Origin of the sequence: Cohnella rhizoplanae (genome assembly GCF_948329515.1) — a bacterium.
Taxonomy (GTDB): Bacteria; Bacillota; Bacilli; order Paenibacillales; family Paenibacillaceae; genus Cohnella; species Cohnella rhizoplanae.
In genome coordinates this window covers 115,343-173,013 of record NZ_CAOJCN010000007.1, presented here as the reverse complement: position 1 = coordinate 173,013, position 57,671 = coordinate 115,343, and the positions used below count along the sequence as shown (strand labels likewise).

The 57,671-nt window shown below is 61.2% G+C and carries 51 protein-coding genes (2 of these 51 running past the window's edge); 40 read left to right on the top strand and 11 right to left on the bottom strand.

The annotated features are described in order from the left end of the window. The 4 genes in view from PQG80_RS13440 to mnmL are tightly spaced (at most 18 nt apart) and all read right to left on the bottom strand, a layout consistent with a single transcriptional unit that may run on beyond the window. Positions 1-75 carry the 5' portion of a type I phosphomannose isomerase catalytic subunit gene (locus PQG80_RS13440; RefSeq protein WP_271751875.1) on the bottom strand. 903 nt of this gene lie to the left of the window's left edge, so the window shows 75 of its 978 coding nt (coding positions 1-75); its start codon is at positions 73-75; its stop codon lies beyond the left edge, outside the window. Continuing rightward, complete coding sequence (locus PQG80_RS13435; protein ID WP_271751874.1) at positions 72-476, bottom strand: VOC family protein; 405 nt, start codon at positions 474-476, stop codon at positions 72-74. The genes PQG80_RS13440 and PQG80_RS13435 overlap by 4 nt, the downstream gene beginning before the upstream one ends. Positions 477-494: 18 nt before the next feature. Beyond that, positions 495-1,115 carry a tRNA 5-(aminomethyl)-2-thiouridylate-methyltransferase MnmM gene (gene mnmM / locus PQG80_RS13430; RefSeq protein WP_271751873.1) on the bottom strand — a complete coding sequence of 207 codons (621 nt, stop codon included), beginning with the start codon at positions 1,113-1,115 and terminating at the stop codon, positions 495-497. Positions 1,116-1,119: 4 nt separating this feature from the next. Next, complete coding sequence (mnmL, locus tag PQG80_RS13425; RefSeq protein WP_271751872.1) at positions 1,120-2,088, bottom strand: tRNA modification radical SAM protein MnmL/YtqA; 969 nt, start codon at positions 2,086-2,088, stop codon at positions 1,120-1,122. Between the two features lie 319 nt (positions 2,089-2,407). Here mnmL and PQG80_RS13420 point away from each other — a divergent pair, with 319 nt between their 5' ends. The 3 genes from PQG80_RS13420 to trmB all read left to right on the top strand — a co-directional run bounded on the left by PQG80_RS13420 (position 2,408) and on the right by trmB (position 4,497). Further along, positions 2,408-2,596: a hypothetical protein gene (locus PQG80_RS13420; RefSeq protein WP_271751935.1), complete on the top strand. Its 189-nt coding sequence runs from the start codon at positions 2,408-2,410 to the stop codon at positions 2,594-2,596. 159 nt (positions 2,597-2,755) lie between these two features. Then, a complete protein-coding gene (locus PQG80_RS13415) occupies positions 2,756-3,586 on the top strand; it encodes an MBL fold metallo-hydrolase (RefSeq protein ID WP_271751871.1) in 831 nt (276 codons plus the stop codon). A 116-nt stretch (positions 3,587-3,702) separates the two neighbouring features. Next, complete coding sequence (trmB, locus tag PQG80_RS13410) at positions 3,703-4,497, top strand: tRNA (guanosine(46)-N7)-methyltransferase TrmB (RefSeq protein ID WP_271751870.1); 795 nt, start codon at positions 3,703-3,705, stop codon at positions 4,495-4,497. 85 nt (positions 4,498-4,582) lie between these two features. On the opposite strand, the gene PQG80_RS13405 is transcribed toward trmB, so the two are convergent. Then, positions 4,583-6,334, bottom strand: a complete 1,752-nt coding sequence (locus PQG80_RS13405) for a methyl-accepting chemotaxis protein (protein WP_271751869.1) — start codon at positions 6,332-6,334, stop codon at positions 4,583-4,585. A 579-nt stretch (positions 6,335-6,913) separates the two neighbouring features. Here PQG80_RS13405 and PQG80_RS13400 point away from each other — a divergent pair. The 5 genes from PQG80_RS13400 (at position 6,914) to PQG80_RS13380 (ending at position 10,080) form a co-directional block, all read left to right on the top strand. Further along, complete coding sequence (locus tag PQG80_RS13400; protein ID WP_271751868.1) at positions 6,914-8,152, top strand: glycosyltransferase family 2 protein; 1,239 nt, start codon at positions 6,914-6,916, stop codon at positions 8,150-8,152. A 331-nt stretch (positions 8,153-8,483) separates the two neighbouring features. After that, complete coding sequence (gene infC / locus PQG80_RS13395; protein ID WP_110468919.1) at positions 8,484-8,987, top strand: translation initiation factor IF-3; 504 nt, start codon at positions 8,484-8,486, stop codon at positions 8,985-8,987. Between the two features lie 18 nt (positions 8,988-9,005). Then, entirely contained in the window at positions 9,006-9,206 is a 201-nt protein-coding gene (rpmI, locus tag PQG80_RS13390) for a 50S ribosomal protein L35 (protein ID WP_090114073.1), read from the top strand. A gap of 60 nt (positions 9,207-9,266) precedes the next feature. After that, a complete protein-coding gene (rplT, locus tag PQG80_RS13385) occupies positions 9,267-9,626 on the top strand; it encodes a 50S ribosomal protein L20 (protein WP_271751867.1) in 360 nt (119 codons plus the stop codon). A 145-nt stretch (positions 9,627-9,771) separates the two neighbouring features. Beyond that, positions 9,772-10,080, top strand: a complete 309-nt coding sequence (locus PQG80_RS13380; RefSeq protein ID WP_271751866.1) for a hypothetical protein — start codon at positions 9,772-9,774, stop codon at positions 10,078-10,080. A gap of 195 nt (positions 10,081-10,275) precedes the next feature. On the opposite strand, the gene PQG80_RS13375 is transcribed toward PQG80_RS13380, so the two are convergent. Next, positions 10,276-14,469 (bottom strand): glycoside hydrolase family 9 protein, encoded by a 4,194-nt coding sequence (locus PQG80_RS13375; RefSeq protein WP_271751865.1) that lies wholly within the window; start codon positions 14,467-14,469, stop codon positions 10,276-10,278. Between the two features lie 262 nt (positions 14,470-14,731). Here PQG80_RS13375 and PQG80_RS13370 point away from each other — a divergent pair, with 262 nt between their 5' ends. From PQG80_RS13370 to PQG80_RS13340, 7 genes are all read left to right on the top strand, one after another. Beyond that, positions 14,732-16,363: a response regulator gene (locus tag PQG80_RS13370; RefSeq protein ID WP_271751864.1), complete on the top strand. Its 1,632-nt coding sequence runs from the start codon at positions 14,732-14,734 to the stop codon at positions 16,361-16,363. 95 nt (positions 16,364-16,458) lie between these two features. Beyond that, positions 16,459-18,096 carry a sensor histidine kinase gene (locus PQG80_RS13365; protein WP_271751863.1) on the top strand — a complete coding sequence of 546 codons (1,638 nt, stop codon included), beginning with the start codon at positions 16,459-16,461 and terminating at the stop codon, positions 18,094-18,096. Positions 18,097-18,315: 219 nt separating this feature from the next. Beyond that, entirely contained in the window at positions 18,316-19,242 is a 927-nt protein-coding gene (locus PQG80_RS13360; RefSeq protein WP_432432751.1) for an ABC transporter permease, read from the top strand. A 24-nt stretch (positions 19,243-19,266) separates the two neighbouring features. After that, positions 19,267-20,178: a carbohydrate ABC transporter permease gene (locus PQG80_RS13355; protein WP_271751861.1), complete on the top strand. Its 912-nt coding sequence runs from the start codon at positions 19,267-19,269 to the stop codon at positions 20,176-20,178. A gap of 101 nt (positions 20,179-20,279) precedes the next feature. Then, positions 20,280-21,884, top strand: a complete 1,605-nt coding sequence (locus PQG80_RS13350; protein ID WP_271751860.1) for an ABC transporter substrate-binding protein — start codon at positions 20,280-20,282, stop codon at positions 21,882-21,884. Positions 21,885-21,979: 95 nt separating this feature from the next. Next, entirely contained in the window at positions 21,980-23,359 is a 1,380-nt protein-coding gene (locus PQG80_RS13345) for a hypothetical protein (protein WP_271751859.1), read from the top strand. An 87-nt stretch (positions 23,360-23,446) separates the two neighbouring features. Beyond that, on the top strand, positions 23,447-23,719 hold the full coding sequence (locus PQG80_RS13340) for a hypothetical protein (RefSeq protein ID WP_271751858.1): 273 nt from the start codon (positions 23,447-23,449) through the stop codon (positions 23,717-23,719). Positions 23,720-23,995: 276 nt separating this feature from the next. On the opposite strand, the gene PQG80_RS13335 is transcribed toward PQG80_RS13340, so the two are convergent. Beyond that, on the bottom strand, positions 23,996-24,919 hold the full coding sequence (locus tag PQG80_RS13335; protein WP_271751857.1) for a proline dehydrogenase family protein: 924 nt from the start codon (positions 24,917-24,919) through the stop codon (positions 23,996-23,998). 87 nt (positions 24,920-25,006) lie between these two features. Between PQG80_RS13335 and pruA the strand changes: the two genes are divergently transcribed. The 7 genes from pruA to PQG80_RS13300 all read left to right on the top strand — a co-directional run bounded on the left by pruA (position 25,007) and on the right by PQG80_RS13300 (position 31,645). Next, entirely contained in the window at positions 25,007-26,572 is a 1,566-nt protein-coding gene (pruA, locus tag PQG80_RS13330; protein WP_271751856.1) for an L-glutamate gamma-semialdehyde dehydrogenase, read from the top strand. Between the two features lie 205 nt (positions 26,573-26,777). Further along, a complete protein-coding gene (locus PQG80_RS13325; RefSeq protein WP_271751855.1) occupies positions 26,778-28,097 on the top strand; it encodes a sensor histidine kinase in 1,320 nt (439 codons plus the stop codon). Between the two features lie 16 nt (positions 28,098-28,113). After that, positions 28,114-28,746, top strand: coding sequence for a response regulator transcription factor (locus tag PQG80_RS13320; RefSeq protein WP_271751854.1), 633 nt, complete (start codon positions 28,114-28,116; stop codon positions 28,744-28,746). A 61-nt stretch (positions 28,747-28,807) separates the two neighbouring features. Beyond that, positions 28,808-29,263 carry a GNAT family N-acetyltransferase gene (locus tag PQG80_RS13315; protein ID WP_271751853.1) on the top strand — a complete coding sequence of 152 codons (456 nt, stop codon included), beginning with the start codon at positions 28,808-28,810 and terminating at the stop codon, positions 29,261-29,263. A gap of 143 nt (positions 29,264-29,406) precedes the next feature. After that, positions 29,407-30,000: a thiol-disulfide oxidoreductase DCC family protein gene (locus tag PQG80_RS13310; RefSeq protein WP_271751852.1), complete on the top strand. Its 594-nt coding sequence runs from the start codon at positions 29,407-29,409 to the stop codon at positions 29,998-30,000. Next, entirely contained in the window at positions 29,997-30,968 is a 972-nt protein-coding gene (locus PQG80_RS13305; protein WP_271751851.1) for a DoxX-like family protein, read from the top strand. Before PQG80_RS13310 ends, PQG80_RS13305 begins: the two co-directional genes overlap by 4 nt. After that, on the top strand, positions 30,965-31,645 hold the full coding sequence (locus tag PQG80_RS13300) for a DUF4166 domain-containing protein (protein ID WP_271751850.1): 681 nt from the start codon (positions 30,965-30,967) through the stop codon (positions 31,643-31,645). Before PQG80_RS13305 ends, PQG80_RS13300 begins: the two co-directional genes overlap by 4 nt. Before the next feature lie 9 nt (positions 31,646-31,654). Here PQG80_RS13300 and PQG80_RS13295 read toward each other — a convergent pair whose 3' ends face one another. After that, entirely contained in the window at positions 31,655-32,095 is a 441-nt protein-coding gene (locus PQG80_RS13295) for a GNAT family N-acetyltransferase (RefSeq protein ID WP_271751849.1), read from the bottom strand. Positions 32,096-32,633: 538 nt separating this feature from the next. Here PQG80_RS13295 and ilvB point away from each other — a divergent pair. The 13 genes from ilvB (at position 32,634) to PQG80_RS13230 (ending at position 47,458) form a co-directional block, all read left to right on the top strand. After that, positions 32,634-34,379 (top strand): biosynthetic-type acetolactate synthase large subunit, encoded by a 1,746-nt coding sequence (gene ilvB / locus PQG80_RS13290; RefSeq protein ID WP_271751848.1) that lies wholly within the window; start codon positions 32,634-32,636, stop codon positions 34,377-34,379. Beyond that, complete coding sequence (ilvN, locus tag PQG80_RS13285; RefSeq protein ID WP_271751847.1) at positions 34,376-34,864, top strand: acetolactate synthase small subunit; 489 nt, start codon at positions 34,376-34,378, stop codon at positions 34,862-34,864. The genes ilvB and ilvN overlap by 4 nt, the downstream gene beginning before the upstream one ends. Positions 34,865-35,115: 251 nt before the next feature. Next, positions 35,116-36,108, top strand: a complete 993-nt coding sequence (ilvC, locus tag PQG80_RS13280) for a ketol-acid reductoisomerase (RefSeq protein WP_271751846.1) — start codon at positions 35,116-35,118, stop codon at positions 36,106-36,108. 103 nt (positions 36,109-36,211) lie between these two features. Further along, positions 36,212-37,768 (top strand): 2-isopropylmalate synthase, encoded by a 1,557-nt coding sequence (locus tag PQG80_RS13275; RefSeq protein WP_271751845.1) that lies wholly within the window; start codon positions 36,212-36,214, stop codon positions 37,766-37,768. Between the two features lie 79 nt (positions 37,769-37,847). Continuing rightward, on the top strand, positions 37,848-39,047 hold the full coding sequence (locus PQG80_RS13270; RefSeq protein ID WP_271751844.1) for an aminotransferase-like domain-containing protein: 1,200 nt from the start codon (positions 37,848-37,850) through the stop codon (positions 39,045-39,047). A 446-nt stretch (positions 39,048-39,493) separates the two neighbouring features. After that, positions 39,494-40,756, top strand: coding sequence for a molybdopterin molybdotransferase MoeA (locus PQG80_RS13265; RefSeq protein WP_271751843.1), 1,263 nt, complete (start codon positions 39,494-39,496; stop codon positions 40,754-40,756). Further along, positions 40,744-41,379 carry a molybdenum cofactor guanylyltransferase gene (gene mobA, locus PQG80_RS13260; RefSeq protein ID WP_271751842.1) on the top strand — a complete coding sequence of 212 codons (636 nt, stop codon included), beginning with the start codon at positions 40,744-40,746 and terminating at the stop codon, positions 41,377-41,379. The genes PQG80_RS13265 and mobA overlap by 13 nt, the downstream gene beginning before the upstream one ends. Then, the gene (gene mobB / locus PQG80_RS13255) at positions 41,376-41,903 is read left to right on the top strand and encodes a molybdopterin-guanine dinucleotide biosynthesis protein B (RefSeq protein WP_271751841.1); all 528 of its coding nucleotides are present in this window, start codon (positions 41,376-41,378) and stop codon (positions 41,901-41,903) included. Before mobA ends, mobB begins: the two co-directional genes overlap by 4 nt. Positions 41,904-42,033: 130 nt before the next feature. Continuing rightward, positions 42,034-43,113 carry a 3-isopropylmalate dehydrogenase gene (gene leuB, locus PQG80_RS13250; protein ID WP_271751840.1) on the top strand — a complete coding sequence of 360 codons (1,080 nt, stop codon included), beginning with the start codon at positions 42,034-42,036 and terminating at the stop codon, positions 43,111-43,113. Between the two features lie 182 nt (positions 43,114-43,295). Next, complete coding sequence (locus tag PQG80_RS13245; protein WP_271751839.1) at positions 43,296-43,844, top strand: peroxiredoxin; 549 nt, start codon at positions 43,296-43,298, stop codon at positions 43,842-43,844. Positions 43,845-44,037: 193 nt separating this feature from the next. Beyond that, positions 44,038-44,463 carry a hypothetical protein gene (locus tag PQG80_RS13240; protein ID WP_271751838.1) on the top strand — a complete coding sequence of 142 codons (426 nt, stop codon included), beginning with the start codon at positions 44,038-44,040 and terminating at the stop codon, positions 44,461-44,463. A gap of 174 nt (positions 44,464-44,637) precedes the next feature. After that, on the top strand, positions 44,638-46,017 hold the full coding sequence (locus PQG80_RS13235; protein ID WP_271751837.1) for a two-component system sensor histidine kinase NtrB: 1,380 nt from the start codon (positions 44,638-44,640) through the stop codon (positions 46,015-46,017). Between the two features lie 121 nt (positions 46,018-46,138). Then, on the top strand, positions 46,139-47,458 hold the full coding sequence (locus PQG80_RS13230) for an MFS transporter (protein WP_271751836.1): 1,320 nt from the start codon (positions 46,139-46,141) through the stop codon (positions 47,456-47,458). Between the two features lie 80 nt (positions 47,459-47,538). Here the strand turns inward: PQG80_RS13230 and PQG80_RS13225 are convergent, their stop codons facing one another. The 3 genes from PQG80_RS13225 to PQG80_RS13215 all read right to left on the bottom strand — a co-directional run bounded on the left by PQG80_RS13225 (position 47,539) and on the right by PQG80_RS13215 (position 50,717). Next, on the bottom strand, positions 47,539-47,643 hold the full coding sequence (locus PQG80_RS13225; RefSeq protein ID WP_271751835.1) for a YjcZ family sporulation protein: 105 nt from the start codon (positions 47,641-47,643) through the stop codon (positions 47,539-47,541). Between the two features lie 142 nt (positions 47,644-47,785). Then, positions 47,786-49,333 (bottom strand): N-acetylmuramoyl-L-alanine amidase, encoded by a 1,548-nt coding sequence (locus PQG80_RS13220; protein ID WP_271751834.1) that lies wholly within the window; start codon positions 49,331-49,333, stop codon positions 47,786-47,788. A gap of 250 nt (positions 49,334-49,583) precedes the next feature. After that, positions 49,584-50,717 carry an IS1595 family transposase gene (locus tag PQG80_RS13215; protein ID WP_271751833.1) on the bottom strand — a complete coding sequence of 378 codons (1,134 nt, stop codon included), beginning with the start codon at positions 50,715-50,717 and terminating at the stop codon, positions 49,584-49,586. Between the two features lie 75 nt (positions 50,718-50,792). Here PQG80_RS13215 and PQG80_RS13210 point away from each other — a divergent pair, with 75 nt between their 5' ends. The 5 genes from PQG80_RS13210 to PQG80_RS13190 form a co-directional block, all read left to right on the top strand. Further along, positions 50,793-52,811 carry a beta-galactosidase gene (locus PQG80_RS13210; protein ID WP_271751832.1) on the top strand — a complete coding sequence of 673 codons (2,019 nt, stop codon included), beginning with the start codon at positions 50,793-50,795 and terminating at the stop codon, positions 52,809-52,811. A gap of 227 nt (positions 52,812-53,038) precedes the next feature. After that, a complete protein-coding gene (locus tag PQG80_RS13205; protein ID WP_271751831.1) occupies positions 53,039-53,932 on the top strand; it encodes an ABC transporter permease in 894 nt (297 codons plus the stop codon). A 33-nt stretch (positions 53,933-53,965) separates the two neighbouring features. Continuing rightward, positions 53,966-54,847, top strand: a complete 882-nt coding sequence (locus PQG80_RS13200; RefSeq protein WP_271751830.1) for a carbohydrate ABC transporter permease — start codon at positions 53,966-53,968, stop codon at positions 54,845-54,847. Between the two features lie 65 nt (positions 54,848-54,912). Next, positions 54,913-56,655, top strand: a complete 1,743-nt coding sequence (locus PQG80_RS13195; RefSeq protein ID WP_271751829.1) for an extracellular solute-binding protein — start codon at positions 54,913-54,915, stop codon at positions 56,653-56,655. A 140-nt stretch (positions 56,656-56,795) separates the two neighbouring features. After that, positions 56,796-57,671, top strand: partial view of a sensor histidine kinase gene (locus PQG80_RS13190; RefSeq protein WP_271751828.1) — the start only. It continues 906 nt past the right edge of the window; 876 of the gene's 1,782 nt are visible here — the first part of the coding sequence; its start codon is at positions 56,796-56,798; its stop codon lies off the right edge, out of view.

The following is a 57,671-nucleotide window of genomic DNA, read 5'->3' as shown; positions in this document are numbered from 1 at the left end:
GGCGCGGCCGCCCCATACGCGTTCTTTGAACTCGGGCTTGAAGTGCAGCGGATAAGGTCTAATCGGTTGGGTCATGCTTGGTTGCCTCCTCTGGTCGATTGGAAAAATTCAAGCGATTCGCCGTCGGGTCCGCGGAAGAAAAAGTAGCGGCTTCCGTTGGGCAGCGTCGTTATCTCGGCATCAAGCCCGTCGACATCCAGCATCGAGACGCGAGAGTACTCGGCTTCGATGTCTTCGACATTGAAGGCGACATGGTGTACGCGTCCCTCGGGGGCAAGCGTCCCGTCGTAGCCTTCGATGAGCTCGAGCTCCGTCTCGCCGGCGCCCGGGAACGACAGGAACGCGAGGCGGATAACGCCGTTGGTATGGGGCAGCGTCTCCGTATGTACGAGTCCGACGGTCTGGGCGTAGAAAGCGATAGAACGCTCCAGGTTGCGGGTCATGATGCCGACGTGCTCGATTTTTCTGACAGCCATAATAGATACAGCCTCCTTTTATTTTTTCTCCAGGGCATACAAATAGGGCGATCCCGGCCGCTTGGGAAAGCGGTACAGCAGCGCCTGGACGGTCTCGTCGGGCAGCGCGGAGATCCAATCGTCCACGGCGGACGCCTCGTCCTGTCCGCCCTGGTGGCCGGGGTAGACGACGACCGTCGCGATGCCGCCGGGCGCCAGCAGGCGCAGGGCGGCGGCAAGCGCGGCCAGCGTCGTGCCCGGCATCGTGATGACCGGTCCGTCGCCGTCCAGCGCGCCGGTGCCGGACCCGCCCGGCAGATAGCCGAGGTTGAACATGATGGCGCTGACCCGTCCGTGCGCCTCCGCCGGCAAGCGGTCCGCCATTTCCTCGTGGCCGGCATGCAGCAGCAGCACCTCGGCAAGCCCGGTGCCTGCCCCATCGCCGCCCGCGCCGCCCGCTTCCAGCAGCCGCTTTTGCGTACGCGCCAGCGCCTCCTCCTGCACGTCGAAGGCGTACACCCGTCCGCCGGGCCCTACGGTCCGGGCCAGGAACAGCGTGTCCACGCCGCCGCCCGCGGTGGCGTCGACCACGGTCGCGCCGGGCGCCGCGCGTTCGGCGACGAGACGCTGGGCCATCGTCAGCACGGAGAGGAAGCCCATGCGCTCACCTTCCCTTCCAGTGCTTACCCTGCCAGCTGCCCCGGCGTACCAGCTCGGCGTCGATGGCGTTCAGCACTTCCCATTTGTTCAGGCTCCACATCGGCCCGATCAAGAGATCGCGCGGCGCGTCGCCCGTCAGGCGGTGGACGATCATCTCGGGCGGCAGCAGCTCGAGCGAATCGACGATCAGCTTCACGTATTCGTCCATCTCGAGGAACCGCAGCAGCCCGTCCCGCCACTGCCGCACCATCGGCGTCTTGCGCATGAGGTGGAGCAGGTGGATCTTGATGCCCTGCACGTCCATCTCCGCCGTCTGCCGCAGCGTCTCCAGCATCATCGCCTCGTCCTCGCCGGGCAGGCCGTAGATGATGTGCGTGCAGACGCGAATGCCCCGCGCGCGCAGGCGGGCGACGGCGTCCAGATAGCATGCCGTGTCGTGCGCGCGATTGATGAGCTGAGACGTGCTCTCGTGCACCGACTGCAGCCCCATCTCGATCCAGAGGTAGGTCCGTTCGTTAAGCTCGGCCAGATAATCGACGACGTCGTCCGGCAGGCAATCGGGACGCGTGGCGATCGAGAGGCCGACGAGTCCGGGCTGCTTCAGGATCTCTTCGTAATACTCCTTCAACGTAGCCAGCGGCGCGTACGTATTCGTATACGCCTGGAAATAGCCGATGTACTTGGCCTCGGGCCACTTGAGATGCTGCCGGTCCCGGATCGTGTTGAACTGGGTGACGAGATCTTGTCTGCGGCTGCCCGCGAAGTCGCCGGACCCGCGCGCGCTGCAGAAGGTGCAGCCGCCCGCAGCGATCGAGCCGTCGCGGTTGGGGCAGGTGAAGCCCGCATCCAGCATGACCTTGAATACCTTGGTGCCGAACTGGCTTCGCATCTCGTGGTTCCAGGTGTGGAATCGCTTGCCGCTCCACTCCGCGTGCCCGGCCCCGGCTTCGATTCTATTATCGATGATCGGCATGATCGATCGCCGCTCCTTGTGCGCTTGAAGTTTTAATGTACGTTCTTTCTATTGTAGCTGAAAAAGCGCCCGCGTACCATTTTCAACGTTGCGTTTGCAGCGGATCCGATTTTCCGATAAAGAAGTTTTGTCGCGAAAATGCCGTTTTCGGGTGTTCGCCCCCTTGCAAAACCTAACATGAACTGTTATATTAAAAGTGCGTCAGATCAATAAATAAATCTGACATAAACCCTGATAAGCTGTTTGTCGGATACAGTCGCACGAGCGCGGATAAGCTAGACCCGAACGTCTTAATTTTAGAAGAAAGCGAGTGAAGCGCATGAACACGTCCGTACGGATTCCGCAAGGCGACGACACGATGAAGGTCGAGCTTACGGTCAAGGAAATAATGGCGCTGGCCGGCATCAAGTTCAACAACAACCACAACGTCGGCACGTCCGCCAAGAAGAAGCTGCAGGAAGCGATCGAGATGCACTACCATATCGAAGAGAACCGTCCGCTGAACTAATCCGCCGCAGACTTTCACATAGACCGCCTGCCCCTACCCGGGGGAAGGCGGTTTTATTTGTTTGCTTGCCCCGCTCCCGGACTTCGTGCGTCGCAGGCTTCTTTGCGGCGGGCCGCGCTTGCCTTATACTGATGCAGACAGGTTTAAGGAGGCGAGCGAATGCTGGCGATAAACGACGGAACGTCGCATGTATTCATGAGCGATCTGTACCGGACGACATCGACCGTCGTCGTAACGGATGCCCATGTGGTCGTGGCGGACCCTTGCTGGCTGCCGCGCGAGGTGGGGGAGATTCGGACGTTCACGGACAGCGTGAAGGGAGACCGCCAGGTCGTGCTGCTGTTCACGCATTCGGATTACGACCATATCATCGGATGGGGAGCTTTCCCCGATGCTGTCGTCGTCGCGAGCGGCAGCTTCGCCCGCAGCCCGGCGTCCGAGCGCGAGCGCAATCTGGAGCAGATACGGGACTTCGACGATCAATACTATTTAAAAAGGGATTACGAGATCGCGTACCCGAAGACGGACCATGCGATGGACGGGGACGGCGCCGAGCTGCCGCTGGGGAACGCGCGGCTCGTATGCTATCAGGCGCCGGGCCATAATGCCGACGGAATGATGACGGTCGTGGAGCCTCACGGCATTCTCATTCTTGGGGACTATCTGTCGGACGCGGAGTTCCCATTTATTTTCCACGACAGCAGACAGTACGAGGAGACGCTGCTCAAGCTGGACGCGATCCTGGAGAGGCATGAGATCAAGCTGTTCGTGCCCGGACACGGGACGCCGACCTCGGATCCGTCGGAGATTCTGTCGAGACGGGACGCGGACCTGCGCTACATCCGAGAGCTGCGCCGTCTTACGGCGGCGGGCGACGAGGCCGGGATCGCGTCGCTTGCAGCGGACGCGCCGTTCCCGCGCCACCAGCGCAAGTATCATCAGGGCAACGCCGACAAGATCAGGCAGGAGCTGGCGGAGGCCGGGCGGTAATAGGCGGTGGCCGGACGGTATAAGGAAACGGAGCGGCCGAAGGCTTTACAAAGCCGGTCCCAGCCTGCACAATGGATGCGGCACGGTTTTATTATGGGCGATACGGGAGGATATACATGCGATTGCGGGGCAGGAAGTTTAAGCAAGGGCTTGAGGCGCAGGCCGATCTGGTGGTGCTGGAGCCGCAGAAGCTGAAGGGCCGGTGGCGCGAGTTTTTCGGCAACGACCGTCCTATAATGATCGAGATCGGCATGGGCAAGGGACGCTTTATCACGCAGATGAGCGCGAGGAACCCGGACATCAACTACATCGGCATGGATATATTCGACGAGCTGCTGCAGCGGGGCAGCGAGAAGGCGCGGGCGATCTGGCGCGAAAAGGGCGAGGAGCGCGTGCCTAATCTGGCGCTCGTGCGCGGCAACGCCGAGTTTCTCGAAGACATGTTCGAACCGGGGGAGCTGACGCGCGTCTACCTGAACTTCAGCGATCCGTGGCCCAAGAGCAAGCACGGCAAGCGCCGGCTGACGCACCCGCTGTTTCTCATGCGGTACAAGCGCCTGCTCTCGGACGTCGGCGAGATTCACTTCAAGACGGATTCCCTCAGCCTGTTCGAGTTCTCGCTGAACAGCTTCGCGGACACGGGGCTTCAGCTTCGCAACGTCTCGCTCCATCTGCACCGGGACGAGCTGCGCGAGGACCTGGTCATGACGGAATACGAGACGAAGTTCGTCGGCCTCGGCCAGCCGATCTACAGGCTCGAAGCGGTTATCGGCGCGCGCGCGCTCGCCGAGCACCGCGAGCGTCTGGACGGCGAGCACGCGGAGCAGGAGCGCCGCGCCGAAGCGGCGCTGGCGCGCCGCCGCTCGGGGCAGGATGCGGAGGCGGACGAAGATAGGGACGGCGACGAGTAGCGGCAGCCGTCAAGCGAAAAGGGATGTCCCCAGGTCCAATCGGACCTAGAGACATCCCTTTTTTGCGCGGCATCAACCCCGTGGGCTACAGCTTAAACCGATGCGCCATATGCTGCAGGTCGGACGCCAGGGCGCGCAGCGATTCGGCGGAGGCGTTCAGCTCCTCCATCTCGGCCAGCTGCTCTTCGGTAGCGGCGGAGATCGTCTGCGCCAGCTCGTTGGCGTGGCCGGCCACGCGATCCATCTCCTGCAGGGATGCGGCCATCTCTTGGGAGCTCGCGGCCATCTGCTGCGCGGAAGAGGAAGACTCCTGGATCTGCGCGGCGACGCCCTGCGTGGCCTTGACGATGGCCGCGAACGATTCGCTCGTGAGCGCCAGCGCCTGAACGCCCGCTTCGACGGCCCGCTGATTCAGCTCCATCGTCGCGCCCGCTTCGGACACGTCGTCACGCACGGTACGGATCAGGTCCGCGACCTCGGCCGCCGAATCGCTGGAGCGCGCCGCCAGCTTCTTGACTTCGGCGGCCACGACGGCGAAGCCCTTGCCTTCTTCGCCAGCGCGGGCGGCTTCGATCGAGGCGTTGAGCGCCAGCAGATTCGTCTGGCCGGCCAGCTCCGCGATGACCTCGGCCACGCCGCCGATCTGCGCGGAACGTTCGGTCAACCGGTTCAGGATATCTGACAGCCGCACGGTCGCTTCGCTGATCGCGATCATCTTGGCATCGGTCGACTGCAGGAGACGATTGCCTTCGACCGCTTCGAACAGGGTCGTCTCGGAAGCGTCGAACGCCCCGGAGGAAGTGTCCGCGATGCGTTGGATTCCCTGAGCCATCTCCTCCATGGATTGCGAGCTCTCCGCCGCCGCGCGCGCTTGGGTCTCGTTGCCCGAAGCGATCTCCTGGGCCGCGCCTGCCATCTGCCTGCCAGCCAGGGTCGTCTCCGAGACGGCGGCGCTCATCTCGGCGGAGGCGGCGTTCAGGCGATCCGCGTTCGCGAGCAGCTTCTGCACGATCTCCCGCAGATTGTCGTGCATCCCGCCAAAGGAGCGGGCGAGCTCTCCGATCTCGTCGCGGTTGCGGATATCCAGCTTGAGCTCGCTCAGGTCGCCGGATGCCATGCGGGCGGCTTCGTCCGTGATCCGCTTGATGGGCCTCGCGATCGAACGGATCAGCAGATAGAGGAAGGGCGCGAATAAGATCCAGCAAGCCGCGATGGTGATCCAGATGGCGTTCAGAATATGGCCTGCGCCAGCGTTGTAGTCCTTCATATAGGAGCCTGCGGCGATGATCCAGCCCCAATCGCCTGGCGCCTGCAGCGCGTACGTGATCTTCTGGGCCTCCTTCTCCGACTTCGGCAGGGGCCAGTCGTACAAGGTGAAGCCGCCGCCGTTCATGCTTTTGGCGATCATGTCTTTTATGTAATAGAAGCCGGAACTCGTTTTCTTGTCGATAATATTCTGACCCTCGAGCAGCGGGTGGCCGAGGAGGTCGCCTTGCGCGTTTAAAATGAAAAAATAGCCGTTCTCGCCAAGATCGAAAGCCTTGGTGATCTCGCGCGTATCCCCGGACTTGGCGCCGATCAGCTGCCGCTTGACGTATTCCTGGGCCTCCGCGGCCTGCATGCGTCCGCTCGACACTTCGGCCTCGTAGCTTTCGGTGATGCTTGAAGCCATATTGACCATATTCCGCAGGTTTTTTTCAATTAACAACCCGGATTCGCGGTCGTAGATCTTGTAACTGACTACGCCCAGGGCGGAGACGGGGATTACCAGCATCAGCAGAAATAAGGGAATCAGCTTTAGACGGATCGACTTTCGCCAAAAAACAACAGAATTCAAGGTTTTTCCCCTCCTTGTGGCCAAATGACTAGGTCTTTGGACATCCTATAACGACATTATATGCGAAACTGGACAACATTACCAATCAAACGGCACGTGGATTGCGCTCAAACGTGTCGATCAGGTTACAAAAATAGTACTGAATAACCGGAAACCCGCTTGAGCCCCGCGCCGTCTTAATATAGAGGACAACATCCACGTCGGGAGGGATGCTCGAAGAGGTGCGCGACGCTCCGGCAATTGGCGCGGGGCCGGCCGTTTAACATGACCTGACCTATGGGTACACTTCTATGGAGATATTTGCGCGCAGCCGACGGGAGGCCGGGTAAGACTTCAGTCGCTTAATCGGAGCAACCGGGCGCAAGAGGGGGATACGGGGAAGCATTCGGGAATATGACGAGAATGGTTGCGGTTTATTCCGCGCATCCGGACCGATACCGCCGGATACGGGAGCGTGGCGATTTTGACAAAGCCTACCGAAGGTAAGACAATCAAGCGTATGCTTCCGGACTTGCGAAGCTTGATTGCACAAAGAGAGAAAACGATGAAAAATTAGGGGTCCAGGGGGTAATACCGCAAATGTTCAACAACCTGCTGCTCGCTGTTCAGGTATTCTTTTTCCTGATCGGAGCCTATCAAGTGATCCTGTCCTTCTTCGGCTGGTACCGCAAGAAGGAGACCATCACGCACAAGCCGACCAAGTCCTTCGCCCTTCTTGTGGCCGCTCACAACGAAGAGGCCGTCGTCGGCGCCCTAATCGAAAATTTGCTGAAAATGAAATACCCGCGAGAGCTGTTCGATATTTTCGTCATATGCGACAACTGCACGGACGGCACGGCCCGGATCGTCCGGGGCTATGAAGGCGTCTACGCTTGCGAGCGCAACAATCCCGCGCAGCGCGGCAAAGGCTTCGCGATCGAGTGGATGCTGAAGGAGCTGTGGAAGCGGCCGCGGCAGTACGATGCCGTCGTCATGTTCGACGCCGACAATCTGGTGGCCACCGACTTCTTGGCGTACATGAACGAGGATCTGTGCAACGGGCACCGCGTCATCCAGGGCTATCTGGACACCAAGAACCCGCATGACAGCTGGGTCAGCGCGGCCAACGGCATCAATTACTGGTTCTGCAACCGCCTCTGGCAGCTGCCTCGCTACAATCTCGGCCTGGCGAACTTCCTGGGCGGCACGGGCATGACGTTCGAGACCAAGCTGCTCAAGGAAATGGGCTGGGGCGCGACGAGCCTCGTCGAGGACCTGGAGTTCACGGTACGCTGCATCCAGCGCGGCATCAAGCCGAAGTTCAACTTCGACGCCCGCGTCTACGACGAGAAGCCGATCACGTTCCGCGCTTCTTCCCGCCAGCGCCTGCGCTGGATGCAAGGACACTTCGACATCACCCGACGCTATATGCTGCCCACGCTGTGGCAGGGCATTCGCGAGCGGAGCTGGGTCAAGGTCGACGCCGCCATTTATATTTTTAACGCGTACAACTTCCTGATCGGATTCTTGATGACGTTCACGCTTTGGTTCGACCTGCTGCTGCCGGGACCGTCGCACTTCGATTCAATCTATTCGGTCGCTCCGGCCTGGATCGCCGTGCCGATCTCGCTGTACATCTACGCGCAGCTCCCGCTGTCGATGCTGCTCGAGAAGGTCAGCTGGAAGCTGTACTTCAGGCTGATCACGTTCCCGATCTTCTTCTTCTCGTGGTGGCCGGTGACGTTCTGGGCGTTTTTCACCCAGAACAACAAGCAGTGGAGCCACACGGAGCATACGCGCGTGATTCGGCTGGAGGAAGTTCAAGGCAAGCAGATGTAGCGTGCGGGCCGTCCTGCCGGGGGGCCGTATTCGGTTGACATGCCCGGCAGGGCGTGCTATAGTTGTTCGGTAACTGTTTATATGACAGTGCTATCAAGAAGAAGCTCCCGCTTCTCACCTGTTCGGCGGACGCCGGCTGGTCAGCGTAGCCTACGTACCCGGTCATCCCGGGCGAGCATGCTCGCCTCCGGCGGCCATCTAACGTTAGCGAGCGGAATGCGGGCGATGATGCCCGCATTTTTTATTGTCTTCTTGACATTCGGTTGCCCAGGTTGCAACGACGACCTTTTTCCATTAATGGAGGTGGAACGTTATTAGCAAGGATCATCAAATCAATGAGGAAATCCGGGCGAAGGAAGTCCGTCTGGTAGGCGCTGAAGGCGAACAGATCGGCATCAAGCCGTTCAGGGAAGCGATGCAGATGGCGATCGACGCCAATCTCGATCTGGTCAACGTAGCTCCGCAAGCGAAGCCGCCCGTATGCCGCATCATGGACTACGGCAAATTCCGCTACGAGCAACAGAAGAAAGAGAAGGAAGCCCGGAAGAATCAGAAGATCGTCGATCTGAAGGAAGTTTGGTTCCGTGCGAACATCGACGAGCATGATTATCAGACCAAGATGCGCAACGTGATCAAGTTTCTCAAGGAAGGCGACAAGGTCAAATGCTCCGTGCGGTTCCGCGGTCGTGAGATTGCGCACTCCAACATTGGCCAGAAGATTCTCGAGCGCGTCGCCGCCGAGGCCACGGGCGAAGACCTGTGCGTCATCGAACGCGTGCCGAAGCTCGAAGGCCGCAGCATGATTATGATTCTGGCCCCCAAGGCCACCCACTGACGACAGGAGGAAATACAGATGCCTAAGATGAAAACACACAGCAGCCTGAAGGACCGCTTCAAGATCACCGGCACCGGCAAGGTCAAGCGTTTCAAGGCTTACAAGAATCACTTGCTGTCCCACAAGTCCGGCCGCCAAAAGCGCGTTCTGGGCACGCAGCCGCTGCTCGCGGACGGCGACGTTCGCCGCATGAAGCAGCAACTGGCTAACCTGAAGTAATCCGATACGATTCGCTGCGCCGCGCAGCGGACTTACACATTCACCGGGAGGTTATCTCAAATGGCAAGAGTCAAAGGCGGGTTCGTAACGCGCCGCCGTCGCAATAGAGTCCTGAAGCTGGCTAAAGGTTACTGGGGCGCCAAGCACCGCCTCTTCAAAAAAGCAAACGAGCAAGTCCTGAAGTCCCTGACGTACGCATACCGCGACCGTCGTCAGACCAAGCGCAACTTCCGCAAGCTGTGGATCGTGCGTATCAACGCAGCCGCTCGCCAGAACGGCCTGTCCTACAGCAAGCTGATGTTCGGCCTGAAGCTGGCCGGCATCGAAGTAAACCGCAAGATCCTTGCCGACCTCGCCGTGAACGACATTACCGCGTTCAACTCGCTGGCCGGCACCGCCAAAGAAAAAATCAACGCGTAAGCGATTCGCGTTCAAGACGCCGCCCCGTTCGCCGGGACGGCGTCTTTTTTGCGTATAACTCCGCGATTCGCCGCGTACAAGCGTACAGCCCCGTCCGCATGGGCCTTCATATAATGAACGGACAACGGTGAAGGGAGGAGTTCGCATGGCACGCGTGACGAAATCGCAAGCGCAAAAGCTGGTCGGACGCCATATCTATGCCGTTCGCAAGGACCGTTCCATCGTTTACGGCAAGCTGGTCGCGATTAAGGGCGACGCCCTCATTTTGGAGCGCAAAAAGGGCAAAAGCGGCAAACAGGTACAGACGAAAGCCATCATCCCGCTGGTTCTGTTCGATCTGCTCGCAATCGGCACGGCCCCTTACGCTTACGGAGGTTGGGGCGGCTTTGGCGGCTGGGGCGGCGGCTTCGGCGGCGGCTTCGGTTGGGGCGGAGGTATAGGCGGCTGGTGGTGACCGGCCGCCGGCTAGGCCCAAGCAAGCGCGAAAACGGCGATCGCCGTTTTCGCTTTTTTTATGTCCCGTCGCGGCAGTCCGGAGAAGTCTTGCGGCCGGGGTTTATTCCGTGCGGAGGCGGAGCGGACGGCCATGCGGGACGATGACGTATCCAGTGTCCGCTATGATGCTTGCCGGCTCCCCGATTCCAATCTGTTAACGCGTGACCGTGACGTTGTCGAAGTAGGCTTTGGTGTTGGCATACGCGCGGGCGCCGATCTTGCCGGCCGAGAGCGACCCGTCCGTCGCGCTGAACTGCAGGACGCCGTTCTGATAGACCGAGATGCCGGTCCCGTTCGCCACGATCTTGTAGGTGTAGAACGTATCCGCGGCGATGCTCGGATTGGCGTAACCCAACGTCGTCTTCACGCCGCCGACGGACTTGACCAGCTCCAGCTTCCGCCCGGTACGATCGTTGTTTTTTACGTACAGAACATAGTAGTTGTCGCTGTCCGCGTAGCGGAAGACGAGCCCGGTGTCCTTGTTGCCGCCCGAATTGTTCGTGACGCTGATATCGGCCTGGAGGGTATAGTCGGTCCAGGACGCTTCGCCCGCCAACGAGAAGCTGTTGCCGCTCCCCGCCTGGCCCGCGTACCTGCCCGACTGCACCGACCAGGTACCGCTTGTCGGCGTCCAGCCGTCCGCGTTGCCGTCTTCGAAGTCGTCGGCCAGCAGCGTGCCGCTGACGGCCGGACCGGCTTGAACGGCGCTGCTCACCGCGTCGGTCGTCGTATCCGTCGTATGGAAATAGTAGGAATGGTTGCCTAGCGGCAGCTTGGTCGTATAGGCGTAGGCTTTGCCGTCCGTATACGTGGTATCGCCGGCATCGACCGCCGTCATCGCATGCACGACGCCGTCGAGGATCAGCTCCATCGCGTACGGCTTCTCGTTGTCCGCATCCGTATAAGTCACGTTGAACGTGTAGTCCGTATCCGCATCGCCGGACGCATGGTCGACGCCGCCCGCGGTGAGCGTCGGCGCGGAGCCGCTCGCGAGGTTGGTCCCCTTGATCTCGTCGACGAGCAGCTCGCCGTAGCCGACCGCGGTCTGGTTCAGCCAGATGGACATGGTCGTCTTTTTCTTGTTGATGGCCGGGGTCAGCGCGTCGAGATTGATCTGCAGGTCGGTCCAGCTCGTCGGTACGGTCGCCCAGCCGCCTGTCAGATTGTAGGTGCGCGTGCCGTCCGAGAGCTCGATTTTCATGCGCAGGTTCGCGTAGCCCGGATTTTTAACCGTAAAATTCAGGTAGCGGTATCCGGACAGATCGAGGAAATCGTGCCACGGCTGGAATTTGGCGTTAGAATTCGTCGCGGTCGGCGTTTGCGTGAACTTGCCGACCGTTCGGCCGTCGACGACCGTCTTCGCGAACGTCGCCGTGCCGCCGTTTTGCGTATACCAGTTTACCCATTGATTATTGCCGCCGGTCGACCCCCATAAGCCCCCGCCGCCGAAGTCGTCATAGAGGAGCGGGTGCGACGGATCGGGCAGCGCCGCCGCGACCGTGTAGTGCGTCGAGCTATAGGTGTAGTTGCCTGCGCCGTCGGTGCCTCTGACGTCGACCCGCTTGTTCGTATACGGCGCGGACGCGCTCTCGTTGATCGTGACGGCGTAGACCGCGCCCGATACGGACATCGGGACATAAGGGCCGCCTTGCCCCGCAGTCGAGTAGGACACGTCGGTCAAGCCGTTCGCGGGACCCGCGAACACGGTGACGTTGCCGCGCACGTAGTCGCCGATGACCGGAGACAGCACGGGCAGCTGCTGCGGCGGCGTTCCTCCCGCGGAGCTGGCCGAAGCGTTTGCGCTCAGGCCCATGATCGTGTACAGCAGGCCGGCCTGGATGCTGACGCTGAACTCGTTATAGCGCCACTGGTTCGTGTCGTCATTGTACAGCGAGCGGTCCTCGTACCAGGGGCTGACGCTGGTCTTGTCCTTCGTATCCTTCATGTTCGGGCCGCTCACCATCGCGCCGGGGAAAACGATGCCCGTATTGCTCGCGTTAGAATTCGCGCCTTCGTCGTACCGGGTATGCGGATACGTGACGAAATCGGAACCGATGCCGGACACCCAACTGATGTTCCACGGATTCTCTCCGAAAATCCAGTATATGCCCTTCTCGACGGCGCGCAGCGCCGCGGGATCGCCGAACAGCTCATAATAACGGAGCATGTCGCCCAGATAGGACGCGTGAGGCTCGTTCACGCCGAAGTTCTTGAACTGGTTCAGCACGCCGTACGGCGTGTCGTCCGTCGAAGACAGGAAGAAGTCCACCTGCTGCTTCAACAGCTGCTGAATATGGGCCTGCGTAGCGGTATCGGCGACGGGGTAGAACTCCGCCAGCGACATCGGCCGCATATCCCAGTAGTTGGTCGATGACAGATCGGCAAACGTAAGCGCGTTGATGTTCGCCGTCGCGGCATCCTTGTAGTCGGTATCGTTCGTCAGCAGATACAGCTCTACGTCCGCGAGCAGCTTGGAATTCGGAATGCCGCCGCGCGTCGAGTAGGAGCCGACGACGCCGTCCGGATGGGCGACGACGTAATCGTAGAAAACGATGGCGGCCCCCAGGCAATCGTCGGCGAAGTCCTCGAGCGCCGCGATCTTCGAGGTGTCGACGTCGCCCTGGGCGATCGCGGTGCCGATCGCGCGCGCCGTCGCGGCCAGCGCGCCGGCCGCCTTGGCGGAGCCGCCGACGCCGAGCCCGCTGATCCGTCGGTCGTCGGCATTGCCGCTGACGTTATCGGTAGACTTCTCCGGATGCTCAAACGTCGCGTTGTTCTTGATGTCGTACAGCTCGCCGCCGAATTGGTTCGCGAACTTGATCAAGTATTCGCTGCCGAATACCGCTTCGTCGACGAGATCGGGGATGCCGTTCGCGTCGTTGTCGTACTTCACGCTCGGGGCGTCGGCGTGGCGGATATAAGCGAGCGCGATCTCGGCGGCGACCCACTGGTTGCCTGCGTACTTGCCGTAGTCGCCCGCGTCGTACCAGCCGCCCGTAAGATCGTAATGCGTCGTGCCGTCGATCGAGGCGGCGTCGTCCAGGTGGCCGGCTTCATGGTAGAGCTTGGCCGAAGGCGCGACGGTGCTGTAGCCGGCCGGGTAGGCGTCCTCCGTCGCCACGCTCGCGCGCTGCAGGCGGTAGAAAGCCGTCATCTCGTCTTTGTAATCGTTCCAGACGTTGGACTTGATCGGGAACGGATACGAGGAGGTGCCGTTGGTGACGACCGTGTACCCGTTGCCGGCCGTGCCGACCGCAGAGAAGTCGATCGAATATACGTGCCTGTTCCAGAAGAAGCCCTCGTACGTCATCGTGCCCGAGGCGACGGCGGTGCCGCCGCCGTCCTTCACCTGATAGGACAGGTCGGCGAGCGCGCTCGTCGACGCGACCTGGGCATTCTTGAACCCGCCGGCGTTGTAGCCGGCCTGGCTGACGACGACGTCCAGCGCCTCGCTCGACTGCGTGACGGCCGGAGCCGTCTGCAGCGCCGTCCGCACCTCGTCCGAGGTGAGATCCCCCGCGCGGAAGAAGTGCGTATGCGTCCCTACGGGAAGCTTCGTGATGTAGTAATAATCCTTGCCGTCCGAATAGGTTGTATCGCCGCCGTCGGTCTCGAGCATATCGTAGGCGGTATCGTCGACGACGAGCTGCATGGCGAACGGCTTTTCATTGTCGGCGTCCGTATAGGTCGCGCGGAAGGTGAACGCCGTGTTCTGGGTGTAAGCGGACGAGTTGGCGCTCATGCCGCCGGTCAGCGTCGGCGCCGTTCCGCTGTCGTCCGTCGAGGCGAAGATGTCGTCGATGAGCGTCTCGCCGTATGCGCCGCCCGACTGGCGCAACCATATTTCCAGCTTGGCCGTCTTCTTCTTGAGCGCGGGCGCGAGCGTATCGAGGTCGTATTGGCGCGTCGTCCAATTCGCCGGGACGGATACCCATCCGCCCGTCAGATTGTAGTTGGCCGTGCCGTCGTTCACCGCGACCCGGATGAGCGAGTCCGCGTAGCCCGGGTTTTTCATCGTGACGTTCAGGTAGCGGTAGCCCGTCAGGTCGACGGACTCGTTCATCGGCTGGAACTTGGCCCAGGAGGCGCCGCTGCTCGGCGTCTGCGCGAACTTGCCGACCTGCCGCGAATCGACGGTCACTTTGGAAAAGGCGCCGGTACCGCCGCTCTGGTTGTACCAATTGGTCCAGTTCTGCTTGTACAAGCCGCCGCCGCCGAAGTCGTCGTAGAGCAGCGGGTTGCCGGGGCCAGGCAGCGGCGCGACGGCCGCCGAAGCTGCGCCGAGGGGCGCGAGCAGGCCGAGCAGGAGCGCCAGGCCCAGCAGGCCGGCGATCGATTTCCTTGCCATTCCTTTCCATGTCCTAACACTGGTCATTAATGAGGCCTCCATTCGTCTTTGTGGAGTCGCTTACAATGTTATCGTAATCATGCCGCCTATCGCTCGCGAGGATGTAATCTCGTCCGCTTGTGATTTATTCGCGCATGATTTTACATCACACGATTCGAAGAAAAAGATCATCGACAGCGGTCGCGTCCTGGCTTAGGCTAGACCTGACGGGAGTATCGTCCGAACCGGACAGGCGGCGAGGACGGCGGGGGAGGCAGCGGACATGCACAAAATATTGGTCGTCGACGACGAGCCCAGGGTGAGCACGGGCATCAAGAACTTCCTGCTCGGCTCGGAACTGAATATCGCGCACGTAGAGACGGCGCTGAACGGCTTCGAGGCCGTCGATTATTTGCGGATGGAGACGTTCGATCTGGTCCTGACGGACATCCAGATGAGCCGCATGAGCGGCATCGAGCTGATGGAGACCATCTATATGGAGCAGCCTCATCTGCCGGTGATCGTCATCTCGGCCCACGAGAAATTCGACTTCGCGAAAAAGTCGCTGCGGCTGGGCGCGCGGGATTATCTCGTCAAGCCGGTCGAGCGCGACGATCTGCTGCGGGTCGTAGGCAGCGTGCTGCGGGAGAACGAGACGATCGGCCGCCAGTCGCTGGCGCTGACCGAGGCGCAGCGCGCCGGCCGAGGCAAGCCGGGGATGGGCGAGCTGCTGGCGGCGCTCGTGACGGAGGGCGATCTCCCGGCCAGGGACGGCGAGGCGCTGGCGGCATTGCTCGGCGATCAGGCGCTAGGCGGGCTGTTCGGGGTCGTCTCGATCCGGCCGGACCTCACCCGCGGCGGCTTCAGCGACAAAGAGATCGCGCTGTCCGACCGCAAGCTGCTTAAGTACGCCTCCATCAACATATTGAACGAGAGCCTGGGCGAGTGGCGGGGACTGTCGCTCAGCGGCTACGGCAACGAGATCGTCGCTATCCTCCGGCTCGACGAGCCGCAGGAGGACGATCGGGGCGCGCGCATCCAGTCGCAGCTCCATCTCATCGGACAGATGATCCATATGAATCTGAAAAGCTATCTGAACGTCGAGACGACGGTGGGCATCAGCTCGCTGCACGCGGACGTGTTCATGCTGCCGAAGCTGATGGACGAGGCAAAGGCCGCCGCGGAGTGGCGCCACATGCACCCCGGGCAGCGCGTGTTTTACTTCGAGGACCGCAAGGCGCGGGAAAATCTCGGCATCGCCGCCTGGATCGCGCAGGTGGACGCCTATGCGCAGGCGCTGAAGGCGAACGCCGGGGAGGTCCGGCCGGACGGCGCGGAGCTGCTGGAGACGCTCCGCCTGCTGCAGGGCGAGCCGGAGATCTTCAACAGCTACTTCGGCATGCTGGCTTATCGGCTGTACGGCCTGCTGCTCGAGCAGGGCAGGGCGAACGGGATGTCGCTGCACCGGTTCGATCCGGACGCGTACTTCCGCGGCGCGGACGCCGACGGCAAGCTTGCGGCGCTGGCGGCGTACGTCCCCGAGGTCGCGGAGATGCTGGGGCAGCTCGCGCAGGCGCGCGACCGCTCCATTCTCGCGCGCATCACCGGCTTCATCCGTCAGCGCTTCCGCGACCCGGCGCTCAAGATCCAGGATATCGCGGGCGAGGTTCATTTCAGCACCGCCTACCTTAGCTACCTGTTCAAGCGGGAGACGGGCCAGAACCTGTGGGATTACGTCACGGAGCTGCGCATCGAAGAGGCGAAGTACATGCTCGAGACGACCGACAAAAAGCGCTACGAGATCGCTTATGCCGTCGGCTACGAATCGCCGGAGCACTTCGGGCGCATGTTCAAGCGATACGCCGGCTTAAGTCCGGCCGAGTACCGCAAGGAGAGGCAGGGGGATGGCGGCTGAAGCTCAAATACAAAGTCACGATCGCCTTCGCGCTGTTCATCGTCTGTCCCTTCCTGGTCGTCGGCTGGATCTCCGCCTACAAAGCCGCGGACTCCATGCGGGACGAAGTGGGGCTCACGACGCTGCAGCTCGTGAAGCAGAACCACGTCACCTTGGAGAAGACGCTCTCCGCCGTCAGCGACAAGACCGTCACCCTGCTGGACACCCATTTCTTCGGCGACGACGGGCAGTACCGGTTCTGGACGAACATCGAGACGCTCGGCCAGATGCGGGAGGCGGACTCCGTATTGGAGCGCTGGTCGTCGGACGGCACGGAGTATACGCTGTACATGACCAACAAGGAGGGGAAAAGCGCGCCGTTCGACCTGTCCAACAAGACCCGCGGCTTCAAATATATAAGCTGGAACACGTCCGCGCTGCCGGAGTGGGCCGCCCGGGCGCTGAAGGAGAAGGGCGGCGCGACGCTGATCCCACTGTCGACCGACGGCAGCGCCCCGACCGTCAGCCTCGTCCGCGCCATCCTGAATCCCAAGGCGTACGACGATACGCTGGGCTTCCTCGTCGTATCGAGGCTCGAGGCGCTGTTGAAGCGGGACCTCGTCTCCGTAGGGCTCGCCGACGGCGCGGGCATCTACCTGTTCAACGATACGGGCGAGCAGCTCATTCAGATCGGGGACAAACCGCTCGATATGAGAGGGATGCCCGAACGGCTGCGCGGCGGAACCGAAGGGTATTATTTCGCCAGCCGGGGCGGCGAGGAGCTGCTCTACGCTTTTTCCAGACGCTCCGCCTTCGGCACCAGGCTCGTCTACCAGATTCCGCTGGGCGCCGTCGCCGACAGACGGACCGCCTTCCAGTGGATCATCATGGCCGCCTCCGCGATCTACCTGCTGTGCGTGCTCGCCTTCGTGCTCTATCTGCTGCGGATCGTCGTGCGTCCCCTCATCCGGCTGACGAAGATCACGCGGGTCTACGAGCCGGGCAAGCAGGTGGACGTAGACGACGCGCTGCTGCGCGGCGACGAGTTCGGCATCCTGTACGGCGCTTTCCTGAAGATGACGGACAGGCTGGACCGCTCCATCGAGGAGAACTACGTCATCAAGATCCAGCAGCGGGAGAACGAGCTCGCCGCGCTCCATTCGCAGATTACGCCGCATCTGCTGTACAACACGCTGGATTCGATCTATTGGTACGCGCTGGACAGCGGCAATTCGGGCGTCGGCGACATGGTCAAGGACCTGTCCAAGCTGCTGCGGATCGGCCTGAGCAAAGGGAAAACGGAGATCCCGATCGGCGAGGAGCTCGAGCATGCGCAGGCGTATTGCAGGCTGCAGATGAAGCGTTATCCCGACACGTTCGAGGCCCGCTGGGAGGTGGACGACGCGCTGCTGACTTTCTTGACGCCCAAGGTCATCCTCCAGCCGCTCGTGGAGAACGCCATCTTCCACAGCGTGAGCAGCATGGACGGCGAGGGGCTGATCGTCATCCGCGCGCTGCGCGCCGGGGACGACATCCGCCTGGAGGTAGAGGACAACGGCTTCCTGCCCGTGGACATGGAGCGGCTGGACCGCATTCTGAACGGCGAGGAGCCGGGCAAGGGCTACGGTATCCGCAATGTACACGCGCGCGTGCGGCTGCACTTCGGTGAGGCTTACGGGCTCAGCTACGAGCGCACGGAGGGAAGCGGACTGCGGGCGGTCGTCACGATTCCGGCCCGGGCTGCCGGCGGTTAACCGCGGAGGTCCTGGCGCGCCGGAAGAATCCACAGGAGAGCCGGGGAATAAACGCGAGCTATAGAGAGCCGTTCATCAGGTCGTCAAGCGACCGGGCGAACGGCTTTTTGCATTTCGGCGAGATCGCGCGACAGGCTGCTCATTTTACATCACATTCAGACAGGAATACATCATCGTCGCAGGCGGACCGCCCCTCTATACTGAAGACACAGAAAGGATGTGGCGCCGTTGCACGCAAGATGGAAGCTCTTTTGGAAGTACAGGTATCTGACCCTGATGATCGTGCCCTCCCTGGCCGTGCTCGTCCTGAACAACTACCTGCCGATGTTCGGCGTGTTCATCGCCTTCAAGGACATCAACTATATCGACGGCATCTGGCGGAGCCCTTGGGTCGGCTTCGACAACTTCGAGTTCCTGTTCACCTCGGGCTCGATCTGGCGGATCGCCCGCAATACGGTATCCTACAGCCTCGTCTTCATGATCGTCAATCTGGTGCTGTCCGTGGCGATCGCCGTCGCGATCAACGAGATCCGGAACCGCTTGCTCGCGAAGAGCTACCAGACCTTCCTCATCATGCCGTATTTCCTCTCGATGGTCGTCGTGAGCTATCTCGTGTACGGCTTTCTCAATCCGGAGAAAGGCTTCATCAACCATACGATCGTCGAGTGGCTGGGCAACTCGCACGTATTCTGGTATTCGGAGACGTCGTACTGGCCTTATATCCTGACGATCGTCAGCGCCTGGAAGGGCGTCGGCATCGGCGCCGTCATCTATATCGCCGCGATCGCGGGCATCGATCCCGAGTATTACGAGGCCGCCGTCATCGACGGCGCATCGAAGTGGCGGCAGATCTTCCATATCACGCTGCCCACGATCCGGCCGGTCATCATCATCATCACGATCCTCAATATGGGGCATGTCTTCAACTCCGACTTCGGCCTGTTCTATCAGGTGCCGATGAACTCGGGCGCCCTGTATCCCGTCACCGATACCGTGGACACCTACGTGTACCGCGCGCTCAAGGAGCTCAACGACATCGGCATGTCGTCCGCGGCGGCGCTCGTCCAATCCGTGCTGGGCTTCGCGTTAGTGCTGCTGACCAACGCTTCGGTGCGCAAGATCGACAAAGAGCAAGCTCTGTTCTAGTAAAAAACCGAGGTGACTATAACCATGTCGAAAACCGCGAGCAGACGCGAGAATTCGATCTCGCCGCTCACCAACATCGTCTTGAACGGCGGATTCATCGCCTTGGCGCTGGGCTGCGTGCTGCCCGTCGCGCTGGTCATCATCGTCTCGTTCACGCACAACGATTCCTTGCTGAACCGGGGCTACAGCTTCTTCCCCGCCAAGTGGTCGCTCATCGCTTACGAGAGCCTGTTCAAGGACTACGGCACGATTCTGCGCGCCTACGGCGTCAGCATCGGCATTACCGCCGCCGGTACCGTGCTCAGCGTGCTGCTGATGGCGCTCTACGCCTACCCGATCTCCCGCCAGGACTATCCGCTGCGTCCGTTTTTCACCTTTTTCCTGTTCTTCACGATGCTGTTCAGCGGCGGGATCGTGAGCAAGTACATCGTGTTCACCCAGGGCCTCGGCCTGCTGGATTCGTATGCGGCGCTTATTTTGCCGCTGCTCATCGTCCCCTTTAACGTCATTATCATGCGGACCTTCTTCCAGACGACGATCCATCCGGCGCTCATCGAGTCTGCCCGGATCGACGGCGCGGGGGAGCTGCGGATCTTCGTCCGCATCGTCCTGCCGCTCTCGCTGCCGGTCATGGCGACGATGGCGCTGTTCAGCACGATCCTATTCTGGAACGACTGGTTCAACGCCCTATTGTTCATCCGCGAGGAAGAGAAGTATCCTGTGCAATTCCTCATGATCCGCGTGCTGAACGATATCCAGTATCTGCGGGAGAACGTGCAGCTGGCGGCGCAGAATCCCGAGCTGATGCGCGATCTGCCGAACGAATCGCTGCAGATGGCAATGGCCGTCGTCGGGATGGGACCGATCCTGCTCGTCTATCCTTTCTTCCAGAAATACTTCGTCAAGGGCCTCACGATCGGCGCCGTCAAAGGCTGATCCTCCCCGAACCGCGGTAGTCCCGGCCGAAGGCACGATCGCTATGCCGATCCCCGGCCGATCTATATAATCTGAATTAAATACCAGGAGGGTTACACGCAATGAGAAAAACGAAAAGGCATATCCCGGCGCTGGCGCTCGTCTTCGCCTTCGCCACGATCCTGCAGGCATGCGCCGGCGGCAACGAGAAGGAGGCATCGTCGCCTCCGGCAAGCTCCGCCGCGCCGAGCGCGTCCGCTTCCGGAAGCGCGGCTCCGTCCGAGAGCGCCGCGCCGAGCGAGCTCGCCCCGTACGAGGTATCGATCGTGTACTTCGGCAAGCCGCAGGCGGACGACGCGCTCGTCGAAGCGAAGCTGAACGAATTTTTCAAAGAAAAAATCAACGCGACGGTCAAGCTGCAGCCGATCGCTTCGAGCGATTATAAAAATCGCACCGAGCTGATGATGAATACCGGCGAGAAGATGGACCTCGTGTTCACGGCCTCCTGGCTGAACTTCTTTGGCAACGTTTCCAAAGGCGCCTTCATCGAGCTGGACGACCTGGTAGCGAAGTACGGGCAGGGCCTGCAGGAACGCCTGAACCCGCTCTACCTGGAGGCGCCGCGCCTCAAGGGCAAGCTGTACGCGGTTCCGACGAACAAGGAGATCACGCAGGGCAAGGCGATCATGTACCGCAAGGACATCGTCGACAAGTACCAGATTCCGATCGACGGCATCAACTCGATGGCCGACCTCGAGCCTTGGATGGAAAAGGTCAAGGCAGGCGAACCCGGCATCATTCCATACTACGTAGCAGGGGGCTCGGGCAACTTCGGCGGCGGCTTCATGATGTACGAGACGAGCGGCAACTACCGGCCGATCGGCCCGGCGCCGGCCAAGACGCCGATGTTCCTGCTCGACTACAAGTCGTCCGACGAGATGAAGGTCAAGTCGGTGCTCGATCCCGAGATCGCGGACATCAACAAAAAGGAGCTGGGCCTGTTCCGCAGCTTCTACGAGAAGGGCTATATCAACGCCGACGCCGCGACGAGCACGACGACGATCAACGACCTGCAGAAGGAAGGCAAGATCTGGGTACAGGCCGCCACGTGGAAGCCGGGCGCCGACATCGAGATGAAGCTCGCCACCGACAGCAAGTACGACTATGTGTCCCATGTCGTCGAAGAGCCGATCGTCACGACGGACCTGGCCGCGGGCTCGATGTTCGCGATCTCCCGCACGTCCAAGGATCCGGATCGCGCGATGATGGTGCTGAACTACCTGCATACCGATCCGTACGTCATCAATCTGTTCGTCAACGGCATCGAAGGCAAGCACTACAAAAAGGCCGGCGAGAACCGGATCGAGCCGATCGCCGACAGCGGCTACAACCCCGGAACCTCCTGGGTCGTCGGCAACCAGCTCCTCAACTACCTGAAGCCGGGCCAGCCGGACGATCTGTACACGAGCTGGGAGAAGTTCAACAACGAAGCGAAGCGCTTCCCGCTCATGGGCTTCGTGTTCGACGAGTCCAACGTGAAAAACGAGATCACGCAGATGACCGCCGTCGTCACCGAGTACCAGTCGATCTTCACCGGCGCCGTCAAAAACCCGGAAAAGCTGCTCGAAGAACGCAACGCCAAGCTAAAGAGCGCCGGCATCGAAAAGGTGCAGGCGGAGCTGCAGAAGCAAATCGACGCCTGGCGGGCCGAAAACAAAAAAGCATAACGCCGGCCGCAAGCGCAGGGGCAAAGCATCTCCGACCTTGGGGGCGCTTTGCCTCTCCGTTTGCCTGGGCGATATTTCACGAAGGAGCGGCGACCATGAAGCCGGAAAATTTAATCTATACGTTCGTCAGCTATGCGTCACACTACGATACGCCTTGGGGACAGGGAGTCGCCGTCGACGGCATCGACCGGACCGCGGCTCTGGCGCACAAGCACGGCATCCCGGTGACCTGGATCGTGAACGGGCGTTCGGCGCCCGTCCTGCGCGAGCGCATCGTCCGATGGCATGAAGCGTACGGAGACGACGTGATTCTGCAAAGTCCGTTTTATATCGAAGACGCCGGCGCCTCCAAGGAACGCTTCAAGGCGGCGCTTGCGCGGGACTGGCGCATCGTAGAGGAGGCGTTTCCCTGGGTCACGACCAAGGTGGCGGCGCGCGGCAAAATTTACAATGAGGTCATCGAATCGCTGGAGGAGCTCGGCTTCGAGGGCATGTGGGGCTACTGCTGGGAGCAGGTGTGGTGGGACGGCATCACGCACAAGGGCATTCCTTGGGGCTCCTGGTATGCGGATCCGGCACGCTATAAAGCGCCGCATCCGGGCCAAGGAAGCGTCGTTGCCTTCGAATGGACGGCGCGCGACCTGCATGCGACCTACCATTCGGGCAGCCCCGTCGTCTACTCGACCGACCCGAACGACGTGCTCCGCGCGGGACTGTGCACGGGCGACGACGTAGAATACTGGCAGCGTGTTTTCGACGATTACCTCCGCAACACGGACCACAACGAGCAGGTGTTTTTCCTGCAGCAGCAGGAGGCGCACGAGATGGAGTTTACGGAACGGTTCGCCGTTTTTCCGGCCGATCACGTCGAGGCCTGCGCCGGCATGCTCGACCTCTTTTTCGCCTACGTCGCGCAGCATCCGGTCACGCTGACTACGGTGCCGGAGGCTGTCCGGCTGTACCGCGGCCGCAATCGGGAGACGGCGCCCGCCTATATGCTGACGCGGGATACCGGATTTCGGCCGGAGCCGAACGATTATACCGTCGCCCTCGGAGGCACGGGCGTCGGACCCTGGCCCAAGACGTTCTTGTACTACGACAAGGAATGCCAGCTCGCCTTCGTCGAGGGGAGCTGCGTCCCGCATCGGCTCCGCAGCTATATCGGCAAGGGCGACATGAACGATACGTTCGAGGAAGCAGTGCCGCAGGTGTTCGTCTCCGGCTACGATAAAAAAGACGGCCGCATCTCGATGACGTTCGACATCGGCCACCGCAGTCCGATCCCGTTCGGACTCGTATACTGGGACGATCTGCGCGGCTATGAAGTCTCGTCCTGCTCGGCCGGCGCGGAGGCGCGGGTGATCCAGGACGAATTGGCGTTCGTCCGGTTCGCGCTTACGGGCGGGCCGACTTCGGTATCGCTGTCGCTGTCGCGAGTCCCCGAAGCATTGGAAGGAAGCGAACCTGCCGATTAACCGCGACCAAGTGTTGTTCTTCATCGGCCCGAGGCGGACGAGACGTTCGTCCATACGACGCGCGCGCAGGGTCTGAACGGGACCGACGTGAAGGATCCGACGCTCGCCGAAGCGCTCGGACGCAAGCAGGCGCTGCAGGTGGCCGACTTCATGACTGCCTGCCGGGTTCGCGAAGGCCTCGATCTCGCAGATCGGCGCAGATCGGGGTCCGCGAGACCCGGCGGATCGTCGGGCAGGTACGTGCTGCAGGGCGGCCGGCGCGGCGGCGGCACTCTCCCTCGCGAGAGGGATCACGCCGACGGCGCTCGATCCGGATACGCACCGCCGCCTGCTGCGGAACAGAAGACGATCGTGGACTGATCGGCTCCGGGTATCGGAAGCAGCTCTGTACGGAGCTGCTTCGGCTTCCGGACATCTGAATAGCTTAAACCAGAGAGCTCTAACCGGAGCCTTTTTGGCTACGTCGCTGTGCTTCGCACCTAAAGTAGCACTGTCCGGAGCCTCTTTGGCTTCGCCGCAGCGACTCGCACCTAAAGTAGCTTTATCCGGAGCCTCTTTGGCTGCGCCGCAGCGACTCGCACCGAAAGTAGCTCTAATTGGAGCCTCTTTGGCTTCCCAACCCGCCCAGCCCTGTTTTCACCGCAGCAGATGCTTCACGACCAGCCACAGGTTGGCCGGCTTCTCCGCCAAGCGGCGCGTGTAGTAGGGATACCACATCGTGCCGTAAGGCACGTAGCAGCGCACCCGGTACCCCTCCTTCGCGAGGCGGGCCTGATAGGCCGTCCGCAGGCCGTACAGCATCTGAAACTCGAACCGGTCCTTCGGAATCCCATGCTCCCGCGCGTATTCCTTGACCCAGCCGACGACCGCATCGTCGTGCGACGCGACGGCCGTATAGACGCCAAGGTCCAGATGCATCCGGACGAGCTTTTTGAAGCTCGCCAGCGTCTCTTCCTTCCGCTGAAAAGCGATGTCCGCCGGCTCCCGGTACGCCCCCTTCACGAGCCTCAACGGTACGCCCTTCTCTATAAGGTCCCGCGCATCCCCCTCGCTCCGGCGCAGGTAAGCCTGCAGCACGGTGCCCGCGTTCTTCAGACCCTCCCGATGCAGCCGGACCGCGATATGGATCGTCGCTTGCGTGTAGGACGAATCCTCCATGTCGATGCGTACGAAATTTCCGTATTTTCCGGCTCGAACGACAATCTCGCGAATATGGTGGTAGCATGCTTCTGCATCGAGGGCGAGACCCATCTGCGTAGGCTTCAGCGAGACGTTGGCCCGGACGCCGGAATCGGCGATCGCGTCGAGCAGCTTCAGGTACTCGTCCCGGTAGGTCTTCGCTTCTTCGGGATGGCGTATGCTCTCGCCGAGCGCATCCAGCGTTGCCATGACGCCCATGCGGTTCAGAGACGCCACCTCGCGCAGCGCGCCCTGGAGGTGGTCGCTCGCGATGAAGCGTCCGGCCAGCCTGCGGCCGTATTTGAGCGACAGCTTCTTTACGGCGGGGCTGCCCGCTATGGCCAGCATCGTCTTCCTGTACAGCGTCGAACCGAGATTCATGGGAGGCGCTCCTTTCGCGTGTCGGTCGTGAATAGAATGGGTTGGAACGGCTGTCGCCAATCGTTACCCTAGGGAGGTTATCTACGAATGAGGACGGAATTCCGTAACGAAGCGTTCACGAATTTCAAGGAGGAGCCGCATCAACTGGCGTACGAAGAGGCGCTTCGGGCGGTGGAGTCCAGTCTGGGTAAAACGTATCCGCTCGTCATCGGCGGCGCTCGCCTGGAGACGGAGCGTACGCAGACGTCGGTCAATCCAGCGCGCCGGGATCAGGTCGTGGGCATCGTCGCGCAGGCCGACCGCGAGCTGGCCGAGCGGGCCGTCCGCGAGGCCGCGTCCGCGTACGAGACCTGGCGGCGGGTCGAGCCGGACGAGAGAGCCCGGTACCTGTACCGCGCGGCCGCGATGCTAAGGCTCCGCAAGCACGAGTTCTCGGCTTGGATGACGCTCGAGGCCGGCAAGACCCGCTCGGAGGCGGACGCCGATACGGCGGAAGCGATCGATTTCATGGAGTTCTACGCGCGGGAGATGCAGCGTCTCGCCCGTCCGCAGCCGCTGACCGCGGCACGCGAGGAAGAGAACGAGCTGTATTATATGCCGCTCGGGGTGGGCGTCGTCATCCCGCCGTGGAACTTTCCGCTCGCGATCGTCGCGGGCATGACTTGCGCGGCGGTCGTCTGCGGCAACGCGGTCGTATTGAAGCCGGCGAGCCCGACGCCCGTCGTCGCGGCCAAGTTCGTCGAGCTGCTCGAGCAGGCGGGCATTCCGCCCGGCGTCGTGAACTTTCTGCCCGGACAGGGCGGCGAAGTCGGCGACGCGCTGGTCGACCATCCGCTCACGCGATTCGTGAGCTTCACCGGCTCGCGCGACGTAGGTCTCCGGATCAACGAGCGCGCCGCCAAGGCGCAGCCCGGCCAGAAGTGGATCAAACGCGTCGTGCTCGAGATGGGCGGCAAGGACGCGATCGTCGTCGACGCGAGCGCGGACCCGGACCTGGCGGCGGACGCGATCGCGGCATCCGCATTCGGCTTTTCCGGGCAGAAGTGCTCGGCGTGCTCGCGCGCGATCGTACATCAAGATATATATGAAGCCGTGCTGGATAAAGTCGTCGAACGGACCGGGAAGCTCATTGTAGGCAACCCCGCCGACCGCGCGACCGACGTGGGCCCGGTTATCGACGCCAAGGCGTACCGCAAGATTCTGGCTTATATCGACATCGGCAAAAGAGAAGGCCGGCTCGCGTTCGGCGGCGGCACTGCAGGCACGCTAGATCCGGAGGATCCGGAAGGCTGGTTCGTCGAGCCGACGATCTTCGCGGAGGTCGATCCGCGGGCGCGCATCTCGCAGGAGGAGATTTTCGGTCCGGTCGTCGCGTTTACGAAGGCGGCGTCATTCGAAGAAGCGCTTCGTTTCGCCAACGGTACGGAATACGGGCTGACGGGCGCGGTTATCTCGAACGACCGGGCGAATCTCGAGCTGGCGCGCCGCGAGTTTTTCGCCGGGAACCTTTATTTGAACCGCAAGTGCACGGGCGCGCTCGTCGGCACGCATCCGTTCGGCGGTTTCAACATGTCGGGGACGGACTCCAAGGCGGGCGGGCGCGACTATCTCCTCCTGTTCACGCAGGCCAAGGTCGTCTCCGAGAGATATTGACGGCTGCGCGGCGCATGTATAATCTGGAGTATACAGACCGAAGTCCTATGCATAGAGCTTGAAAGAAGCCTGATGCGCCGGGTCTCATGCGACAATTAAAAGCGATATCCGACGCCGTTTGCGGCATCCGAATCGCTGCTCATCCGCTCGGTACGCGGGCTTTGGAGAGATTTGTGACGTCAACCGAGTTTAGATAGGAGACTTCATGCTCTATTACGTCATCATGTTGTCGGCGGCGGCGGCCGTGCTGCTCGCCTCCGACGTACGCAGCGAGAGCGGCCGCTGGGCCGCGTTTTTTCTGGCCAGCGCCGCGCTCGGCGGCGTGGCGCAATTGTGGATGCGTTCGCCGCTGCCGCCGGTCTATTACGAGCTGGCGCAGCTGCTCAATCAGACCGTGACGCCCTACGGCGTCCTCGTCTTCAGCCTGATCTATGCCGGCGGCGCAGCCGCGGCGCTGGCGAAGCGCCGCCGCATGAAGCTGTGGCTGCTGCTGCCCCCGGCCGTTACGATCGGCTGGGGCCTGTTGGCGGGCAGTCTCGCGCCCAATTACCCTCTGCTGCTGGTCTGGACGGCGCCTTACTACCTGAGCGCCAGCTGGCTGCTGGTCGTCTCCTACTTGCGGGAGACGGACCGGCAGCGCCGAAGGAGCCGGCTGATCACCGTGCTCATCACCGTCCCGACGCTGATCGGCGTCGTCGCGTTTATCCACGTGGCGAAGACGATCTGGCCGACGTTCGATTTCTTTCGCTATATTTCCGCGTTCTTCGTCTATTCGTTCGCCATCGCGCTGCTGTGCGTATTCGTATACGGCGTGCTGGGCGTGAAGGTGCGGGTGGAGAGCGATTCGCTCGCGGGCGCGATGAAGGCGGCCGGGATGGGGACGAGCCTGCTTAACCATACGATCAAGAACGAGGTCGGCAAGATCGCGATCAGCGTGGAAAACTTGCGCTGCTCGCCTGACCGGGGCGAACTCGCGTCCGGCGAGCAGCATCTGGCGGTCATCGAGCGGGCGGCGGCGCATCTGCTGGAGATGGCGGGGCGGATCCACAGCCGGACCCGCGACTTCGCCTGGAACCCTTCGCGATGCGACCCGTCGGTCTTGATGCGGGAGGCGCTCGATCCGCTGCGGGACCGATTCGCGCGGCAGGGCGTGGCGATCGCCGAAGCGTACGCGGATACGGGCGTCCTGCTGGCGGACCAGGTCCACCTGCGCGAAGCGATCGGCAACGTGCTCGCCAATGCGGCGGACGCGATGCCCGCGGGCGGCGCGGTCGAGGCCGCCGTCCGGTCCGAACGCCGCGACGTCGTGTTGATCGTACGGGATAACGGCCCGGGCATCCCGCCCGAGGTGCTGGAGCGGGTATGGGAGCCTTTTTTCGGTACGAAGCCGGGCAAGGACAATTACGGATTGGGCCTGTCCTACGTCCATCAAGTCCTGCGCAAATGCGGCGGCAGGGCGGAGATCGACAGCAAGCTAGGCGAAGGCACGATCGTCCGGCTGCGCTTGCCTAGGTCGCGCAGATGAGGAAGGGGGAAGGGCCGTGAAGCCGATCAGGCTGCTGCTCGTCGAGGACGATCCCGACTGGGTCAAGTCGATGAGCGTCTATCTGAACCGGGAGGAAGACCTGCTGGTCGCCGGGACGGCCGGTACGTCGGAGGAAGCGCTGAAGCTCGCCGCCTCGATCGAATTCGACGTGGCGCTGCTGGACGTGCATCTGTCCAAGGCCGGGCGGGACGGCATCTATATCGCCCTCGCGCTGACGGCGCTGCGGCCGGTCCGGATCGTCATGCTGACGTCCGACGCGTCCGAGCGGACGATGACGGACGCCTTCACGGCGGGGGCGCTTCATTACCTGGACAAGTCCAGATTCCGCGAGCTGCCGCAGGTCATCCGGAGCGCCTATCATCATCCCGAGCCGATGGAGGCGCTGCTCAAGGAGCTGAAGCGGCTGAAGCGCGAGGAGCAGCTCATGCCGCTCACCGCCGCCGAGCGCGAGGTGTTCGAGATGCTCGAGGCGGGATATACGCATCCGCAGATCGAACGCAAGCTGTTCAAGGCCGAGAGCACGCTCAAGAACCAGGTGAATCGGATCCTCAAGAAGCTCGGCGTCCGCAGCGGCCGCGAAGCGGTGGATAAGGTACGCAAGAACGGCTTGGACAACGAGCGCGACTAAAACGCGGCCTAGGCAAGAAATAGAAGCCGAAATTCCAGCAAACAACAGAGGAGTGGTAGGGATGGAAATCATCGTGGACGACCTGTCCGGGCCGGAGATCGCGGCGCTGCTGGAAGAGCATATGCGGGGCATGTTGGAAGACTCGCCGCCCGAGAGCGTACATGCGCTCGATCTCGAGGGTCTGCGGAAACCGGAAATTACGTTCTGGAGCGCATGGGACGGGCCGTCGCTGATGGGCTGCGGCGCGCTCAAGGACCTGGGCGGCGGGCATGGCGAGCTCAAGTCCATGCGGACCGCGTCGGCGCATCTCCGTAAGGGCGTCGCGGGGCGCGTGCTCGGTCATATCATTGAAGAGGCGAGGCGCCGCGGCTTCGAACGGCTGAGCTTGGAGACCGGCTCGCCGGACTCCTTCATTCCGGCGCGCAGGATGTACGAAAAGTTCGGTTTCTCGTATTGCGGTCCGTTCGCGGATTACGGAGAGGACCCGTACAGCGTCTACATGACGATGAAGCTATAGTTAGTCCGTTCGATAGGCTCCGGCAGCTTGCCGGGGGCCTTTATTTTATAGTCCCCCAAGCTCCCCAAGTCCCACGGAAGTTGGAACTGCCGAACCCGGCGCTTCCCTCTTAGAATGAGAGTCATAGAGGAGGCGGCTTGCTTATGGGAGGCATGGAACGCAAGGGACGCGTGGGACGCATGGGACCGCAAAAAGATAATGACAAGCTGGTGCTGCTGGTGGACGGCGAATGCGCGATGTGCAGGGGCATCGCCCGCTTCGCGGCGAAGCGCGACCGGGCAGAGCGGCTTCGCTTCGCAGCCCTCGACTCCGCCGCGGGGGCGGCGGTCATGGGGCGGCTCGGTCTCGCGCCGCCCGAAGGCAGCTTCGTGCTGGTCCGCGGCGAGGCAGCGTGGACCCGGTCAGACGCGGCGCTGCGCGCGCTGTCGGCGCTGGACGCGCCGTGGCCGGCGATCGCCGCGGCGCTCCGGCTCGTCCCGAGGCGGCTGCGCGACGCCGTCTACGAAGCGATCGCCGCGCGCCGCCGCCGGTTTGCAGCGCGCGGCGCGGCGCAGTGTCCCGCGAGGCCCGACGCCCGTCTGCGCCGCAGGCTGCTGGACGCGGACGGCTGGCGCGGCGCGGTCGAAGGCGATGCCTCCGCGGCAATCGCGAACGCATCGCCGCGCGCGGTTGTCGACGCCGGCGCGGGGGATCGCTGCATCGCGGCTGCCGATGCCGGAGAGGAGGGGCGCGCATGAGACATACGACCGGCAAGCGCAACGCGGCGGGGCGTCCGATTTACGTCGAGATCGACATCGGTTCGGACATGGAGGCGCTCTGGCGTCATACGCAGCAGCCTAAGCTGCACGAACGGTGGGACCTGCGCTTCACCGAGATCGACTATCTGCCCAAGGCGTCGCCGGAGGCCGACCAAGACTTCCTGTACCGGACCCGGATCGGCTTCGGTCTCTGGATCCGCGGCACCGGCAGGTCCAGGGCGCCGGCCTTCTCGGCGGACGGCATCCGCACCTCGGTGCTCGCCTTCGGCACGGACCATCCGCTGTCGCTCATCGGCCGCGGCGGCGGCTACTGGCGCTACGAGCCGCTGCCGGGCGGCGGCGTGCGGTTCGCCACGCGCTTCGACTATAGCGCGCGCTTCGGCCGCGCCGGGCGCTGGCTCGACAGGCTGCTGTTCAGGCCTTTGTTCGGCTGGGCCACCGCCTGGAGCTTCGACGCGCTGCGGCTCTGGCTCGACCGCGGCGTACCGCCTGCCGAGAGCATGCTGCGCGCCAAGCTTCATGCGCTTAGCGTCGCCGTTCTGTCGCTCTGTTGGGCTTATGCGGGAATCGTGTCCAAGCTGCTCTTTCCCTCGGCGTCGGGCGAGCTCGATATGCTGCGGGCGGCCGGCTGGTTCTCCGGGGGCGAAGCGACGCTGGTCGCGGCGCTGGGGGCCTGCGAGCTGCTGCTTGCAGGGCTTGTGGCCCTGGTGCGGCGGCCCGGGCTTCTGCTGGCGCAGGCGATCGCGGCATGCGCGCTGACGGCCGTCGGGATCGCAGGCACGCCCGCGCTGCTCTACTCGCCGTTCAACCCGCTTGTCCTGACGTTAATTATGCTCGCGGCGACGGCCGCCGCGCGCTGGACGCGGGACGGCATCCCGTCCGCGAAGCGATGCCGAAGGCGACCCGGGGACGACGCGATTGCGAATATAGAGGAGGAACGCATATGAAGTCGATTTTCGAACGGGCGCTTGGGGAAAAGGAGTTCGGGAAGCTGCATCCGAAGATCCGAGAACGCTTCGGGTTCGGCTGCGAAGACGGGACCGCATCGATCGGACGCGGCGTTATGGAGGAAATCCGGTATGCGAAGTGGGCGGCGCTGCCGCTCGCCGTCGGCGCGTCGCGGCATATTATGTTTCCCGAAGGCGGCAGGCAAGTTCCGTTTACCATCGAGAACTACGCTTACCGGGACGCGGTTGGCAGGGAGACGCTGACGATCAACCGTACGTTCCGTTTCGACAGGTCGCTGCGGCGCTTCGATGCGACGATGGTTTATAGCGCCGAGCGGGGGCGGATCGTGGATTACCTGGGAAATAAACAGCACCTCGCGGTCGATCTGGACGTCTGGGCGGCGCCGAACGGCGGCATCCAGATTCGTTCGGGGGAGCAGCGGTTCTACGAAGGACCGCTCGGGTTCCGATGTCCCGCGCCGCTCACCGGCTTTGCCGACGTATGCGAATGGTACGACGAGGACGACGCCTGCTATCGCATCTCGGTGTCGGTCCGCAATCCGCTTATGGGACAAATCTTCGCTTACAAAGGCGCGTTTCAGGCGGAAACGATCCGCGTCGGCGCGGGAGGCATACCGCTGCAGGCGGCTCCGCTCCGGCTGGAGCGAAGGGAATAACGTTTCCGCTTAAGGCTGGAGCCGCTTGAACATCTCGTAGCACTTCAGCGTTTCGTGATAGGCGACGACGTTATAGCCGAGCCGCCGGTAGAAGCGCACGCCGGCTTCGTTTCCTTCGTCCACGTACAGCATCGCGCGCAGGCACCCGCGCGCGGCCGCGTGCTGCTCGGCCCGTTTCATCAGTCGGGTGCCGTAGCCTTTGCTCTGGCGCGATCCGTCTACGGCGAGCAGATCGACGAACAGCGTCTGCTGCTGTATGATGAGATGAAGAAAAGCGCATGGCTTGCCGCCTTCCGCCGCGACGAGCGTCTCTCCCTGCGCGAGGCGCGATTCCATTTCCTTGCGCAGCTTCCGCCCTTCCGGGTGCGGGTGGGGGGAGAGGGGGATCAGCTCCCGGCGGACGATCCGGACGATCGCGCGCAGGTCTCCGTGCTTCAGCCAGCGCAACATAGCATCACCTCCCGATCCAGCCGCATAAGATACGCATAACCTGGACCATTATATGAAGAGATGCGAGCGGTCTCCTGGGCGATAATGGATTTGTCCGAGACTTTAATCCTTGTCTTGACTAACGCTTCACCGGAGCATATAATGAGTACTACATTGATTCATCTTGAACAGCGTTGAAGAGGAAGATGCGGGTGGGCACTATCGCTCAGAGAGCGTCGGGATTGCTGAGACCGATGCCGATAACCCTGTACGCAAGGTCTCCTCGGAGCTGGTCTCCCGAACGGCTGTCCGCAGCCTATTAAGGGGTCTCGGAATGGCGCACGTTATCGCGCTTGAAGTATGCACGTCCTCCGAGCGCTCGGATCGGCGGCATACTTGATGAGGCGCAGATCGCGAGATCGCGCGCGAATCCGGGTGGTACCGCGGAAGGAACAGCCTTTCGTCCCAGAACGTCTAATCGACGTTCGGACGAAGGGCTTTTTATTTTTTTGAATTACAGCACGAATAACCATAGCAAGATTCCGGAGGAGGATGAAGGATGGTCGCGAACAGTGCCACGCTGAAGTCCAAAGAAGAGTTGATTGAGAAATGGGGCAAGCAAGAGGTCATCACGGGCTCCGAGATGCTGCTGCGCAGCCTGCTGCTCGAAGGCGTCGACTGCGTCTTCGGTTATCCCGGCGGCGCCGTGCTGTATATTTACGACGCGATGTACGGCTTCGAAGACTTCAATCACCTGCTGACCCGTCATGAGCAGGGCGCGATCCACGCCGCCGACGGATATGCGCGCAGCACCGGCAAGGTCGGCGTCTGCATCGCGACGTCGGGTCCCGGCGCGACCAACCTCGTTACCGGCATCGCGACCGCGTACATGGATTCGGTGCCGCTCGTCGTCATCACGGGCAACGTCGCGACGACGCTCATCGGCACCGACGCTTTCCAGGAAGCCGACATCGTGGGCATCACGATGCCGATCACGAAGCACAGCTACCTGGTCCGCAAGGCGGAGGATCTGCCGCGCATCATTCACGAGGCGTTCCATATCGCCAATTCGGGACGCAAGGGCCCGGTGTTGATCGATATCCCGAAGGACGTGTCGAACGAAAAGACGCTGTTCAAGCCGGTCACCGAGGTCAAGCTTCGCGGCTACAATCCGACCGTGCAGCCGAACAAGCAGCAGGTCGACAAGATGCTGCGCGCGATCGAGCAGTCCGAGCGTCCGGTATTGCTGGTCGGCGGCGGCGCCGTATATTCCGGCGCCCACGAGGAAGTGCTCGCCTTCGCCGAGAAGACCGGCATCCCGGTCACGACGACGCTGCTCGGCCTCGGGGCGTTCCCGAGCGGCCACGAGCTGCACATGGGCTTCCCGGGCATGCACGGCACCTGGACGGCCAATATGGCTATCCAGGAGTCCGATCTGCTCGTCAACATCGGCGCCCGCTTCGATGACCGCGTGACGGGCAAGCTTAACGGCTTTGCGCCGAACGCGAAGATCGTGCACGTCGACATCGACCCCGCCGAGATCGGCAAAAACGTGCCGACCGACATTCCGATCGTCGGAGACGTCAAGGCGGTGCTGCAGTTGGCGGTCGCCGGCGCCAAGTACGCGGACAAGGCGGATGCCTGGCGGGCGCAGATCGCGGCCCGCAAGGCGGCGAAGCCGTTCACGTACAAAGACTCCGAAGAAGAGCTCAAGCCGCAATGGGTCGTATCGATGATTCACGAGACGACGCACGGCGACGCGATCGTTACGACGGACGTCGGCCAGCACCAGATGTGGGCGGCGCAGTACTATCCGTTCAACCAACCGCGCTCCTGGGTCACCTCCGGCGGCCTCGGCACGATGGGCTTCGGCTTTCCGTCGGCGATCGGCGCCCAGATGGGCAACCCGGACCGCACCGTCGTCTCGATCAACGGCGACGGCGGCATGCAGATGTGCTCGCAGGAGCTCGCCGTCTGCGCGATCAACAACATTCCGGTCAAGGTCGCGATCCTGAACAACCAGGTGCTCGGCATGGTCCGCCAGTGGCAGGAGCTGATCTACGACAATCGTTACAGCCACATCGACCTGGCGGGCAGCCCGGACTTCGTCAAGCTCGCGGAGGCATACGGCGTCAAGGCATTCCGCGCGTCCAACAAGGACGAAGCCCGTACGGCATGGGAAGCGGCGCTGGCGCATGACGGCCCGGCCGTAGTAGAGTTCGTCGTCCGCAAAGGCGAGAACGTCTATCCGATGGTTACGCAGGGCAGCACCATCGATCAAATGCTGATGGGGGATGACGAATGAACAACAGACATACGATCGCCATTCTCGTGAACGACCAGCCCGGCGTCCTGCAGCGGGTGTCCGGCCTTTTCGGCCGCCGCGGCTTCAATATCGAGAGCATAACCGTCGGATCGTCCGAAGAACCGGGCCTGTCCCGGATGGTCATCGTCACCAAGGGCGACGATCATACGCTGGAGCAGATCGAAAAGCAGCTTTACAAGATTATCGACGTCATCAAGGTCGTGGACATCGGCAGCAGTCCGATGGTCGCCCGGGAGCTGGGTCTCATTAAGGTCGGCGCCGATCCTTCGGTCCGGCCCGAGATCCTCGGCATCGTCGATACGTTCCGCGCGGCCGTCGTCGACATCAGCCCGAACAGCCTGATCGTCCAGGTCGTCGGCGACACCGACAAGATCGACGCCATGATCGAGCTGCTCAAGCCGTACGGCATCCGCGAACTGTCGCGGACCGGCGTCACCGCGATGTCGCGGGGCGGCGCGCGCTAGTCGAACCGCCGTACCTTCGGCATCATTTCCGTCATCCGCTATCCCCAGGAGCGGGTGTTCGAGGGGAGAACCCCTTGCCGCGTCCCGGCTTGTCCCGCCGGTCGTGCGCGCCTTGCGCGCGCTGGCCGCGCTCCCGAGAGGGGGCGGCCGCAGGACGGTCCGGCGCCGCGCACGCGGTTCTCTCTTGGGACGCCCGTTCCATGAGGGTCGCCTATACATCCCAGCTTCACATTTTAAGGAGGATCTTATCAATGGCAGTCAAGTTGTTCCACGAAAAAGACGCCGACCTCGGCGCCCTGCAAAACAAGACGATCGCAGTCATCGGTTACGGCAGCCAAGGCCATGCCCAAGCGCAAAACCTGCGCGACAGCGGCCTGCAAGTCATCATCGGCCTTCGCGAAGGCAAGTCCTCGCAAGCGGCGCGCAACGACGGATTCGAAGTATTCCCGGTCGCCGAAGCGGTATCCAAGGCCGACGTGGTACAGATCCTGATGCCTGACGAGACCCAAGCCCGCGTATATCGCGAAGAGATCGAGCCGAACCTCAAGAAGGGCGCGGCCCTGATGTTCTCCCACGGCTTCAACGTTCACTTCGGCCAGATCGTCGCACCGAAGGATGCGGACGTGCTGCTCGTCGCGCCGAAGTCGCCGGGCCACATGGTTCGCCGCACGTACGTCGAAGGCTTCGGCGTTCCCGGCCTGATCGCCATCCACCAGAACGGCACGGGCAAGGCGTTCGAGATCGGCATGGCTTATGCCAAGGGCATCGGCTGTACCCGCGCTGGCGTCATCGAGACTTCGTTCCGCGAAGAGACCGAGACCGACCTGTTCGGCGAGCAAGCCGTTCTGTGCGGCGGCGCTACGGCGCTGGTCAAAGCCGGCTTCGAGACGCTGGTCGAAGGCGGCTACGCGCCTGAAATGGCTTACTTCGAAGTTCTGCACGAACTGAAGCTGATCGTCGACATGATGTACGAAGGCGGCCTCGCTTCCATGCGCAGCTCGATCTCCAACACCGCGGAGTACGGCGACTACGTCACCGGCCCGCGCGTCGTGACCGACGAGACGAAGAAGGCGATGAAGGCGGTACTGACGGACATCCAGACCGGCAAGTTCGCGCGCGACTTCATCCTCGAGAACCAATCCGGCAACGCGTTCATGTCCGCGACCCGCCGCATCGAAGCCGAGCACCCGATCGAAGTCGTAGGCGCTCAGCTGCGCGGCATGATGCACTGGATCAAGAAGTAAGAACAAGCCCATCTATGCTATAATCGGGAGAAGGTCGGAGCACTTCGGCCTTCTCTTTCTCTCATCTGCATGATGATCGGAGGTGCGGGCCTAAGGCCACGCCATGCGCAAAATTTATATGTTCGATACGACGCTCCGCGACGGAGAGCAATCACCCGGCGTTAACCTGAATACGCAGGAGAAGGTCGAGATCGCCCTGCAGCTCGAAAAGCTCGGCATCGACCGAATCGAAGCCGGATTCCCGATCGCTTCGCCCGGCGACCTGGCCGCGGTCAATGCGGTCGCGCGCGCCGTCAAGAACGCGTCCGTCACCGGCCTTGCGCGTTCCCGCGAGAAGGACATCGACGCGGTCGTCGAAGCGCTCAAGGGCGCCCAGGATCCGCGCATCCACATCTTCCTCGCCACTTCGCCCATTCACCGCAAGCATAAGCTGCGGATGGAAAAGCACGAGGTGCTCGAGGCGGCGGAAGCCATGATCAAATACGCGAAAAAACACTTTTCCCAGGTGGAGTTCTCCGCCGAGGACGCAGGCCGCACGGAGATGGACTTCCTCGTCGAGGTGACAGCGCTTGCCGTCAAGCTGGGCGTATCCGTCGTGAACCTTCCGGACACGGTCGGTTACCTGTCGCCTTACGAATACGGCAACATCTTCAAGACGATGAAGGAGCAGGTTCCCGGCATCGAGAAGGTCCAGCTATCCGCGCATTGTCACGACGATCTGGGCTTGGCGACGGCCAACGCGCTGGCGGCGATCCAGAACGGCGCCGATCAGATCGAAGGCACCATCAACGGCATCGGCGAGCGCGCGGGCAACACGGCGCTCGAGGAAGTGGCGCTGGCGCTATACACGCGCGGGGAGTTTTTCCAGGCGACCACCGGCCTGAACTTGCAAGAGATCGCCAAGACGAGCCGCCTCGTCAGCAAGCTTACGGGCATGCCCGTGCCCGGCAACAAGGCGATCGTCGGCGCGAACGCGTTCGCGCACGAATCGGGCATCCATCAGGACGGCGTGCTGAAGGAGAAGACGACTTACGAGATCATTTCTCCCGCGACGATCGGCCTCAAGGACAGCAAGCTCGTGCTCGGCAAGCACTCCGGACGCCACGCTTTCCGCGAGAAGCTGGTCGATCTCGGCTTCGTCGGATTGTCCGAGGAGCAGGTCAACGCAGCCTTCGGCAAGTTCAAGGATCTGGCGGACCGTAAGAAGGACGTTTCCAACGAGGACATCCTGGCGCTGCTCGAAGAGAAACTCATCGAAACGCCTGAAGTCTTCGCGCTGGAGCAGCTCGTCTTGTCGTTCGACAGCCATGCCGGACCGAGCGCGACGGTCAAGCTGAAGACGCCTGCCGGCATCGTATCGCATACGGCAGAGGGCAACGGCTCCGTCGACGCCATCTACCATGCGATCAACGCCCAGACCGGCGAGGTCGTCGAGCTCGACGACTATACGATCAAGTCCGTCACGGACGGCACGGACGCCCTCGGGGAGGTCCACGTCGTGCTGAAGCAAGGCGAATACAGCGCGCAGGGCCGCGGCGTGAGCACCGATATTCTCGAAGCGAGCGCACGCGCTTACGTGGACGCGCTGAACCGTCTCGTCGAGAAGCGCCAGGAACCGCCGCGCGTGAAGCGCGACCGCGACAACGTTACTTTGATTTAAGCATCATCGACTATCCAAGGCGGAGGCCCGCCGCATCGAAGCAACGGACCGCCGTCATTTGAGAAATGGGGAACCCCGAATGAATTTTAGATACTCCTCCAGACTTGGGAGCTTCTCCTCCTCGGCAGTCCGGGAAATTCTGAAGCTGACGCAAGGGGATTCGATCATCTCCTTCGCCGGCGGGCTGCCTGCAGAAGAGCACTTCCCGGTAGCGGCGGTGTCCGAAGCTTTTCAACGCGTGATGACTCAAGGGAACAAGGCGCTGCAATACGGTCTGACCGAAGGCTACCTGCCGCTGCGCCAAGCGCTCTGCGAGCGCATGGCCCGCAAAGGCTGCGCCGTCACGCCGGACGACATGCTGCTCACGACCGGCTCGCAGCAGGCGATCGACCTGCTGACGCGCATCTACATCGATCCGGGCGATACGATTCTCGTCGAGCGTCCGACTTATTTGTCCGCGCTGCAGGTGTTCGGTTCCTACGGCGCGCAGACCGTGTCCGTGGACGGGGACAGCGACGGTCTCGATCTGGCCGATCTGGAAGCCAAGCTGCAGAAGTACAAGCCGAAGATGCTGTACGTCATTCCGACGTTCTCCAATCCGACCGGCAAGGCCTGGAGCCTGGAACGACGCAAGGCTGTGCTCGAGCTGTGCCAGCGTACGGACACGCTCATTCTCGAGGACGACCCATACGGCGAATTGAAGTTCGGCGACGCGTCGTTGACGTATCCGTCGATCTTCTCGCTCGCGCCGTCCGTCGAGGGATCCTGCGTCGTGTATACGAGCACGTTCTCGAAAACGGTCGCGCCGGGTCTGCGTACGGGATGGGTCATGGCCGACGCCGAGGTCATCCGCAACATGGCGCGCGCCAAGCAAGCGGCGGACCTGCAGTCCAGCACGCTGGACCAGCAGACGCTCTACCAGCTGCTGACGCATTACGATCTGGACGCGCATATCGAATTCGTCCGCCGCGAGTACGAAGCCCGCATGCACAATATGGTCGGCTTGCTTGCGCAGGAAGCGTGGCCGGGCGTCCAGTGGGAAGTGCCGAAGGGCGGCATGTTCATCTGGATCGAGTTCCCGGAGACGGTGAACACGGCCGAGCTGCTTAAGACCGCAGTCGAACATGGCGTCGCGTTCGTGCCGGGCGTCTCCTTCTATGCCGAGCAGCCGGAGGCGAACAAGGCGCGCTTTAACTTCTCGTATACGGACGAAGAACGTTCCAAGGAAGGCATTGCCCGCCTGTCTAAGGCGTTGGCGCACGCAGGCGTCGGCGTTTGATTTAAACGCAGCAGCAGGCAGCGCGAGTCATTAGCAACCGCGCCGAACGGTCGAAGTGTCGACCAGCGGCGCGGTTTTTCCTTTTTCGCCGCTTATTCCACTATCCCATCGCATCAGCTGGAGGCAGAACGAGACCTGGAGCCGAGGTAAAGGCTGAGAAGGTTCGCACAGGTGGAACTAACGGCCAACTGCAGAAGGTAGCAAGGCGCTGTATTATCGTCGGGGACGAAAGTGGTACAATGGTTCACAGGCGTTCATGGACGATGAACTACTACGAAACCGTCATCTGAGCCGATGGGATAATGGCATGACTGGTGGGAGTAGAACTTCTTCTGAGCCGATGGGATAGTGGAATGAATCCCGCAAACATATGTGGCTTAATAGTTTGTTATAAAATGTAATTAATACATATTTTTATTAGTTGTGGAGCGAAGGAGCAATCTGCAATGAGCGGACGTCGGGAAGCGATGTCTCTGGAAGAGGCGCAGCGTCGCATCGGGTCTTGGGCCGTACCATTAGAGGCGGTAGAGATTCCGTTGGAAGAAGCGGTCGGCCTGAGGTTGGCGGAGGCGGTGCGGACGGATATGCCCATTCCGGCGTTCGTACGCGCGGGCATGGATGGGTACGCGGTAAGGGCGTCGGACCTGGTGGCCGCGTCGCCGCATCGCCCGGTCCTACTGGCCGTCTCGAATCCGCAGGCGGCGGGAAAGGGTGCGGGCCGCATCGGGCAAGGCGAGACGATGCGGGTAGGCACGGGCGGCCCGCTGCCGGAAGGCGCGGATACGGTCGTGATGCAGGAGGCGGTAGCGCTGCGATCGGACGACGGCGGCAGGCAGCTGGCCGAGTTCCTGCGCACGGAGACGCCGGGCAGGCACGTGACGGCAGCTGGCGCCGAAGCGCAAGCAGGCAGCGTTCTTCTGGAGGGGGGGACGCCCATCGGACCCGGACAATCCGCGCTGCTGGCCTCGCTCGGCATCGCCATGCCCCGCGTGTACCGCAGGCCTCGGGTCGCCGTGATTACTGCGGGCGACGATGTCGTGCCGATTGATGCGCAGCCGGATGTCGGTCAGGTCCGCAACGGCAACCTGCCGATGCTCCGGGCGCTTGTGGAGGCGGCCGGCGGGCTGGTCGTCCGGACGACGCATGTGCGCGACGAACCGGCGCAAGCGAAGGAAGCGCTGGAAAGCGGCCTGCGCGAGGCGGACATGGTCATCGTATCCGGCGGAATCTCGGTCGGCGACTCGGACGTGATGGGCGGCTTGTTCAGAGAAGCCGGCTCCGGCCTATTGTTTTCAAAGCTGGCGATCCGGCCGGGGAGCGCCTCCAGCGCCATGGTGCTGTCCGGCAAGCTATTGATCGGGCTGTCCGGCAATCCTGGCGCCTGCTTCGCCGGGTTCGAGCTGCTGGCGCGGCCGGCGATCGAGCGGCTGGGCGGCGGGAGCGGCTTGCTCCGTTGGCATCGGGCACGATTGGCCGAGGGAGGCATCAAGAACAGCGCTTTTCCCCGTTTTATGCGCGGCGTCGCTTGGATCGAGGACGGCATGCTGACCGCACGTCCCTGCGAGGAGAACAGCTCCTCCGGGCTGATCTCGATCGGGGAAGCCAATGCGCTCCTCGCGATCCGCCCGTCCGGCGGAGAAACCGCGGCGGGCGTAATGATCGACGTGCGGCTTCTTTCCGGCTGGGAGGACCGCGTATGGCAAGCATGAACGAGGCGATCGGACAGGCGGATACGCGCATTCCAGGCTGTCATGCCATCGTATTGGCAGGCGGGGCCGGCAGGCGGATGGGGATGCGCAAGGAACTGCTGGATGCCGAAGGCGAGCCGCTGCTCCTGCGGATCTGCCGCCGCTTATCGGAGGTTGCGGAGCAAGTGACGGTCGTCACGGACCGCAAGCGAGCATACGATTTTCTGCCGCGCCAAGTTCGCCTGACAACCGACAAGGTCCCGGACTTCGGCCCGGTCGCAGGAATCTGCGCAGGCATGTCCGAGTCACGTCTGCCGCTCCATTTAGTCGTCGCATGCGATTATCCGTTCGCGGGGCCAGACTTGTGGCGAGCGTTGGCGGAAAAACTCGAGCTTCATCCGGAGGCCGATGCCGTCCTGCCGGAGGCAGGCGGCAAGCTTCATCCGTTATGCGCCTTGTACCGCGGAAGCATCGTCGAGTCTTGGAGAGCCGCGCTCGCGGCCGGGAATAAGCGGGTGATGGCGGCGACGGCGGAGATGCGAATCATTCGCTGGAGCGCGGATACGGCGGACGCCAACCTATTGCTTATGAACATGAATACGCCGGAGGATTACCGGATGGCCAAGGAGCGTTGGAGCCAATGAGCGCGCTGCCGCCCATCATTCAGATCGTTGGATACGCCGACAGCGGCAAGACGACGTTGCTCTGCGCGCTGGTCCGGCGCTGGTCGGCCCAAGGCTTGCGGATCGCCACGCTGAAGCATCACGCGCACAAGCAGGCGGAGACTTCGGCCTTGGACGCGCCGGCGCTCGATCTGCCGGACAAGGATACTTGGCTCCATATCCAGGCCGGAGCGACCGGGACGGGGGCTTCCTCGGGCGCGGTCTCAGCCGTATGGACGCCGGGAGAGGCTTCGCTCGAGGAATTGGCGAAGCGGTTGCCGCCTGCCGATCTCATCCTGGCGGAAGGCTTCAAGCGGGCGCCCTATGCCAAGTGGGTGCTGCTTCGGGATCCCCGGGACGCTGCGCTGCTGGAAGAGTTAAACCGCGTGATCGGCGTTTCCGCGGCGTTTCCCTTTTCCCATCCGACGCTTCCAGTCGCGGATCGGAACGACATCGAGCGGATCGCGGAGCTGGCGCTGGCCGCCGTCAGAGTTGATGAAGTTTGATGCATCTATGAGCTCATAGGACCAAACTATAAATGACATAGTTTTTATGTTTTGGACGAGACCCGCGATATATGCTACAACTAATCATAGCAATCGGAATGGAACCTAAGTCGGGAGTGAACTTAAGAACATGGCAGAAGTAAAGAAGATAGCGGTCATCGCAGGCGACGGCATCGGCCCGGAAGTCGTCGGGGAAGCGATTAAGGTACTTAAGAAGACGGAAGAGCTGTTCGGTTACAAGTTCGAGCTTGAGCACGGCCTGTTCGGCGGCATCGCCATCGATGAAAAGGGCACCCCGCTGCCGCAGGAGACGCTCGACATCTGCCAGCGCGCGGATGCCGTGCTGCTCGGCGCCGTCGGCGGTCCGAAGTGGGACAACAACGTCAAGGAGCTGCGCCCCGAGACGGGACTGCTCGGCATCCGCAAGGCGCTGGGCCTGTTCTCGAACATCCGTCCGGCCGTCGTTTTCGACTGCCTGAAGGACGCCTCCACGCTGAAGCCCGAAGTTCTCGAAGGCACGGACCTGATCGTCGTCCGCGAGCTCACCGGCGGCATTTACTTCGGCGAGAAGTTCCGCCGCGAGGGCGCCGGCGGACAAGAAGCGGTCGATACTTGCGTGTATAACGTGCAAGAGATCGAGCGCATCGTGCGCCAAGGCTTCGAGATCGCGCAGAAGCGCCGCAAGAAGCTCGCTTCCGTCGACAAGGCGAACGTCCTCGAGACGAGCCGCCTGTGGCGCGAGACGGTGAACAAGATCGCATCGGAGTACCCGGACGTCGAGCTCGAGCACGTCCTCGTCGACAATTGCGCCATGCAGCTGCTGCGCCGCCCGTCCAGCTTCGACGTCATCGTGACGGAGAACATGTTCGGCGACATCCTGAGCGACGAGGCCGCCATGCTGACCGGCTCGATCGGCATGCTGTCGTCCGCCTCGCTCGGCGAAGGCAGCTTCGGCCTGTACGAGCCGGTTCACGGCTCGGCGCCTGATATCGCGGGCCAAGGCATCTCCAACCCGATCGCGACGATCCTTTCCGTAGCGCTGATGTTCCAGCTGACGTTCGGCTATGCCGAAGCGGCAGAGGTCATCGAGCGCGCCGTCAAGCAAGTGCTTGACGCAGGTCACCGCACGGGTGACATCGCCGTCGACAAGAGCAAGGCAATCGGCACGACCGCGATGGGCGATCTGATCGTCGCCGCGATGGTACGCTAATCGCCGCATTACCCCTTCCGAGCGGCCGGGCCGGATAGCGAACAAACGATCATACACCATCAGTTTAGAATTATTTTAATCAAGTAATGACTACAGCTTGATTTTGATTCTCACTCTATGATACTATCGTTTATAGCAAATAAGCCCGGCTTTGCAGTCGGAATTACAGGAGGTAATTGTCAATGGCAGAGCGTTTGGTCGGCCGCGAGGCCCCTCATTTCAACCTGGAGACGGTAACCGGTGACGGCAAGGAATTCGGCAGAGCGTCCCTTACCGATTACAAGGGCAAATGGCTCGTATTCTTCTTCTATCCGCTGGACTTCACCTTCGTGTGCCCGACGGAGATCGTCGCGCTGTCCGAAGCGTACGATCAATTCAAGGCGTTGAACACCGAAGTCCTCGGCGTCAGCGTGGATAGCGTCCACAGCCACAAGGCTTGGATCAACACGCCGAAAAACGACAACGGCCTGGGTCAGCTGAACTTCCCGCTGGCTGCCGACATCACCAAGCAAGCGGCGCGCGATTACGGCGTACTGATCGAGGAAGAGGGCATCGCGCTGCGCGGCCTGTTCATCATCGATCCGGACGGCGTGCTCAAGTATCAAGTCGTTAACCACAACGACGTTGGCCGCAGCGTAGAAGAGACGCTCCGCGTCCTCCAAGCGCTTCAATCCGGCGGGCTGTGCCCGATCAACTGGAAGCCGGGCGACAAGAACCTGGTCGCTAACTAATCGAATATCGTTCAGCCAAAGGCGCATGCTCCCGCATGCGCCTTTGGCTATCCTTCAGATGGCAGAGAGATCCGTTAGACGGCAGCCCTTTTATTGTCTTTGGGTCAGGCGGCAGGAATTTGCGGTTTTGAAGGAGAATATAGTGTTAAATCATACGGCAATGCCATACGCGTCCATAGAGGAGGGGAAGTCGATGTCATTCTGTTGCGGAGCCAGCATGATCGGCACGAAGGGAACGCTGAAGCACTACCGTACGCGGATTCACAACGTGCCGATCCTATTCTGCCCGGTATGCCACCGGGTCGAGGTGCACTATCTGGTCGAGAACGAATACGAGATCCTGGCCGACTACGCGCACGGCGACGGCGCGTCCGAGGTTGACTTCCAGGACTACGTGGACGAGTCCGAGAAGGACCTGCACGAAAACTCGGTTAACAACGAGGAGGAGGATCCGCTCCTCATGGTGCAGAACCAGATCGATATGGGACTAGACCTGCTCACCTTCGCCAAAAAGATCGGCGACGAAGAGTGGGAACGGCAGCTTAAACGCAGGCTTGGCGTATTAAGCCAGCGCCGGCACAAACTCCGCCTCAAGCGGACGACCGGCGGGGCAATATAGATATACAGCAGGGGCAGACAAGAACGCCGCTGTCGGATATGCGACTTTTTGCTTAGGCCGCATTCCCGACAGAGGCGTTTTTCGCGATTTCTTTCGACATCTTCTCCGATTGACAGCTTTCCCATTCCTTTACTATGATGGATTTACGCAAGGTCGAGCCTGGAGGAAAACGGCATGGAGAAATGGAGAACGCGATATTTCCCAGCACTCGCGGAGTATGTGCTGCACGAAGACGCGAGGGAAGAATACGATCTGAGCGAATTGCTCGACCAGCTGATCGGCGTCCCCGCGGAGTATATCTTCGAGCATCACGAGGAAAACGTTCGACTGCTCGTATCGCACGCCGACAGCGAGGACAGGCTGGCGCTCATGCACCGCAGCCTGCTGTTTCTCCATGAGATTCTGGGCAGCCGTCCCTTTTCCGAGGCGGCTGCCGCCAAGGAAGAGCAGCTGCCGGAGGAATGGAGAGAAGCCGCCGCTAAGGCCGTGCCGCTCCAGGAGGAGAGGCCGAGCCGCTTCGAGACCGTGCTGCAGCATCTCGACAGCGGGATCGCATTGTTCGAGCCGGGCGGGACGCTCTGTTTTCTGAACGTGCCGATGGCTCGGCTGCTTCAGGTGCCCAGACGCATGCTGATCGGACAGAGTCTCCGCCAATTATTGTTTCACCCCAGCTTGAGCCGTTCGCTGCGGCTTATTTTTATACGCATGTACAGGCAGTTGAAGTACGACCGCAGAGCGCAGGGAGAATTTCAGGACGGCAACCGGCATCTTTTGATCAGCATCTCGCAGATCGAGGAGCTGGACGGCGATATTCTGGTGAGCATTAAGGACGTCTCGGAGCACAAGCAGATCGAGCAGAGCGCTTTTCAGAACGACAAGCTGGCCATGCTGGGCAAGATCGCGGCCGCGATCGCCCACGAGATCCGCAATCCGCTCACGAGCATCCGGGGGTTCATTCAGCTCCTGAAGCCCTATCTGGAATCGATCGGCAAGCAAGAATACGCGCGAATCATCTTGTCGGAGATCGACAGGGCGAACGACATTATTTACGAGTTTTTGAACTCGTCCAAGCCGTCCGCGCCGATGACCCAGACCGTGCTCGTGGGTCTCCTGTTGAAGGAAACGATCCTGCTCACCGAGAGCGAGGCGCATATGCAGGGCGTGGAGCTCACCTGCGAGATCTTCGATCCGTTCCTGATGATCTCGATCGACGTGAAGCAGATCAAGCAAGTGATATTGAACATCGTGAAGAATGCTTTGGATGCGGTTGCAGACGTAGCGGACAAGCGCAGACCGATCATCCGGCTGTCGGCGAGAAAGGAACGGGGATGCGCAGTCATCAGCATCGCGGATAACGGCAAGGGCATGGATCGCGAGACGCTCAGCAGGCTGTTCGATCCGTTCTTCACGACGAAGTCCGAGGGGACGGGGCTCGGATTGTCCGTGAGCTACCGGATCGTCCGCAACCATGGCGGGACGGTCCATGTCGACAGCCGGTTGGGCGAAGGAACGGAGTTCATGATTTATTTGCCTTCGGTGGGGGAAAGGGAGTAGAATCGGGTTGAACGAACGCGCGCTCCGCGACGGTTACGTCGCGGAGCTTTTTATGGCGCCTTGAGCCGATGAGGAAGGCGACGCGGTCATACGAATCGATACCACCATGGGGGAACTGCCGATGGCCAAGCGCACACGGATCGCCGGCCTGGACGTACAGCGCATGCTGCGAAGCCGCATCAACGATTCAGAAACAAGACGGGGGTTGCGGGCTTCCTTAATGGAAGGCATCCCGGCCATGATCATCGCCAATCTGCTCGGCGGGCCGCTGCAGACGGCGTATTTGCTGTATCTGGGATTCCAATCCGAGCAGATCGGACTGATCGCGGCAATCCCGTCGCTGACGCTGCTGGCACAGATCTTCATGGCGTTCGCGATGGAGCGTTGGAGAGACCGCCGCAAAGTTACGACCATACTCGGCGTAGGCCACCGGACGCTGTGGGTCGGGACGGGCCTGGTTCCGCTCCTATCTCCGGAAGCGGCTTGGGCGCCCTTATACATCCTCGTATTCCTCTTCTCCTTCACGCTCGCGCAGGCGAGCGGGGTCATCTGGACGTCTCTTATGGCAGACATCGTGCCGCCTGCCGTGCGGGGGCGTTACTTTGGTATTCGCAACACCATACACTGGGCGGTCGCCAGCCTGACGCTGCTGCTCGGCGGACAGCTGATGGAATGGCTGCCCGGCGGGCGCGGCTTTACGGTTCTGTTCGCCGTCTGCGCGCTGTGCATCGTATGGAACGGCATCGAGCTATCCCGATACGCGAATCCGCCTTTCGAGAGCGAGGGCGGCGGATTGTCCGCCAAGCTCATGCTTAAGCCCTTTCGCGATCGGCCGTTCGTCTCGGCGGCAGTCTTTATCACCCTGTTTATATTGATACAGAATATCGTCGTGCCGCTGTTCGCCTACGCGATGCTGAATTTGCTGAATTTGAGCTATAGCAGCGTTACCCTAATCACGATGGTGCAGAATATCGTCATGATGATCAGCTACATTTTCTGGGGCAATCTGAACGCGCGTTATGCCGCCCGCAAGCTGCTGACTTGGACGTTTCCCGTCATCGCGCTTGCCTGCATCGTCTGGCTGGGCATGTCCGCGCTGCCGATCCTGCTGGTATTGGGGCTCTCTCACGTCCTGCTCGGCATCGGCCTCGGCGGCTACAATCTGCTCGTCTTCAACTTCCTGATCGGCGATACGCCGAAGGGCGACAGACCGATCTATATCGCCGTATTCTCGGCGCTGACCGGCATCGCCGGCTTCATCGGACCGAATATCGGCGGCTGGCTGTTCAAGGCGGCCGGCGACGCACCGAAGTGGCTGCAGGACTACGGCATCGTTGGCTTCACCGGCGTTGCGCTGCTCGTGCCTGCCGTCGCGGTCGCGCCGTTCGTATTCAAGAGCGCGAGCCGCGCGCGTACCAAGACGCGCAGTATCGCGGGATGAAGCGGGCATGCAAAAAAAAAAGCCCGCCGCGCATGGGGCGCGGCGGGAAAGCAGGGGGGCAGTGCTAGAGGTCAGAGCTCTTAGTACAGGCCAATGCCCGCACGCAGAATGATCACGAGAAGAATGAAGAGGACGAGGGCGAACGCTGCTCCACCGCCGTAACCTGCACCAGCTACTCCGCTCATTTGCTACACCTCCGCGTTTTGGATTGTGGTGACTTCCACACCCTTAATATATGTGCCAGGACGGATTCGGACTGTCCATTCGCCTATTTTCGCGAGAAAAAGCGAGCGTTAGCCGCTTGGTTCCTGCTCGACGAATCGTAGCTTAACGACTGAAATACTCTTTAAGGCCATCTACAATCGCCTGTGCGACGCGGTTCTGGAAGCTGTCGCTAAACAGGATCGATTCTTCCGTTGCATTGGATAAGAATCCGACTTCGAGCAGCGTAGCGGGCATGGCCGACTCGCGAAGCACCTTGTAGCTCGCGTACTTGACCTTGCGGTCAGTGAACCCAGTAGCGCCGAGCACATGCTTGTGCATAATGTTGGCTAGCGTCTTGCCGCCCCCTGCATAGTAGTAGGTCTCTGTTCCTCTTACGGTCGGTTTGCCCGGTGCAATATTGGCATGGATCGACACGAATGCGTCGGCACCCGCAACGTTAGCGATCGTAGCCCGGTCCGACAGCGGAATGAACGTATCGTCCCGGCGGGTGAGTACGACCTCGAAGGCCGATTCTTTCTTCAGCAGCTTCTCCACTTTAAGCGCGAGCGACAAGTTAAAGCTTTTCTCCTGCTTCTTGGTAGCGCCTATGCCGCCCGGATCCCCGTCGCCGTGTCCGGGATCGATGACGATGATCTTTTTGCCGTTGCCGGGCTTAACGGGAGGCGGCGTCGGCGTCGCATTCGGATTAAGATCGATGACATACACATTGGATTCGACGTCCGCTTCCTGATAAGCGGAAAATGGCTTGTCCCTGTTCAGTTCTACCGTAATCGTGATGGTCTGTGCTGCAGTGTCTGTTACCTCGTATTTTACCAGGGTCGCATCCGCGCTGTCCGCGATCGCGAACGCGCCGGACTGGGTAACGGTATCGAATGCCTGTAACGTGGCAAAAGCCGGATCAAATGAAGTCTTCGGCAATTCGACGATGAGGCGTGCGGGATCCGCAGCCGTGTATGCTTTCGGAATCATGCTGCCGCTGAACGCGATCGCCAGTCTATTGTCGCTCCACCCGATGCCTTTAATCTGTCCCCCCGAAGAAGGAGACGGCGATGGAGAAGGGGTCGGAGTCGTCCCCGGCGAGGGAGAAGGCGTCGGAGTTGTCCCCGGCGTTGGCGTTGGCGTAGGTGTCGGCGTAGCGGATGGCGACGGAGACGGGGTCGGCGAAGTTCCGGGCGTCGCCGATGGCGATGGCGTATACGGCGGCTCCGAAGGTTGAGACGACGCCAAGGTTACGATTTTCTTTGCGTTGTCCCAGCCGACTTCAAGTCCGGCTGCCTCTCCGATGAAGCGAAGTGGTACTAGCGTGGTGCCGGACCTGTTCACGGGAGCGGCATTCAGCTTCATCCCGGTACCGCCGACGCTGGCGGTCGTCCGACCGATCGTCAGCTCGATATCGCCGCTGCCCGATAAGATCTTGACTTGGGCTTGCTTCTGATTCCAAGTGACCAGCAAAGCCAGGTTCTCGGCAATTACGCGGATGGGAACCATGACGCTGCCTTTAATGATCTCGACCTTGTCTTTTTTCTGGAGTGACAGCGCTTGTCCGTCCAGTATGATGGTTGCCCCGGAGGTCTGGGCGCTGGCTTGTCCGGCGAACGAAAAACAGAAAAAGAGAGCTGCGAGCATGACTAAGAAGCCGAACTGTTTCAATTCTCCACCTCATCCATGATGTTCTATTTCATTTAGGTTAAGACGCCGCCTCCCTGTAAAAGGTTTCGCAAGATAATGAAATCGGGTCCAAAGTACGACTTCTCGCGACGTATATCTCTTTTTTCAAATCCATTCCACTATCCCATCGGTTCAGATGCCGGCAGAATCGCAACATGCGAAGCAACAGAAGCAGTGTAAGAGGCGGAGAAAGCGAATTGAAAATAGAACAGCGAAAATGAGGCTGAGAGTGCTAAGCTCCCCATCTGCGCAAATGGAATCCTTTCCACCGCGCTCTGCTGCCGAAATAAACCCAGGGAACGACGAGCACGGGCTTCGTTCTGGTGAGTTCATCGTACTGAAGCGCCCTCGTGACCGCGCATTGGCGTAGAATCGCATCCAGCGAAGAAAGCTCCTGCAACTGTTTGTTCAAGCGGAAGGAAAACTCATGCAAATACGCTTGTAAATGCTTGGCGCCTATGCCGTTGAAAGTAAAATTCAGCCATGAAGTTACGGACTTTGTAATCGGGAAGACGGCAGGATGCAGCTTGCCGAATTGTCCAGAGACGGGGTCGGCCAGCGGGTCGGCGTGTTCCTGAACGAAGGCATGGTAACCCGACGCCCGAACTCTCCGGTGGTCGGCATCGACATGCTCGGGATCGGGTTGGCGAAGCACGATGCGCGTAGGGCATTCCTGCTCGTCCAGCGTAGCTCCGATCAATAGCGGCTGCCGGGCATCCGGATAAAGCGGGTTGCCATAATAGAAGCTATTCAGCCGAAAATGACCATTCAAGGACTCTGATTCCTCAGAAGACTGCAGGGCGAATCGAATCTTGTGGGCGATATGCCAAGCGGTCTTGTAAGTGACCATGAGAACGTCGGACAGTCGAAGCGCGCTAATGCCGTCCGGTTGCGAGAGCAGATACATGGCTTGGAACCAGAGCGGCAGCGGCGTGCGGCTGCCTTCCATAATGGTACCTGAGATGATAGAGGTCTGGCGGCGGCATGCCGAGCATTGATAGAGCGGAAGCCGGCGGGTCCGGATGAGCGAAAATTGTGTGCAGTCGCAGAGGGGGCAACGGAATCCGCGGGGCCATCGAAGGGGAAAAAGCGCGCGGGAGCATGCTTCATCCGAATAAAAGCGTCTGCAAAATTGCTCGAAATTATCGGAATCCACTGGCATCGGCGCACCCCTGAGGTTCTTTTTTTTACCATTATATCGAACATACGTTCTTGTTTCAAGAGAAAATAGCGCGGCATTCCAAGCTGATTCGATGGGATAGTGGAATGAAAAATAAAAAAGGAGAGTTGCATAAGCGGGTGTAAGAATCTGGAAAGAGATTAATAGGCAGGCTAAATCCTTCGATTCCTCAGGTGTCCCCCGCATCCCCGCCCGCGGATAATAGAGGAAACCAGCTTGAGAATGACGGGCCGGCCTACGTGCCGGAGGGAAGGGGAAGCCATGTTATACGGAGTTTGTTATTACCCGGAGCACTGGCCGAAGGAGCGCTGGCCGATCGATGCCGCGCTCATGCGCGAAGCAGGCGTGAATGTGGTGCGGATCGCGGAATTCGCATGGTCGAAAATGGAGCCGAGGCCCGGCGAGTACGATTGGTCGTGGCTGGACGAGATCATCGCGCTGCTGGAGGCGAACGGCATTGAGGTCGTGCTGGGAACGCCGACCGCGACGCCGCCCAAGTGGCTCATGGACCGTCATCCGGACTTGTATATGAAGGACGCTCAGGGCCATACGCGGGGCTTCGGCAATCGCAGGCATTACTGCTACAACCACGCGGAATACCGGCGTCTATCGGCCGACATCGTGGAGCGCATGGCGCGCCGTTACGGCGGGCACGCCAATGTCGCGGCTTGGCAGATCGACAATGAATTCGGCTGCACGGATACGGTCCGATGCTATTGCGACCATTGCCGCCAGGCGTTTCAGCGCTGGCTTCGGAATAAATACGGTGAGATCGGCAAGCTGAACGAGGCCTGGGGCACGGTGTTCTGGAGCCATATCTACAATAGCTGGGAAGAAGTCGTGCTCCCGGCCTACACTGTATTTCCTATGCATAATCCGGGTCTGCACCTGGACTACATGCGGTTCGCTTCGGACGCGGTCGCGGAATACCAGCAGGTACAGGTCGACGTGCTGCGGCGCGAGTCGCCGGACAAGCCAATCACGCATAATTTCATGGGTTACTTCGCTGAGGTCGACGCATTCCGTCTCGCCGAGCCCTTGGACTTCGCTTCGTGGGACAACTACCCCAATCTGCATTTCGACGAGAAGGCAGATCCGCTGAACTCCGCCGTCCAGCACGACATGACGTGGGGGCTCAAACGGCAGCCGTTCTGGGTGATGGAGCAGCAGAGCGGGTCGCCCGGCGGCAATTTTATCTTCGCGATGCCGAAGCCCGGGGAGCTGCGCCGCTGGACGTATCAAGCGGTGGCGCACGGCGCGGACGCGATTCTTTATTTCCGCTGGCGGACGTGTCTGTTCGGAGCGGAGCAATATTGGCACGGCCTGCTGCCGCACGACGGCATACCGGGACGGCGTTACGAGGAAGCCAAGCGGACGGGCGAAGAACTGCAGCGATTGTCCGGCAGATGGCTGGGCACCGGGGCCGGGGCGGAGGTCGCGGTCATTCGTTCGTACGACAACGAATGGGCGATGGACATCCAGCCCCAGTCGTTCGGGCACCGCTACATGGCGCATTTCAAGCAGTATTGCAGGTACTTCTATGACCGTCATATTCCGGTGGAGATCGTGTCGCCGGACATGCCGCTGGGCCGATACCGGCTCGTCGTCGTGCCGCATGACATGTTGACGCATCCAGCGTCGGCTGCCGCGCTTCACGCTTACGCCGCGGCCGGCGGCACGGTCGTGCTGGACTTCCGCGCGGGCATCAAGCGGCCGGACAACCGGATGGAGGAGCGGACGATTCCGGGCGCGTACAGGGATCTGCTCGGCCTGCGGGTGGCCGACTACGGCTCGCTGAGGCAAGGGGATACGCGACCGGTGACGTTAGTCCGTGGCGATACGGCTGCGGAGGGGCACGGCGGGGGCGTATGGTATGACATCGTCGAGCTCGAAGGCGCCGAAGCGGTCGCCTGGTACGCCTCTGATTTCTTTGCCGATACGCCGGCCGTAACCCGGCATGCCTACGGCAGCGGAACTGCTTATTACATGGCGACGGAGCCGACGCCGGCGCTGATGGACGCGCTGATGGACCGTATATGCGAAGGGGCGCAAGTCGAGCCGATCGCAGGCATCGCCGCGCCGCCCGGGGTCGAGATCGCGCGACGGACGAACGGAGAGAAGGACTTCCTCTTCGTCATGAACCATGACGAGCATTCGGCGACGCTGGCGCTCGAGGAGCCGCTCGACGAGCTCATCCAGGGCGTCCGACATGCCGGCTCCGTCCGGATCGAGGCGGGGGGCGTCCACGTTTACGAACGGGCAAGCCTGCGGCGAGATTAAATCCGGCGCTTGGGCGAGGTTATATCCGCCACTCGTTTGACGGGTGAAGGCGACGAATCAGACGGGTTGTTGGCCAAGGGAACCGAGCGCATAATCAGATCAAAGATAACCTGATAGACAGGGCAAGAAAGAGGGGGAAAGCAATGGCCGATACCGCGAAAAGCCTTCTCCCGTCTCAGAGGGAGGCCGACTTGCGGAAGCCTCGGCGAAGACGGAGCCTAGGCGCATTGATCGCAAGCCAGCATCAATTGCTGATCATGTCCATTCCGTTCGTACTGATCGTTATCTTGTTTTCCTACGTCCCCTTGTGGGGCTGGATCATGGCCTTCCAGAAGTACACGCTGGGCAAAGGGATCATGCACAGTCCGTTCGTCGGATTGGACAACTTCAAGCTGCTGTTCAAGGACCAGCAGTTCTACCACGTACTGCGCAATACGCTGGTGATGGGCGTGCTGAATTTGGTCGTTTCCTTCCTCGGCGCCATTGCGCTCGCGCTGCTGCTGAACGAAGTCCGGGCCCGGTTTTTCAAGCGCACGATCCAGACGATCACGTACATTCCCCACTTCGTCTCGTGGGTCGTCATCGCCAACATCGTGACGCAGCTGCTGTCGCCGGACGGCGGGACGTTGAACCAGATTCTCGTCCAGGTGGGCATCCTGAACGATCCGTACTACTTCATGTCCAACCCGAAGCTGTTCTGGGTGATTCATACGATCGCGAATCTGTGGAAGGAAGTCGGCTGGAATACGATCATCTACCTCGCCATTCTGGGCGGGCTGAATCCGGAGCATTACGAAGCCGCCGAGGTGGACGGCGCGAGCCGCTGGGCGAAGATGCGATACATCTCGATCCCGGGGCTCATGCCCACTGCGATCCTGCTGCTGATCATCTCGGTCGGCTGGATCATCCAGAGCGGGTACGAATCGCAGTTTCTGCTGGGCAACGCGATGACGATCGATTACTCGGAGGTGCTCGACCTGTACGCGCTTCGGTATTCGCAGCAGATCGGCGATTACTCGTACGGCGTCGCCATCAGCATGTTCAAATCCGTCGTCAGCGTGCTCATGGTGCTGGGCGTCAACTACCTGGCACGCAAGACCAATCAAAGCCGGCTGTTCTAGAAGCGGCCGGCCGCAAGAAAGGAGAAGTGTCCCATGAATCGCACCCGCGGCGATTACGCGTTCAACTCGCTGAATTACGTTGTGCTCACGCTGCTCGGATTCGCCACGGTGTTTCCCTTTCTCAACCTGCTCGCGATCTCGCTGAACGACACGCTCGACACGATGCGGGGCGGCATCTACTTCTTTCCCCGGAAGTGGACGCTGCTGAACTACGAGATCATCTTTCGCGAGAACGGCCTGTTGATGGCGGGCGTGCGCTCGGTCATCCGGACGGTGCTCGGCACCGCGCTCGGTCTGTTCTGCACGACGCTGCTGGCTTACGCGCTTAGCCGGAGGGAATTTTTCCTCCGCAAGCAGCTGAACGTCGTCCTCGTGCTTACGATGTATATTAACGGGGGACTGATCCCGACCTATCTGCTGATCCGCAATCTGCACCTGATGAACAACTTCGCGGTTTACATTTTGCCGCTGCTCATCAGCGTCTACAACGTCATCATCATGCGCAGCTACTTCGAGCAGCTGCCGGACGGGATCACCGAGTCCGCGAAAATCGACGGCGCGACGGACTTCCAGGTGCTGTTCCGCATCGTGCTGCAGATCAGCCTGCCGGTGCTGTCGACGATCGCCCTGTTCATCGCCGTCATGCATTGGAACTCTTGGTTCGACAACTATCTGTATGCCAGCCGCAATCAGAATCTAAGCCTGCTGCAGTATACGCTCCAGAAGGTGCTGATTCAATCGGCCAACGAGATCGTCAGCGACAACGGCCATGCCAACGTCCAGGCGATCCGCAACAATCCGGAGTCGATCCGGGCCGCGATCACGATGGTCGTCACGCTGCCGATCCTGTTCGTCTACCCGTTCCTGCAGAAGTACTTCGTCAAGGGGATTACGATTGGCGCCATGAAAGAATAGCGGTATCATACGGAAGAACCCTTCCGTTGATATATAACTTCACACACAGATTGAGAGGGTGTCCTATGACAATGGTCAAAAGGAAATACGGCTTCGCGCTCGGCACTTCGATGGTTCTGATCGCGGGACTCGCTACAGGCTGCTCGGGCAACAACAACGAAGGCGCTTCGCCTTCCGCAAGCCAATCTGAAAGCGCTCCCGCATCCAGCTCGGCGGCCGCCTCCGGATCCGCCTCCGCCAGCGCGGCGCCGACGCAGGATCTGACGCCGATTACGTACACGATCAATACGTCGGACGACAAGCTGACCTGGGAATCTCCGATCACCAAAAAACTGACGGAGAAAACCGGCGTGAGCCTGAAGTACGATCTAACCGTGGGCGACCAGTTCCAGAAGTGGGACCTGTGGCTTGCGTCGAACGATTATCCGGATATTATCTCGCTCGATCCCAAGTATACGCAGAAGTACAAGGACGCGGGCGCCATCATTCCGCTCAACGACCTGATCGACCAATACGGCCCGCACATTAAGGAGAAGTTCGGCAAGTACTACAATCTGCTGAAGGACAAGGACGGCAAGATCTACGCGCTTTATAACGTCAATGCGAGCGAGGAAGCTTCGCCGGACGCGACGGGCAACTTCATCATCCAGCAGGACGTGCTGAAGGAAGCCGGCTACCCGCAGGTCAAGACGCTCGACCAGCTGTACGAACTCATTAAGAAATATAAGGAGAAGCACCCGAAGGTCGACGGCAAGGACACGATCGGCTTCGCGGCCGCGATGCTCAGCTATACGATGAACATCTCCTTCAACAATCCGATCGTCAGCTCCAACGGCTGGCCGGACAACGGCAACTTCAAGGTGCAGGACAACGGGGACGTCAACTACATTCCCGTGACCGAGGACGCTAAGAACTATTACAAATTCCTCAATAAGCTGTACCGCGACGGCCTGTTCGACAAAGAAGCGTTCTCCCTGGACAGCATCCAGGCAAAAATCTCCCAAGGCCGTGTGCTGGCGGCATACGCGCCTGGCTGGTTCCTCGGCGATTCGGAAAAGGCGCTGCGTGCGGCCGGCAAGCCGGGCAGCACCTACGCCCACCTGCCGATCTACGCGAACGAGAATGTCGAGGATCACTCCAACGCCATGACGCCAACGGCCGGCGGCGGCCTTTCCTGGACGATCAGCGCGGACGCCAAAAATCCGGAGCGCATCATCCAGTTTATCGACTACCTGTTCTCCGACGAGGGCCAAGTGCTGACGCAATGGGGCATCGAAGGCGAAGACTATACGATGCAAGACGGCAAGAGATCCGTGGCCGAGGGTCTGCTCGCGCAGCGCAGCTCGGACCCCGACATCGACTATAAGCGCGGCTTCAAGAGCACGGGCACGGGCGGCATGCCATGGTTCGGCATCGGCAACGGCGCCAAGCTCGCGGACGGCGACTACGCTACGCCGCTCACCAAGGATTCCGTCGTTCAGACGTACGACGACACGACCAAGGCGACGCTGGCCGCTTACGGCAAGCAGGTCTGGGCGGACTTCCTGCCACCGGTCAACTTCGTGCCGGGCTACCTGTGGCAGCTCACCCCGCCGGAAAGCGTCAAGGTGCCGCAGCAAAAGATCGACGACGCATGGCGCAAAAACCTGCCGAAGATCGTCATGAGCAAAAACGACGGCGAGTTCGAGAGCGCCTGGACGGCGATGGTCGATTCGATCCAGAAGAGCGGCCTCGACGATATGAACAAAGCATATACGCAGCTGTGGGCGGACTTCAACGCGACGTACGAGAGCACGATCGGGGGCTGACGCTCCGTCGGCCGCTTCGATTAGCGCCGCCGGACTGATTAAGCGAAGAGAAATACTCCTTGTCTGGCAAGACGGGCAAGGAGTATTATCTTTACCAAGAAAGGGCTTGCAAAAGTCCGGGATGCCAGGAGAAGCGACGCATGAAAATTCGGACCAAACTCATTCTCGCCAACCTGTTCATCGTCCTGTTCCTGCTCGGGTCGGTGACTTACCTGCTCGTCCAGCGAAGCAGCGCGCTCGTCTACGAGCGGGTCATCGAGAACGCCTCCCTGTCGCTGTCCCAGGTGGCCAACAATCTCGACAACAAGCTTGAATCCTATGAATTGATCCCCAACACGCTGTTCCTGAACAATACGATCGACAGCATCCTGGAGACGCGGTACGAAGACTACAAGGATGCCTACGACGATTATGCCGAGTACTACCAGCCCTTCATCTCCGCCGTGCGCACGACCCGCGACGTCGCCCATCTCAATCTGTACACGAACAACGACAGCTTCCTGTTCGGCGACATTCTGCTGATCGACGACGAAGTCAAGAACTCCGACTGGTACGCGAAGGTCATCAACGGCAAGTCCGGCGGCTACTGGACGGGTCCCTATCGGATCATCGGGGAGAACGCGCCGGTCATCAGCTACCGGAAGCGGCTGAACAACTACGTCAACGAGTCGCTCAAGATCGTGTCGCTGGAGATCAAGCAGCAGGTGCTCTACGATCTCATCAGCGAGGAAGGCAAGAGCAAGCGATACCTGTTCGCGCTGTCGGACGGAACGGTGATGATGGACAGCGACCGGAGCCAGCCGGCGCCGCTCGCGAAGCTGCAGGACTTGCCCTTCTACGGCAAAATGGATAGCGCCGAGGGCAGCTTCCGCTACGAAATGGGCGGAGAGCTGTACGAGGTCGTATACCGGTCGCTCAGCTCGCGCAACGTGGTCAAGGGCATGAAGGTCATCGCGTTTATCCCCGTCACGCAGCTGCAGCCCCGCCTCGAGCAGCTCCGCTCGCTGGCCATCCTG

What these genes read in the sequence shown, in the direction of transcription:
- PQG80_RS13210 (WP_271751832.1), top strand. Translation starts at nt 50,793, where the DNA reads ATGTTATACGGAGTTTGTTATTACCCGGAGCACTGGCCGAAGGAGCGC.
- pruA (WP_271751856.1), top strand. Translation starts at nt 25,007, where the DNA reads ATGAGGACGGAATTCCGTAACGAAGCGTTCACGAATTTCAAGGAGGAG.
- PQG80_RS13420 (WP_271751935.1), top strand. Translation starts at nt 2,408, where the DNA reads ATGAACACGTCCGTACGGATTCCGCAAGGCGACGACACGATGAAGGTC.
- ilvN (WP_271751847.1), top strand. Translation starts at nt 34,376, where the DNA reads ATGAACAACAGACATACGATCGCCATTCTCGTGAACGACCAGCCCGGC.
- PQG80_RS13400 (WP_271751868.1), top strand. Translation starts at nt 6,914, where the DNA reads ATGTTCAACAACCTGCTGCTCGCTGTTCAGGTATTCTTTTTCCTGATC.
- rplT (WP_271751867.1), top strand. Translation starts at nt 9,267, where the DNA reads ATGGCAAGAGTCAAAGGCGGGTTCGTAACGCGCCGCCGTCGCAATAGA.
- PQG80_RS13265 (WP_271751843.1), top strand. Translation starts at nt 39,494, where the DNA reads ATGAGCGGACGTCGGGAAGCGATGTCTCTGGAAGAGGCGCAGCGTCGC.
- PQG80_RS13235 (WP_271751837.1), top strand. Translation starts at nt 44,638, where the DNA reads ATGGAGAAATGGAGAACGCGATATTTCCCAGCACTCGCGGAGTATGTG.
- PQG80_RS13435 (WP_271751874.1), bottom strand. Translation starts at nt 476, where the DNA reads ATGGCTGTCAGAAAAATCGAGCACGTCGGCATCATGACCCGCAACCTG.
- PQG80_RS13270 (WP_271751844.1), top strand. Translation starts at nt 37,848, where the DNA reads ATGAATTTTAGATACTCCTCCAGACTTGGGAGCTTCTCCTCCTCGGCA.
- PQG80_RS13335 (WP_271751857.1), bottom strand. Translation starts at nt 24,919, where the DNA reads ATGAATCTCGGTTCGACGCTGTACAGGAAGACGATGCTGGCCATAGCG.
- PQG80_RS13305 (WP_271751851.1), top strand. Translation starts at nt 29,997, where the DNA reads ATGAGACATACGACCGGCAAGCGCAACGCGGCGGGGCGTCCGATTTAC.
- PQG80_RS13295 (WP_271751849.1), bottom strand. Translation starts at nt 32,095, where the DNA reads ATGTTGCGCTGGCTGAAGCACGGAGACCTGCGCGCGATCGTCCGGATC.
- PQG80_RS13275 (WP_271751845.1), top strand. Translation starts at nt 36,212, where the DNA reads ATGCGCAAAATTTATATGTTCGATACGACGCTCCGCGACGGAGAGCAA.
- PQG80_RS13345 (WP_271751859.1), top strand. Translation starts at nt 21,980, where the DNA reads ATGAAGCCGGAAAATTTAATCTATACGTTCGTCAGCTATGCGTCACAC.
- PQG80_RS13415 (WP_271751871.1), top strand. Translation starts at nt 2,756, where the DNA reads ATGCTGGCGATAAACGACGGAACGTCGCATGTATTCATGAGCGATCTG.
- PQG80_RS13380 (WP_271751866.1), top strand. Translation starts at nt 9,772, where the DNA reads ATGGCACGCGTGACGAAATCGCAAGCGCAAAAGCTGGTCGGACGCCAT.
- rpmI (WP_090114073.1), top strand. Translation starts at nt 9,006, where the DNA reads ATGCCTAAGATGAAAACACACAGCAGCCTGAAGGACCGCTTCAAGATC.
- leuB (WP_271751840.1), top strand. Translation starts at nt 42,034, where the DNA reads ATGGCAGAAGTAAAGAAGATAGCGGTCATCGCAGGCGACGGCATCGGC.
- mobA (WP_271751842.1), top strand. Translation starts at nt 40,744, where the DNA reads ATGGCAAGCATGAACGAGGCGATCGGACAGGCGGATACGCGCATTCCA.
- PQG80_RS13245 (WP_271751839.1), top strand. Translation starts at nt 43,296, where the DNA reads ATGGCAGAGCGTTTGGTCGGCCGCGAGGCCCCTCATTTCAACCTGGAG.
- PQG80_RS13370 (WP_271751864.1), top strand. Translation starts at nt 14,732, where the DNA reads ATGCACAAAATATTGGTCGTCGACGACGAGCCCAGGGTGAGCACGGGC.
- PQG80_RS13355 (WP_271751861.1), top strand. Translation starts at nt 19,267, where the DNA reads ATGTCGAAAACCGCGAGCAGACGCGAGAATTCGATCTCGCCGCTCACC.
- ilvC (WP_271751846.1), top strand. Translation starts at nt 35,116, where the DNA reads ATGGCAGTCAAGTTGTTCCACGAAAAAGACGCCGACCTCGGCGCCCTG.
- PQG80_RS13300 (WP_271751850.1), top strand. Translation starts at nt 30,965, where the DNA reads ATGAAGTCGATTTTCGAACGGGCGCTTGGGGAAAAGGAGTTCGGGAAG.
- PQG80_RS13375 (WP_271751865.1), bottom strand. Translation starts at nt 14,469, where the DNA reads ATGGCAAGGAAATCGATCGCCGGCCTGCTGGGCCTGGCGCTCCTGCTC.
- PQG80_RS13350 (WP_271751860.1), top strand. Translation starts at nt 20,280, where the DNA reads ATGAGAAAAACGAAAAGGCATATCCCGGCGCTGGCGCTCGTCTTCGCC.
- ilvB (WP_271751848.1), top strand. Translation starts at nt 32,634, where the DNA reads ATGGTCGCGAACAGTGCCACGCTGAAGTCCAAAGAAGAGTTGATTGAG.
- PQG80_RS13365 (WP_271751863.1), top strand. Translation starts at nt 16,459, where the DNA reads ATGCGGGACGAAGTGGGGCTCACGACGCTGCAGCTCGTGAAGCAGAAC.
- PQG80_RS13195 (WP_271751829.1), top strand. Translation starts at nt 54,913, where the DNA reads ATGACAATGGTCAAAAGGAAATACGGCTTCGCGCTCGGCACTTCGATG.
- PQG80_RS13325 (WP_271751855.1), top strand. Translation starts at nt 26,778, where the DNA reads ATGCTCTATTACGTCATCATGTTGTCGGCGGCGGCGGCCGTGCTGCTC.
- PQG80_RS13200 (WP_271751830.1), top strand. Translation starts at nt 53,966, where the DNA reads ATGAATCGCACCCGCGGCGATTACGCGTTCAACTCGCTGAATTACGTT.
- mnmM (WP_271751873.1), bottom strand. Translation starts at nt 1,115, where the DNA reads ATGGGCTTCCTCTCCGTGCTGACGATGGCCCAGCGTCTCGTCGCCGAA.
- mnmL (WP_271751872.1), bottom strand. Translation starts at nt 2,088, where the DNA reads ATGCCGATCATCGATAATAGAATCGAAGCCGGGGCCGGGCACGCGGAG.
- PQG80_RS13215 (WP_271751833.1), bottom strand. Translation starts at nt 50,717, where the DNA reads ATGCGGGGGACACCTGAGGAATCGAAGGATTTAGCCTGCCTATTAATC.
- PQG80_RS13240 (WP_271751838.1), top strand. Translation starts at nt 44,038, where the DNA reads ATGTCATTCTGTTGCGGAGCCAGCATGATCGGCACGAAGGGAACGCTG.
- mobB (WP_271751841.1), top strand. Translation starts at nt 41,376, where the DNA reads ATGAGCGCGCTGCCGCCCATCATTCAGATCGTTGGATACGCCGACAGC.
- trmB (WP_271751870.1), top strand. Translation starts at nt 3,703, where the DNA reads ATGCGATTGCGGGGCAGGAAGTTTAAGCAAGGGCTTGAGGCGCAGGCC.
- PQG80_RS13315 (WP_271751853.1), top strand. Translation starts at nt 28,808, where the DNA reads ATGGAAATCATCGTGGACGACCTGTCCGGGCCGGAGATCGCGGCGCTG.
- PQG80_RS13225 (WP_271751835.1), bottom strand. Translation starts at nt 47,643, where the DNA reads ATGAGCGGAGTAGCTGGTGCAGGTTACGGCGGTGGAGCAGCGTTCGCC.
- PQG80_RS13230 (WP_271751836.1), top strand. Translation starts at nt 46,139, where the DNA reads ATGGCCAAGCGCACACGGATCGCCGGCCTGGACGTACAGCGCATGCTG.
- PQG80_RS13310 (WP_271751852.1), top strand. Translation starts at nt 29,407, where the DNA reads ATGGGAGGCATGGAACGCAAGGGACGCGTGGGACGCATGGGACCGCAA.